The 57,671-nt window shown below is 36.7% G+C and carries 32 protein-coding genes; 14 read left to right on the top strand and 18 right to left on the bottom strand.

The genetic code is table 11. The features are described from left to right. Nucleotides 1-737: 737 nt before the first annotated feature. From PAEAM_RS03350 to PAEAM_RS03415, 14 genes are all read right to left on the bottom strand, one after another. Nucleotides 738-1,775: a hypothetical protein gene (locus PAEAM_RS03350; RefSeq protein WP_100526649.1), complete on the bottom strand. Its 1,038-nt coding sequence runs from the start codon at nucleotides 1,773-1,775 to the stop codon at nucleotides 738-740. A 135-nt stretch (nucleotides 1,776-1,910) separates the two neighbouring features. After that, nucleotides 1,911-5,294 carry a DUF5704 domain-containing protein gene (locus tag PAEAM_RS03355; protein WP_243391257.1) on the bottom strand — a complete coding sequence of 1,128 codons (3,384 nt, stop codon included), beginning with the start codon at nucleotides 5,292-5,294 and terminating at the stop codon, nucleotides 1,911-1,913. 11 nt (nucleotides 5,295-5,305) lie between these two features. Beyond that, the gene (locus PAEAM_RS03360; protein WP_100526650.1) at nucleotides 5,306-6,583 is read right to left on the bottom strand and encodes an S-layer homology domain-containing protein; all 1,278 of its coding nucleotides are present in this window, start codon (nucleotides 6,581-6,583) and stop codon (nucleotides 5,306-5,308) included. Nucleotides 6,584-7,630: 1,047 nt separating this feature from the next. Next, nucleotides 7,631-8,623, bottom strand: coding sequence for a hypothetical protein (locus PAEAM_RS03365; RefSeq protein ID WP_091036726.1), 993 nt, complete (start codon nucleotides 8,621-8,623; stop codon nucleotides 7,631-7,633). Continuing rightward, nucleotides 8,607-9,158 (bottom strand): hypothetical protein, encoded by a 552-nt coding sequence (locus PAEAM_RS03370; RefSeq protein ID WP_100526651.1) that lies wholly within the window; start codon nucleotides 9,156-9,158, stop codon nucleotides 8,607-8,609. The genes PAEAM_RS03365 and PAEAM_RS03370 overlap by 17 nt, the downstream gene beginning before the upstream one ends. Before the next feature lie 16 nt (nucleotides 9,159-9,174). Continuing rightward, the gene (locus PAEAM_RS03375; RefSeq protein ID WP_091036730.1) at nucleotides 9,175-9,561 is read right to left on the bottom strand and encodes a hypothetical protein; all 387 of its coding nucleotides are present in this window, start codon (nucleotides 9,559-9,561) and stop codon (nucleotides 9,175-9,177) included. Nucleotides 9,562-9,627: 66 nt separating this feature from the next. Beyond that, a complete protein-coding gene (locus tag PAEAM_RS03380) occupies nucleotides 9,628-10,110 on the bottom strand; it encodes an ABC transporter permease (protein ID WP_091036734.1) in 483 nt (160 codons plus the stop codon). A gap of 20 nt (nucleotides 10,111-10,130) precedes the next feature. Next, nucleotides 10,131-12,221, bottom strand: coding sequence for a hypothetical protein (locus tag PAEAM_RS03385; protein WP_100526652.1), 2,091 nt, complete (start codon nucleotides 12,219-12,221; stop codon nucleotides 10,131-10,133). Nucleotides 12,222-12,226: 5 nt separating this feature from the next. Then, complete coding sequence (locus PAEAM_RS03390; protein WP_100526653.1) at nucleotides 12,227-14,107, bottom strand: Flp pilus assembly complex ATPase component TadA; 1,881 nt, start codon at nucleotides 14,105-14,107, stop codon at nucleotides 12,227-12,229. A gap of 3 nt (nucleotides 14,108-14,110) precedes the next feature. After that, nucleotides 14,111-14,932, bottom strand: coding sequence for a chromosome partitioning protein ParA (locus tag PAEAM_RS03395; RefSeq protein WP_100526654.1), 822 nt, complete (start codon nucleotides 14,930-14,932; stop codon nucleotides 14,111-14,113). Beyond that, entirely contained in the window at nucleotides 14,920-15,645 is a 726-nt protein-coding gene (locus tag PAEAM_RS03400; RefSeq protein ID WP_100526655.1) for a hypothetical protein, read from the bottom strand. Before PAEAM_RS03400 ends, PAEAM_RS03395 begins: the two co-directional genes overlap by 13 nt. 14 nt (nucleotides 15,646-15,659) lie before the next feature. Then, the gene (locus PAEAM_RS03405) at nucleotides 15,660-16,766 is read right to left on the bottom strand and encodes an SAF domain-containing protein (protein ID WP_100526656.1); all 1,107 of its coding nucleotides are present in this window, start codon (nucleotides 16,764-16,766) and stop codon (nucleotides 15,660-15,662) included. Between the two features lie 13 nt (nucleotides 16,767-16,779). Continuing rightward, nucleotides 16,780-18,240, bottom strand: a complete 1,461-nt coding sequence (locus PAEAM_RS03410; RefSeq protein ID WP_100526657.1) for a hypothetical protein — start codon at nucleotides 18,238-18,240, stop codon at nucleotides 16,780-16,782. Next, the gene (locus tag PAEAM_RS03415; protein ID WP_100526658.1) at nucleotides 18,230-18,448 is read right to left on the bottom strand and encodes a helix-turn-helix domain-containing protein; all 219 of its coding nucleotides are present in this window, start codon (nucleotides 18,446-18,448) and stop codon (nucleotides 18,230-18,232) included. Before PAEAM_RS03415 ends, PAEAM_RS03410 begins: the two co-directional genes overlap by 11 nt. A 399-nt stretch (nucleotides 18,449-18,847) precedes the next feature. Between PAEAM_RS03415 and PAEAM_RS03420 the strand changes: the two genes are divergently transcribed. Both PAEAM_RS03420 and PAEAM_RS03425 read left to right on the top strand, forming a co-directional pair. After that, nucleotides 18,848-19,624 (top strand): ParA family protein, encoded by a 777-nt coding sequence (locus tag PAEAM_RS03420; protein WP_091036754.1) that lies wholly within the window; start codon nucleotides 18,848-18,850, stop codon nucleotides 19,622-19,624. Then, a complete protein-coding gene (locus PAEAM_RS03425) occupies nucleotides 19,602-20,204 on the top strand; it encodes a hypothetical protein (RefSeq protein WP_100526659.1) in 603 nt (200 codons plus the stop codon). Before PAEAM_RS03420 ends, PAEAM_RS03425 begins: the two co-directional genes overlap by 23 nt. A 115-nt stretch (nucleotides 20,205-20,319) precedes the next feature. Here the strand turns inward: PAEAM_RS03425 and PAEAM_RS03430 are convergent, their stop codons facing one another. Then, nucleotides 20,320-21,747 carry an FtsZ/tubulin family protein gene (locus PAEAM_RS03430; protein WP_165789819.1) on the bottom strand — a complete coding sequence of 476 codons (1,428 nt, stop codon included), beginning with the start codon at nucleotides 21,745-21,747 and terminating at the stop codon, nucleotides 20,320-20,322. A 19-nt stretch (nucleotides 21,748-21,766) separates the two neighbouring features. After that, nucleotides 21,767-22,078: a hypothetical protein gene (locus PAEAM_RS03435; RefSeq protein ID WP_091036763.1), complete on the bottom strand. Its 312-nt coding sequence runs from the start codon at nucleotides 22,076-22,078 to the stop codon at nucleotides 21,767-21,769. Nucleotides 22,079-22,726: 648 nt separating this feature from the next. Between PAEAM_RS03435 and PAEAM_RS03440 the strand changes: the two genes are divergently transcribed. Then, nucleotides 22,727-24,133, top strand: a complete 1,407-nt coding sequence (locus PAEAM_RS03440) for a replication-relaxation family protein (protein WP_100526661.1) — start codon at nucleotides 22,727-22,729, stop codon at nucleotides 24,131-24,133. Between the two features lie 9,470 nt (nucleotides 24,134-33,603). Beyond that, nucleotides 33,604-34,143 (top strand): hypothetical protein, encoded by a 540-nt coding sequence (locus PAEAM_RS03445; RefSeq protein ID WP_100526662.1) that lies wholly within the window; start codon nucleotides 33,604-33,606, stop codon nucleotides 34,141-34,143. Between the two features lie 422 nt (nucleotides 34,144-34,565). On the opposite strand, the gene PAEAM_RS03450 is transcribed toward PAEAM_RS03445, so the two are convergent. Next, nucleotides 34,566-35,618 (bottom strand): PDZ domain-containing protein, encoded by a 1,053-nt coding sequence (locus PAEAM_RS03450; RefSeq protein ID WP_165789820.1) that lies wholly within the window; start codon nucleotides 35,616-35,618, stop codon nucleotides 34,566-34,568. Nucleotides 35,619-35,897: 279 nt separating this feature from the next. Between PAEAM_RS03450 and PAEAM_RS03455 the strand changes: the two genes are divergently transcribed. From PAEAM_RS03455 to PAEAM_RS03470, 4 genes are all read left to right on the top strand, one after another. Further along, a complete protein-coding gene (locus tag PAEAM_RS03455) occupies nucleotides 35,898-36,944 on the top strand; it encodes a hypothetical protein (protein WP_133120410.1) in 1,047 nt (348 codons plus the stop codon). Between the two features lie 868 nt (nucleotides 36,945-37,812). After that, nucleotides 37,813-45,255 (top strand): fibronectin type III domain-containing protein, encoded by a 7,443-nt coding sequence (locus PAEAM_RS03460; protein WP_100526665.1) that lies wholly within the window; start codon nucleotides 37,813-37,815, stop codon nucleotides 45,253-45,255. A gap of 135 nt (nucleotides 45,256-45,390) precedes the next feature. After that, nucleotides 45,391-45,636 (top strand): hypothetical protein, encoded by a 246-nt coding sequence (locus tag PAEAM_RS03465; RefSeq protein WP_100526666.1) that lies wholly within the window; start codon nucleotides 45,391-45,393, stop codon nucleotides 45,634-45,636. Between the two features lie 315 nt (nucleotides 45,637-45,951). After that, nucleotides 45,952-47,334: a helix-turn-helix domain-containing protein gene (locus PAEAM_RS03470; RefSeq protein ID WP_100526667.1), complete on the top strand. Its 1,383-nt coding sequence runs from the start codon at nucleotides 45,952-45,954 to the stop codon at nucleotides 47,332-47,334. Between the two features lie 132 nt (nucleotides 47,335-47,466). Here PAEAM_RS03470 and PAEAM_RS03475 read toward each other — a convergent pair whose 3' ends face one another. Beyond that, nucleotides 47,467-47,820 (bottom strand): hypothetical protein, encoded by a 354-nt coding sequence (locus PAEAM_RS03475; protein ID WP_100526668.1) that lies wholly within the window; start codon nucleotides 47,818-47,820, stop codon nucleotides 47,467-47,469. A gap of 255 nt (nucleotides 47,821-48,075) precedes the next feature. On the opposite strand from PAEAM_RS03475, the gene PAEAM_RS03480 reads away from it, so the two are divergent. The 6 genes from PAEAM_RS03480 (at nucleotide 48,076) to PAEAM_RS03505 (ending at nucleotide 57,452) form a co-directional block, all read left to right on the top strand. Further along, the gene (locus PAEAM_RS03480) at nucleotides 48,076-51,204 is read left to right on the top strand and encodes a type IV secretory system conjugative DNA transfer family protein (RefSeq protein ID WP_100526669.1); all 3,129 of its coding nucleotides are present in this window, start codon (nucleotides 48,076-48,078) and stop codon (nucleotides 51,202-51,204) included. Nucleotides 51,205-51,373: 169 nt separating this feature from the next. Then, a complete protein-coding gene (locus tag PAEAM_RS03485) occupies nucleotides 51,374-52,252 on the top strand; it encodes a S1 RNA-binding domain-containing protein (protein WP_091036789.1) in 879 nt (292 codons plus the stop codon). Further along, complete coding sequence (locus PAEAM_RS03490; protein WP_133120411.1) at nucleotides 52,252-53,397, top strand: hypothetical protein; 1,146 nt, start codon at nucleotides 52,252-52,254, stop codon at nucleotides 53,395-53,397. The genes PAEAM_RS03485 and PAEAM_RS03490 overlap by 1 nt, the downstream gene beginning before the upstream one ends. A 186-nt stretch (nucleotides 53,398-53,583) precedes the next feature. Continuing rightward, complete coding sequence (locus PAEAM_RS03495) at nucleotides 53,584-53,850, top strand: hypothetical protein (RefSeq protein ID WP_091036794.1); 267 nt, start codon at nucleotides 53,584-53,586, stop codon at nucleotides 53,848-53,850. 199 nt (nucleotides 53,851-54,049) lie between these two features. Continuing rightward, a complete protein-coding gene (locus tag PAEAM_RS03500) occupies nucleotides 54,050-55,282 on the top strand; it encodes a hypothetical protein (protein WP_091036796.1) in 1,233 nt (410 codons plus the stop codon). Nucleotides 55,283-55,958: 676 nt separating this feature from the next. Next, entirely contained in the window at nucleotides 55,959-57,452 is a 1,494-nt protein-coding gene (locus PAEAM_RS03505) for a hypothetical protein (protein ID WP_100526671.1), read from the top strand. Nucleotides 57,453-57,671: the final 219 nt, after the last annotated feature.

Genomic DNA, 57,671 nt, shown 5'->3' on the forward strand with positions numbered 1-57,671 from the left:
TATACTTCATATGATAAATAATTTCTACATAAAAATAACGTGTTATTAAACTTTAGACCTTGTCCCAACTGCTATGATTGTCAACAACTTTTAATCAGGTTAGTATCTTCATTAGCAATAAAATAATAGAAAAATTTAGTAAGGGTTACTTGATTATAGGTCGTGATCTAGTATTCTTTAGACAGATCCTAATATTTCATACTTATACTAACCGTCTAAAAATCTTTTATAAATACTCAACTGCAAAAAAGCCGCCAATATTGACGACTTAATTGCTATACTAAGGTGTTCTTACTCGTTTTCATCAGATTCCCTAATTAGTATAGGTTCAATGGACTCCCATTCACAGGCCAATGACATATACATGAATCTCCAGTGAATGAGCATCAGCACAAGAGTTGATTTGTATGAGAGCATAGATCTTGTTCTCTAAGTGAGTGTACACTTGTTCAACCTTTGCAAACGAAATGGTCAACACATAGATTTTGTATCAATTATTCTGTTTGACAAAAGGCTTAAAAGTGAGACTCCCCCAGCAACATGTGGTTAACTGCAGAGTGACTTTTGCATACAGTCTTGTGGAGGCAAAGTAATCAAAAAGATTAAGAAATTCATTGTACTCTTCCGTTATTGTATAACAATAACACCTTAAGGATGAATTGCTACATTTAAGCTCTATCCCATCACGTAATGAAGGTCAAAAACTAGAATAGAGGTCAGGAATAACCTGTTCAAGGTTATTCATAATCATCCCAGAAAAATGGTCTCTGATCTCCTACTTTTACAACGACTCTAGTGTCATCGGGATTACTGGTGACGTCATCCATCCATAAACCCACGTTAGGATTTCCATTCTTCCATTCTTGAAGTAACTCAGGATCAATTACATTCTTTACGCTCTCGTGATTAAGATCGATATCAGAGTCCTCTGTCTGAAAAAACAACTTGAAGCGTAGCTTCAATTCAGGTGCAGGATACAACATTTCTGATGAAAGAATAATAGAAGTTGTGGTGACGATCGAAACATATTTCAAAATTTTCAAAGTTTCTATGACTATCTTTTCAATTACTGGATCTACATCATGACGAAGTAATTCTTTTGGTAACTCAACGACTAGTAACATTTGTTGAGGATCATCCATTTGACAGGTCATGCTCCAGAAAGACCAAGCAGCAGTTAGAAAGGATAGTGCCTGTTCATAAACACTCCCCGTAGCTTCAATGTAATATCTTTTTCCGTGATCCTTCAATTGAACCCAAGGGATCTTTCCGATCTTTAACTGGTGATCCATAAGCAATTCTTTATAGATCACATCATCGCTGAGAGACTCAATAGCTCTCTTGTAACCTTGTAGTGGTCCCTCAATATGCGGTTTAAAACTAATGGGTGGCAATAGTTGGCTTCGTGGGACATCTAGTATCTTTGCCAACAGGTTGAAATAAGAGTTCGAAAAAAAGTGTCTGGTTTCAATAAATACACTTCGATCCTCGAAGAATTCAGGTGGATCGGGATAGCCTTCCACCCATGGGATAGACTCAATTGTATATGCCTCGCCAAGCTGAGGAGCCTCTGTTGAAATCATAAAAACTGCCTGAGGATCTCGCTTGCTAATTTCATTCGTGATATGGGAAACAAGCTGCCTACGTGGTGAGAGTGTTTTATCGCCTATAATTGCTAGTTCAGCTTGATTATATTGCCACCATGCCCAAGCCATTTCTCCATCTCCATAGTAGTAATTTCCCATGACTAAAGGTTTTTGAATGCTTTTATTCATAAATGCCTCCTACAATAAAAAAACACCGCCAATCCATAAGGGTATCCTTAGGATGACGGTGCTTCCGTTTAATTGTGTATTTGATTAACTTCATTATAAATGATACAAAACTGTTTCACAATGCAGACAGATCTTCTAATGTGTACCGTTAGGAGTATAGTCATCATATGAGCTCTTACTCGCGTCGTAGTACATTACATCTCCATCCTCTAGAAGGAATTGAACTCCATACGGATCAGTGATCTTGTGGTCACGCGAACCATCTGTACCGTCATAACCCTCCATGTCCCACCATTGGTTGTTCAATGGACCATGAATATATTGAAGATATGGATTATTCAAATCTGCATTTCGAATGGTCTCAATGTTGAAGTTGACCGTGATATAACCGTTTTTCAAGAAGATCGGTGACTTTTCATCCAATCTATTCTTTTTACCATACGTTGCTAAATCGGTTCCAGCCGGTACAACATATACAGCAGCAGGTAAACTATATTCACCATACCATTGTTGAACCGATGCATTTACTCGCGCTGGTGTGGCGTTTGCATTGTTTGGGCGGTCAAATGTATTAATGAAGGTCCGAAGTGGCGAAGGCAGGACCTGAACATCATATCCTCCAACATACGTGGCTTCTTTAGCACGTTTTAGATATGAATTCAAATACTGATTTCTCGTCACTGACCAGCCTGTATTCAGATCATAAACGGATCCGGCAGAATTCACGATATCTGCATAAGGTACATTTCGAAGTCTAGTGTTAAGTGTAATGTTCCTACGCTCTACATCCGCACTCGATCCGATCTTAACAAATTTCTGTTTGTCTGAATGATAATACAGATCAACAGGTATCCGTTTAGCGGTTGTACTCGCATTATTATCCTGGAAGTAGAATGTTGGTGTGATTCGGATAGCATCCTTATCTCCATACATATTTCCCTTCGTCTTCAGATCAAACTTGAAATGGTAACCGGTCTTTACCGCAACGCTTTTAAAGTTCGCTAATGGATGACTTCCTCTCCGAATAGGCAATTGATAAGGAGAGAATGAACCGTTCGATCCCCCATCAATCCCTTTAATGCCGACCCAATAGGATGTCCCTTTTGAAGTACTGCTGCCTTTTGCTGTCCGGAATACAGTTTCCCAATTCGGGTCCGCAATATCAGTTACTCTGAAATCATACACACGTCCAATAACCTGTACAGGAACTGTATTTACAGCAACATGATTCACAAGGTTAAGGTTAGCCTTGTCCTCCCATGTAAATCCGGTGGCTGGTGAATTTTCAGCAAAGGATCTATAGGACACAGTATAATTTCCTTCTTCTACCCATAAGGGTAAATAGAATGCTTTCTCGATCTGACTTACAGGGACATCAATCCATGTGTTCGCAGGATAGAATGTAGATTTGTCAGCTGTATACACATCGAATTCAAAGAGAACCTGCTTGAGTTTGATGTACTTTGCGTAATCCCTGTTGCCATAACCAAGTATGTTTCGGTGCTGCCCACTTGTAGGAAGACTTACAGTGAATGGACGATCTAAAATAAAGGCACGACGTGACGCATCGGGCTTTGTCCGCTGATTGTGCTCTTTGTCGTCTGATGCATTGGAATAGATAACTGTTGGAGTATGTACTGTAACAGTGTTGATTCCATTGATCGGTAACACTTTGTTTGCACCACCGTTGATGTTGCCAGGCAACAAGTCGTAGTAGATGTCCCCGGAACTAGTGGTATTTAGATCATTAAGCAATGTTTTACTAATCATGTTATTTGGCTTATACAGAACATCTCGTCCAATGGTTGTTGGATTAGGGATGTTTGATGGAGTTGGACCATCTTTAGTAGCTTCAGCATCATCCATAACCTTAGTACTGTTAAAATTCACAAGGTCATTGTTTACTTTACTTTGTGGCGTGTTTGATTCAGCCATTCCTTTTAAACGTCCAGTGTCATCAGGTACATCTGGTGGAGAATTCAATCCCCCTGTTAATTTTGGTGGTGTATACGAAATTGCAGCTGTTGGTGCTGGTCGTACATGACTTTCCACTGCTTCATCATTTTTAGATTCTAGCGTCGGTGGTGTGTAGCCAGCAGGTGTCATGGTTACCTTTTTACCTGGAAGAGCGTAATTCTCCATGGTTGCTTTAGCAATTTTGTATACTTCAAGATTGTTGATCTTCCAGTAAGAATAGTCTCTTGTAATCTGGAAGTTGTAAGGTTTAGGTACTGTATCCCCTGTTTTCACCGGAGGTCCTGGTGAACAAGCTCCTCTAGGTGGACAAACTTCTGGACCAGGTATAGTCCATTCTCTTACATAGGATATCGTTACGTTACAATCATACGTTGTTTTACCACTCATTTTTGCCCAAGCTTGTTTGAACAGATAGTTGTCTGCGAATGCATTAGTGTAAAGTGATTCAGATGTCGGGATCCCTTTTAGCACATCGAATTTCTCAGCGTCCCTATTGTCTGCTTTAATTACTCCATTCGCATTTGGATCCAGATCACTCATGTTCATCGTAGTTCCCTGGGAAGGTGGTCCGATGTTTGGGGTGCAGGATCCTCCTCCGCCCCCAGTGTCATCATCTCCACCACCACCGGGTTCTTCTTCTACTCCGACATTTGTTGTGGTTGTTAACTGAAAGTCATCCTTCTCCCACAATACTGTTATAGTTGTTGTTCCTTTAGCTACAGCTGTCACGAGTCCAGAAGACCCTACAGTCGCAACCGAAGGGTTGGAAGAGGTCCACGTTGTTGTACCATTACCGCTGTTCACATTAGTCCCAGCACCAAAGCTTCCATCTCCGGTTTTGGTTTTTACGGTTGCATTTAACTGTTTTCGATCATTGATCTGGAGCTGACCACCGTTTGTTAGATTAATTTCTTTAGTGATCTCGGCAAATGCTTTCCAGTATAGATCAGTGTTGAACTGATAATCTGCATTCCATTTAGGTGGATTATATTGATCCGTTTCTATGGGTGGAATTGCGCCACCAATTTGCGTGGTGAATTTAGTATTACGACCAGTAAACGATTCAACAGAGACTAAAATTGGTTGTCCTGGTTCGTAATAAGCCGTATTATCCATATAGTGAGGCTCATTAGATTTATCGACTATTTCCAGAGAATTTCTCTTCACACCATTTTTGTCGAAATACTCATTGGGAATATATACATCTTTGTTCAAGTCGAGATCGACACAAATTGTTGAAGATACTGGCAGATTCTTTGTACTATCGTTATCTAATTCGATGTTGTTACACTTACCATCAACTTTCCATTTTAAGCTATCAACCTGGTAAATATATACACCTATATTAGTCTTCTTTGTTCCTTCTACAGGAATTACTTTTTTTTGTGACTTTGCAGGTGTGGAAGGCTCCATATGAAATGTTTTCAGTTCTGGTTTAGTTCCTGGACCTCCACCTGCATCGATGTGAGTTGCTGATGATACAAACAATACGAGTGACAACATGAACAAAATCACTTTTTTGATAGATGATTTTTGCCCCAATCTTATCCCCTCTAATCTGTGGCTATCACGCTGTAGGTAGGACCTTCTTTAGACACGAGGCTCACATCTGATAGTATCTCTTTGTCGAAATGTAAAAGTCCTCTACTCCAGTAAACTGGATTCTTAACAGCGAATACACCTCTATTTTTTGTGAAATCATTAATCACGGGCCCACCGTATGCAGCAAATGCATCTGAAGTTGGAGAATTCATAGGATTAATTGTTGCTGAATTAAGTAAGCTTCCAGCCTGGAGCCGGTTCATATTGTTATTTTTCACGTTCAATTCAAGTTCTGGAAAAGAGTAATATGCTCCCCGTAGGAGTGTAAATCCTTCATCCACGAAAACAGGGTAATAAATACTTCTTTCAGTACCTTTTGCAAATGTATTAACAATAATCCAATTCTTTATCTTAAGATCAGCATGTTGTGTATCTGTGATGATATTTTTATTGCGCACTTTTGTGAAATCGTCAGTAACTTCGCTGTAATCAACGTTGGGTGAGACCTTGTTCTCTGGTGTTTTTTTGTATTTCGGCGCAATAATATTAATGTTTGTTCCAGTCAAACCAACTTGGCGAAGTTCATTCAAACCCTTGTAGTTGGAAGGTTTAGTTTTTGCCACAGTACCATAACGCGCAATCAATACAGCAACCTCAGCTCGAGTGGTCGTCCGATCTGCTCCAAACATTTTGTCATTATAGACACTCATTAACCCGGTTCCCATGGCTACAGCTACAGCATTTTTTTGAGATGTAGCAAGATTACCAGTAAAGTATTCTTTAGCAGGTATAACCGTGTTTTTTACGTCAGATAGAGCTTGTTTGTAGTCTAAATCTACTGTAGCTAAACCTTGAGTCAACCAAATTGCCATTTCACCACGTTTGAGAGAGGCTTTTGCATCCAGTTTTCCTTGGTAGCTTGTAGGGTTGATAAAGCCTTTTTGTATAGCAGCGGAAACCCCACCTTTTGCCCACTCAGGAACATCCGTGAAATTATTAATGCCTGGGCTAGAAGCATTGGGCTGATCTGAGAGTCTACCAAGGATGCTAGCCATTTCAGCCTTAGTTACAGGTGAGCTTGGTTTGAACGTTCCGTCTGTGTACCCTTTAAAATAGCCTTGTTCCACAGCTGAGTTGATAGCTCCAGCGGCCCAGTGTGTAGAAGGAACGTCTTTGAATTTCAGGGTAGCTTGAGCTGCCTCTACCGAGCTCCCTACACCTCCTACACCTACAACGCCCCCGGTCAACAAAGCTAAAGCAGTAACTCCTGAAATAATCATCTTCTTCATTAATTTTTTCCTCCATCATTAAATTATTTTCAACTGAGTGATATATGAACTCAGCTCCTGTTCCTTCAATCATATTAGAAGTCAAAAAGGAACGCGAATATTGAACAATATAATTTTATATCGGAAGAAATGGATATCTTTATTATATTTTAGAATATTTACAACACTACTCACCCCTTTCAAATCCAAACAAAAAAAGCACACAAAATGCCTGATGGCATTAAGCGTGCTTCGCTTTTGTGACCTTTGATAAAAGATCATATTTGATTTAATTATACTTAATATAAAGGGTAAGGGTGTATATTGTCAACCACATAGACTGAGACCTCTGCAAGAGCCTGATATTGTGTGAATTGTGCTATGGTTTCAATTCACGCACTCATATAAAGTACGACAAGGAACAAATCCGTTGTACTATGTTGTTCAAAATGTTTCAATCCACGCACTCATATAGAGTACGGCCGGATAAGCAACGCGAAGTTATCGAAGGTCTGCGGTTTCAATCCACGCACTCATATAGAGTACGGCTACTAAAAATGACGTAATACAAGCATAATAAAAGAAATTAATAACGTGCTTCTGTGTTATTGTAATGAGAATAATCATATATTATTACCAAAAGGCAACAAATAACATTGTTTCGACAAAATTCGAGGTGCGAGTCTTCCAGGAAAATCATGTGTACTTGGCATTCGCACCTCAAATTTAGTTTCGACAGTAAAACCTGATCTCCTTTATTGGTAATAAATCATCTTATATACACCCATGGCATAGATCCACTGTTGAAAAATATAACTACGAGTTATCAATCAGGGATCTAAGTGAGAGGCTGAAATTTATATATGTAGTATATCTTCCATATTTAAATGAAATTCTTTCATCAAATCTACTACTTACCTTCTCCACTTTGTCTGGACCGATCTTAATTCCTACTAATAACTTATTTGCTCCCTCGCGAACCTTTTAATATTATAATGACAAATCCTAATAGAAGCTAATCAAAAAGCATACCTAATGGACAAACACATTAAGTATGCCTCACTATGACTAATTTCTATTACCAACAGTACAGTCAAGTGGAATATACCCATTACTTGCAGCATCCTTTTCTGAAGAGAAAACCTCTTCCGTAGTGAATGAGGAAGTACATGAATTCCTGGAATAATAATACTTACGGCCATTAGCTATAATCCCATTATAAATAGGCTTTTTCACAACACGGCTTCCACCCAAAGCGTAATTATTATAGTATTTTTCGCCCATTGGCATGCCTTGAACAAAAGAGAGTACTCCGACATCATTAATGGTATTGTTCCATTCTTCTTGACTGATGAGGGGCAATGTAAAGGTGTAGGCTACACCGTTGCGTTTCGCAAAGTTATTGTACATATTAATATAGTGTTCCAAATCTTTCTGAATCGGATTGACAATAGATGCCCTTCTAACTTGATCAAACGTACTTGCGTCATTTAATAGTGGTATAGATGCAGTACCTGCAATCTCTCCGCGGAATCCTTCGAACCATTGTTGGTCCGTATTACGATTTACCGTGACAAAATCATCAAGTGTAAACCCAAACGTGTTTCCGTTCTGATCAGAGTGAGCATAGGGTTTCTTAGGGCTCCAAACATGCTTAAGTTCTTTTTCCCCAGTAGCATTCGTAAATTCGTCCATATAGTAAACGTAGTAACCGTCATAACCAACAATAAGGATAACAGGTACGTAGCTATTGATTACACCTTGACCGGCCGAATTATCAAAAACATCAAAGTTCAAGTAGAGTGAGTTGAAGAACGTTTGCACTGCCTCTTCTTTATTGATTCTAAGTCGTTTTTGAAACTCATACTGAGATTCAGCGCCTTGTGAACCATTGATAATAAGGGCTTTGGCTGCGTCCTGGGTTGCAGTATCCATGGCATGGTTATAACGCGTCTCAAGAATTACATTCTGCCGATTATGCGTTACATTGATATTATTAATAATGAAATAAGGAAGTAAAATGAGAACGAACACTAGCGTGAGATTAGTTGTAATCTTCATTGAGGACCATTCCTCCATAAGGGATGACAATCTTTTCATTCGGAGTATTGATGGTCCCAGTAAGGACATCGTTAATGAGGGTTCCTGATGTACGGTTCGTGTTCTTAACCACTACGGAGAAAAAATCTCCCGTCGCTAACTTATAAACACGAGTCGGACTTTCAGTATTCTCGGTCGAGTTCCTTGGAAAAAGCTTGTCATTAATCTGAGCATTATAAAAGGATTCGTAATTGACATTAAATCCACCCAAATAAACCCCTGCATCATTATATATTGGGTCGTAACGCTTATGGCGATGTTCCATTTGGATGTCGTATGTATTTGTGGTTAGTGCCATTTGATCAACAAATTCATTATACATCGTTGGAGTAATGTAACCTTTATCTCTAACAGAATCTACAAACTGAGTCACAGAATTCAAGACCACAATTTCAGAGATGTCATCCTGCTTATTTAACCCAGATGAAATCGGCCATAAAAAGATAAGTACGAGGGCCACTACAACCATAAAGATTTTTAAAAAGGGATTACCCATCCTCTACATCCTTTCTCTAATTAAATCTTAATAATATCAGGTCGCCCTTTGTATCTCGAACGTATGTAGGAGTATAGTTTTTATTTACATTAATTCCTGAAACATTAACCTCCGTTGGATCCAATGTTTTGTAGTAAGTAACACCATCTACTATGATATCAACGCCGATGTCTTTAATTTTAAATATGGATTGTCTAACTTCGGCACCAGAAACCTTATAAGAGGTAGGTATTTTCAAAGTTGAAGTAATACTTTTGTCAGACTGGGACGTCATTTTGTAAGTCATATCATTCGTATCGGAAACAGTTTTAAAGAAAAACAGAAATATTGTTAGAGCAGTAATGAACATAAGTGCTGCAACGCTCATATACAAAGCAGATCTTGTATTCTCACCTAATCCCATAATAATCACCCTTAATTACTTGAAAGGGGACGACTTGAGTAAGTCTATCCCCAGTCAGTGATTTAATTAGTTTTGTGTAAAAATGATACCGCGAATAACGTTACTGTTGTCTTTGATCAGTTGAGCTTTGAATTTTCCGGATGGATTAACGTAATCATTGTTTGCTTCATCCATAGCTTTAGCAAGAGTTCCTGCTGGCGTACCTGTACCAATCGAACCGTAACCCTGACCACCTACTGGCACAGTTGTGTTCACTGTTTTGAAGTACCAAGAGCCAGTTGGATTTTTACCAGTGATTACTTGGATACCGAATTCACCTTTGTCTTGGAACTTTCTAAGTGCATTGATTGCTTGGCTACCAGAAACCGTGGTCCCATCATAGACAGTGTATGCTGTTTGAGAAAGCTCTGTTTGGATATCTGCGAAACTTGTTTGTGCAGTTTTGGTGGCGTCTTGAGCAGAAATAAACAAAATTACAGCTGTAGTGATCAGTGCGATTGCCAGGAAAAGTCCCGCAGCCATTTTTAAAGCGCTTTGTGCATTACCCATTTTTAATAATCCCCTTTAAATTATAATTTTTGCATAAGTTCGTAATACGTAGACATCTGTGTAAAAGCCATAAAGACAAATGGAAACACGAGATACAAAAAGATGATCATGTACATTGGAGTGAAACCGATCATGCGACCCCAGCCTGCTTTTGCATTGATCATTTCCTCGTAATCCTGTTTTCTTTGTTCGAAATAGTAATTACGTTCAGTTTCAAGATCATCAAAAGCTTGTTTGACTGGAATTTTTTCTACAGCTAACTGAAGTTTTTCAATGGTTCTCACGAGTGGAGCAAATGGCGCATCGATCATCAGTTGCTCAAGAGCAAGTTCAGCACCACTCTCATAGTTCATAAGGCACTTATGTAGTGGAGCCTTGAAAATTGAAGCGAATCTTTCCATCCATTCAAGAATGACCTCAACCGATACTCGATCGATTTCACTGAGCATCGCAATGATGGTATGAAATTGGTCCACTTCATTTTGCATATCCATTGCTCTCATTCTCTTCTGGAAGAGAAGTACCCAATAGGGTAATTGATAACCCACCCAACCCATTAATAAACATATAAGGATTTCCCACCACTTCATGTATTCGGAATTAATCCGATCCATTTTTGCTAGGATCCTTTCTGTTGAAGCATTGAGTAGAGTATCGTTTGTTGCAACTTCGGGGTCTTGCTTAATCATCTGAACTACACGATCCTGCAGATTATTGTCTTTCACCTCCTTCATATGTTTAATGATAGTACTATCAAAATCAGTGATGGATTTTGCCTCACGCAACTCCTCTTCGGACATTCGACCAAACATAGAATTGTTTTGCGTGGGTGACTCCAGCACATCTTTGATTGCGATGTGATGCATTAATACGAATGAGAACACCAGGCCAATAGAAAGAATGATCGTCAGAACAAAACGATGAAGGTAATGCCACTCCATGGGATAACCCGCATTAGCATCCTTAATTAACTTACTTATTTTGAAATGCTGTGCTGTTCTTTTGGCTGGTTCAAGACGGTCTACTATCCATGAAACAATTTTTGATTTCAAAAGAAGTTTTTCCCAAGAACGTTTTTTTGTTTTCGCTACATAGGTCCCTTCTTGTTGATCCTGCATTTTTTTTAAGAGGATATATGATAACAAAACAGATGCAAATACAACTATTTTCGTTATGAATCCTAACTTGCTAGAATAGAAAGCCTCCATCGCAGGAAATTGCTGACTTGCCCAAAGTTCTATTGGTTTTGTGAAGATAATAGGTGTAACTGCAATGACGGTAAGACCTTTGAACAAGTAATTCAATCGAGTTCTCTTTAGAATTTCAAGGTTAACCTCACTGGCTAACTTATTGAGATTACTGAGATATAGAGATCCATCCTTGATTGTTTTATCACCGAATTCTTTTATTAGAAAGGACATGCCTGCAAATGCCTTCAAGAAACGGTTTGGAGCTTGCTCATAGTATACGGTTAGGCTCTCTTCTGGATTTACAGAGACTAAGACCTCATGAATTTTTTTAGCGTGTAGTGCAGCTTCATACGATGAAGATTCTGATGCTTGACGAAGAGCCTCTTCTACACTGCCATGCTGATGATAGTGATGTCGTACATCTTTGAAGAGTTGATCTCGTAATTGAATTAACAATCGATCATCCACTTTATGTACAAAGGTATCGATTAACATGCCATTCACTACGATAGCTGCAAGGAACAGCATGAATATGAATGTGAAATCATGATTCATTAATAACAAAACTAGTACGACAGCAGCAATTGTTCCAAGTGTGTAAAAAACAATTCTCATGGTTTCTCTTCGCATCGTGAATTCATCATACGAATGGATGGCTTGCAATCTCTTTCGAATCTTTTGGATATAGTTTCGCAAGAATGGTACTTTATTGTACGCGATGTACGAATCTTGCATAAATCGATGAATCATCTGTTTACGATTTGATTTCTTATTCCCGGTGAGCATCTCATAGCTCTTATAATGTTCCTGGGAACCATCGCGCTCGGATCTTCTTGAAATGATCTTCATTACGATATAGAGTACGATGCTTAGGACCACTGAGGTTAAAAGAATACTGACTGCAATAGCCTTCAAATCCATCCTTCTTACCCCCAGTTTTCCTGCATAAATTGTTTAAAGCCTGCTTGATCAACTTCCGTAAGATTTTCCAGCATTTCTTTGACATTGTGATCGGAGATTGGATGAACTGCAACATAACCACCATCACGATATTCAATAATATTTCGTTCATCGAATACTTTCCGATTTGTAGATCTCTTCATATACTTAATGAATGTTTCCATGAATGTAATTTTTCTCTCTTCCGAATCACTCATAGTCCGGATATCGAATGGAATATCTTCATCATCATGAAGTGGTGTACATTCTGTGATTCTCTCAATAAATCGATGTCCGTTACGCTTACGAACTAAATGAATATCGAAATTTAGGACATTCACAACTTGTTCTTCAGCTATTTTCTCATCACTGAAAACATTCATTTTGAGCAATGAATTTCGGAGGTAATGAACGAGCTTTTTAAATGTTCTCGCATGGTGTGTAAAAAACATATCTGCTTGCTGCGCCATTTGAATCATATAAGGTACCGCAGCATCTGTTGCTACTTCTCCCAAAATAAATGCTGTTCCGTCTGTTTTCTTTTGAATATCCAAACCTTGTTGTCCTGTAATAGAGTCGGTTTCTCTAAAAGTGAGGATATTTCGATTGCCGAAAATCTTCCTCAAATGCAGCTCAAATGCCATCTCGTGGACACGAATTGCATGAGTTTTATACATTTCAAGAACCATAGCCATAAGTAACGTTGTTTTACCAGAACCTTGTGACCCGGTTACAGCTGTTACACGCCCTCCCCTAACTAGATACCTGATGAGAAGAATAACTAACATCCGATTTTTTTCTTCTTGGCTGATGAGTTGCTCGAGTGATGCTTTTTGTGTATCAAACTTACGATTGAAAAATGCCCAAGACTCAGAGAAACCAGGACGGACAACAACGATCCGTGAACCGTCTTTCATTTCATTTACTTTGTAACCATTCGATTCTGAGAGTTGTCCTGGATTATTGTAACGATAGATATTTTGGCAGACACGTTTAAGTTCAGCTTCAGATCCGAAACTCAAAAACGACATATGGATCGGTTTACCTTTATACAAAATCCAAACACTGTCATGACTATAGGGTGTGGGTTTCTTATTAACACGATCCGCAAAGAAAGCCATATCATCGAAAGGTTCAATCTGATCAATGGGTACACCAGAAACCCCACCCGACACTCCATCAATCTTCATGTCTCTTATTTCATCAATTACTGAGAAACCTTTATATTGCTGATAGATTCTTTGGACAATAATCATGAGCTTATCCTCAAAAGAAAGTCCCTTGGATTCCTTACGATAAACCTCTTCAATTTCTTGAGGTGTAATTACGTAATATTCGTCTTCTACTTCTTCTTCAGGATTCTTCAGCTCATCTAACTTGTATCTATCAATGATCTGACCTAAAGCATTTACCCCATGTTTTTGTTTGTTTTGAAACAACATAATTTCAAACTTATCTTGTAGGGAGAGAGTTTTCTTATTATCAAACGGAATAATACGATTGATATTTTCATCATTTAAGTCATATGTTTTCAAGAGAAGATCAAAAATCGTATTTTTGACATAGTTTTTATCACGAATATCTCCATCTGTGCATCCCTTTAATGATTTTTGCAACATCAAACGCTGATTCATCCGTCGATCAAATTCTTCTTCAGTTAACCCCAAATGCTCCATGTTACTTGTTGTCAGATCATTAATGGCTGTTTTTACATATTCGGTAATTCCAGCTAAAGTGTACTTCTGATCTATCTCACGAGGGTCGCGTTTGGGTTGACGTTTTTCAGTCATTTTAAAATAGACGTAAACACCAACAAGAAATAGCATTACTAGAATTAATCCAAGATTCACAAGATGACTAATACTCATACCTTAAGCCCCCTGCTCACTATATATCTTTGTATCAACTCCAGCGGCTTCAAATATCCCTTTAGCCAGTTTTCGAACTTCACTCAGAAAGAAGTGATTTTCATGTTGGATTCCGATATTTTTATTTCGAAAGAAAAATTGAACAACTGACTTATCATTGAGAGCATCCATGTAACCTGTGCAGTGAGGAACGGTATATATAGGTGCTTTTGGTTTATACATTCGTTTAATGTTGGAAACAGAATATTTGGAATGACGATCATATTGACCAAGAACAATTACAACTTTTTTCTCTTTGAGGAACTCTGGTTCATCAGTGAAGAACTCATCTAAGACCGCTTTATTTTGGTTGAGATTAACTACGATTACATCTGAGGTCGTCAGGACCGAATTCGTTAACTTGTTTCGCATCCCACTACTCACATCAATCAGAGTGAGATTATAGTAATTCTTTGCCGCATCGAAAATACTTCCGATTACTTCATGAATCATGGAGAACATTTCTTCATTAGGTTTCACTGTTCCACGCAGTAGTTCTAAACGATCCCGCAGAACGGTGTCGGTGTAGTCTTTTACGATCTTTGGAGCCAAGCGATTACTGCGAGCTAGTCTCTCTAAGGCGTCGATGCCTAAGCTCGAATACTCTGAACTATCAAGATCCTTTTCGTTCAGAAAAGTAGATTCCAAAGATGACATACTCCAATGTGTGTGACTCACAAGCGTTTTCGTTAAATACTCCATCCCAATGAGTGTGGCCACAGCAATCAAATTGGATGAGTTTCCAGACTGACCATGACGGTTACTCCAAAATGCTACTTGCCCCATGCAAAGGACCTCCTCGTAAGTTCTTTCATAGAACTTTTTATTAAATTCGTTTCAAGTTCCGAAATTTCCGCCGTTAATTTCTTAATAATCCCTTTATAGTTCTTTGAGAGACGTCGAATGTTTATTTTTCCTTGGTGTTGGTTATTTATTTTTGTTACATAATCAATTTCATCATGTAGTAATTCAAATGGCTCTTCAGACCAACTGATAGGGAGGTCTGTCAGAATTGTCTCGAGGTAATCCTCGGCAATATTGCCTTCTACATGATTAACCGAGATTTTAGTAACATCTGTTTTTGGACTTTTACCGTCAGAATGTTCTTTTCCGAATAAAACCTTTACTAAATCAACTGTTTTATCTATGCTCATTTTTTCTGGCGTAGCGGCAATATATTTGGTATGAAACGAATTGAACTCCTCTTTGTTCAAAAATGAAATATCACTACAGTGAACAATGAGTTGCTCATAACCATTTTTTGCAACCAAGGTTTCGATTTCATCAAAAGTTTCGTAGCCAACTGCTACGTCAAACCCATCAAACTCTACTACTTTCATTTGCGATGTCGTCATTGGTGTTGGTGTGTTGTTCTGTATGTACTTTTCTGTTGTGCCATCAACTAAAAGTACTTTCCTCCCAGAAATTGAAATGACTTTACCTACATATTGAAGTAAATCACTTATATCTGCTGATCCAAGAAATAATGATCTTTTCATGCTGCCCCTCCGTTCTATTTCACTAATGGCTGCCCAAAAACGTCTTTCTGTTTTTCTTCGCTTGTAGAAGTATCCAGTCCGGACTCTATCGGCTGAACAATTTCCTCTTTACTTGCTTCCGTAGATTGAGTTGTTGGAGATGAATCTATTGAACTACCTGGTGTTGTACTCTGTTCTGCACTTGTATCGGGTATAGGAGCCCCCTGTGTTCCGGTTACTGCTTCGTTATTTTGCTGATTCGTAATTTGGTTGTTAGCAACCTCTTGTTGTAAGATCACACTTCCATTTTGGATTTTCATTTTGTCTGCTTCATCCATTTGAGAGAGATTGTTTTCTAGTACTTGTCTTACATTTCTTTTTAATTGCTCTTTTGCGAATGTCAGAACATTCGGATCGGATTGAATAAGGTCAATTACTTTCAGGTTAGCTGGATAGTTTGGAATTGCTTTTTCTTGCATATATGGATCAGAATAAGTAACGGCATAAAGTTTGGCACCGTTAAGGTATGCATCAACGATCGCACTAGTCATTACTAACAATTCAGCTTCATTAATTTTGTACCAAACAGTTGTGCCGGAAAGATCTTCAACTTTTTTCTTTGATAGAACGATAAAATCTTCACCTGTCGGGAAGGTTAACCGTACGTCTACAAATTGACCTTTTTTCAGTTTAGTTGGAAGTAACATCACATTGTACTCTTGTATCCGTTGATCACGAGGGGTTGGACCGTTATCAAATACCATTGAATTGATTACGGGTGTATTCTCACCTACATCAATTTTAACGATCTTTCCATATAGATCATCTGGTGTCTGTACCATGTTAGTTGGAGCATCTGTTTCAGGAATTTGAATAACTTTCAAATTTTCCTTATTAAGCTTGTCCCCTTCTTTTAGCGGTTTGGATGCTACTACGACTGTTTTCATAGTTGATTGTTGGTGCTGGAGTAATGCCTCTGCTTCAACGAGTTGAGACTCATAATGCATCCTTAACACTTTTTGCTCTTTAGCTTGCTGCTTAATGAGGTAGATGGCGCCACCAGTTGATAAAACTCCCATAGATAGAGCCCCTACAACACCAGCTATAATCAAATTTTTTGTACGCTGCCTTACTTTGGACAATTACATACACCCCTTATCTTGAAATAAAGAAAATTAACAAAAACATAAGTATAATTGTTGCTAGTAAAAGAATGGATCTCTTTATCATTTTCTTCTTCTTTGTAAATCCTCGATCAAACACTAGATCAAATTGTTCATTCGTATCATCCTGAGAGTCAAAAGGATCAGAGTGAAAAGGGATTTCTAATGCATGGATTCCCTCATTATCTTTTTCGATATCGGCAATGCTTTGTTTGCTGACAAGAGGGACCATAAAGATGCATCTTTCGAGATCAACATGATTGGATGACAAAAATCTTTTGATGTTGTGCTGTTTCCACTCACTACCTGATGCAACTACAACTTGGGTACTTGCCCGGTGAAATTCAGATATGTGTTCAGTGGTTTCATAAGTCCCCATATCTAGAACAATATGTGTATGTTCTGAATTCAGATGGTCAGCCATTTCAAATTCATCTGCTGATTTTACGTAAGTTACGCCTTCAATTATGAATTCATCATTAAGACGGGTGTCTACGTTTTTACCTTCGTAGGCTTTTTCGATATAAACAAGTTCGTTATTTCCGCTCAGTTCTAATAACTTAACTGAATATCCATGACTTGCCAGATAATTTGCTATCAATATAGAAGAGTGGGTTGTTCCTACGCCTTTTTCGATACCGACTACCGAGATGACTGATTTACCGACAATTCGGTCTCTGACTACGATCTTCTGCTTCAGATCAGGTAGCGTCCAAAAATCTGATTCTTCTAATTCTTCTTCCATGATGTCGGGTAAGATTGTTTTGTTTGTTTGCTTGTTACTCTTCACCAGATGTTCTTCATCTTCATCCATTTCTTTAGAAGAAGAATTTATTTCATTTGATGTATTGGTACTAACCTCACCTTCCTTCACATTTTGTTTATCCTGTCGTCTGTGGGCCTTATCTTTGTTATGTCCCTCAATATTAATGGTTATAGATTGAGCACCATTTACAAATCTTCTCCATGGTATTCCTTGATCATAATTCCGATACTTTTTAACTTCACTATAAGGTAAAGGGTGGTCTATACATTTAATTAACTGTTTAATATTCAAAGGTTCAGATTTTTGTGATTTCAAAAATATATTGTAAATCCCCATGGATACTAGTTCAGCAAGTAGAGGATGACCTTGCTTTTCATCCGATAAAAAAATTATCGAGCTTTTACTGAAATCTTCTCGAACTCTATCGATTACATCTGCGAGGAACTCGTGCCTTTTATCAGATTGCTTTACAGCGAGAGAGCTTGAGATAATGACTGCATCTAAAGTGGTTGAAGGGTCTTCTTTGATTAGATGAAGCCTCTCCACAAGATGATCAACTACAACGCACACTTCTAATACATGAATGTTTTCATTTTCAAAATGTTTTTTTAAAGCCTCTGCAAAAGCAGGATTAGGAATGGCAATAATAATTTTTTTCTTATTGAGTTGCTCAAAATCAGGTGCCATTCATTGCATCTCCCCTTTGTTGACTCCAAATAATAGTTCCAAGAACCTTCTCTATCTTCTTTATCTCGTCAGGTGTGGGTGGCTTAAGTCCATTTTCCAATCTACTGACTCTCACTTGAAATGATCCTATGTAGTTTGCAAGATCTTTTTGAGTCATATCTTTTCTTGTTCTATGGATACGCATCAGTTCCCCAGGTGTATAATCCAATCACTATCACCCCTTTCCCTCAGGGTAAGAAAACAAAAAAAAGCACGCTTAATGCCTAAGGCATTGAGCGTGCTTCGCTTTTTTTGAGGACCCGTCCGGATCATATTTGGTTTATTTATACACAATATAGATTATTAACTGGTTTGTGTCAACAACTTTGATTTCAATTTTTTCACTGTATCCTCTTTTCTCTAGTAAATCGTAGTACTAGTTAAGTCGCATAATCTTCATGCAGTGTAATATTTGTATAATTAAAAATATATTATGTAATATAAAACTGAATACTATATTGTTCATTTAACACTTAAGTATTCAGTTTTGTGTGTATTACACTTGACTCTTTCTCTACTATCCACCAAAATAGAGTATAAGTATATTTATACCGAACTGGAGGATATCATGGGTATCACAGTATCTATAGGAGTACAAAAAGGCGGAGTGGGTAAAAGCTCTACTACATGCATTACGAGTTATCTTTTAGCTGAAAGAGGATTTAAAGTTTTAACTGTTGATTTTGATTCGCAGGGTAACACTACACAAATATTATCAGGAAAAGACATTTACTCTTTTGAAGATAATACAGTACTAAACGCAATTATTGATTTAGATCCTGCTAAGTACATTGTTAAAGTGAATGAGAACCTGGATTTATTGCCGGCCGACGACATCCTATCGACATTAGGCAGAGCTTTAGGAAATGTAAACAGAGTTGTTCCTACCTCTCTAAAAGAAACATTGGATATCATAAAAGACCAGTATGATTTTATCCTTATTGACCAGCCACCTAACTTAGGCGATCTTTCAGTATCTGCATTATCTGCTAGCGACTATGTGGTAGTTATGCTACAATCGGAACCTTTATGTTTTAAAGCTATCCCAAGGTACCTTCAATTGGTGGAACTAATTAAAGAAAGAATTACGCCTACATTAAAGTTAGCTGGCATTCTACCAAGTATGTCGGATTCCAGAACTCGAATTGACTCTTCAATTATTGATCAAGCTAGGGAAGATTATGAGGACTGGGTATTTGACACTGTAATTAAAAGACGTAATCGAATTAAAGAGTATTCTATTCTTGGTATCCAAAACACAACAAAAGAGGACCGAGATGCTCTTGAGCAATATCAACAATTTTTAGAGGAGTTGCTAAACCGTGTCCAAAAAGGATCAGTTTAAAAAATTGTTGGGTGATAGTGGTACTACCGGATCAGATCAAAAAAATCGTATATTGAATGATACTCTTATAAGCGGTAATAATTCTTTGCGACCTGTTTCTGATGAGAATAAACATTCAAGTGCTGATTCGGATATATCTACAATTAATCCCGCAGAGGAACAACCAAAACAAGAACAAGTAACACAACAACCACCAATACAACAACAATCACTGCCAGTAGAACAACAACCTTTAGTACAGCAACACCAACAACCAGTACAACAAGATCCTGCTAAAGAGTTAATTCAACAAGAAACTCAAGAGGCGAAACAGAACAATGAGCAAGCACCTGTTAGTTCTCATCCACAAGTTTCAGCTGTTAACGGGATATCAAGTATTATTTCATCTTTGTCAAACACAGTTGATTTAAAAGTAGAAGAAACACATACGCGTAAAACGTATCTAATCGAAAATGAATTGTTGGCTGAATTAGATAAGTTATGTGTTGGTAAGAAAAAAGGCTACAAAACGAAAATGATTAACTCTGGTCTAAGAATTGTGCTAGAATTAGTGAATGAAAATAAGGAATTCAAATTATAAACTTACTGAATTTCAAAATAAGAAAGAGGTACAAAGAGCAAATAAGCCCTTTGTACCTCTTTTTAGTATTTTATGCTATAAACAATTTAAACCGTTTAGTGATTTGAGTGAGAACCTATTTACGGTTTTGAATTTTATTCCAAACATTTGTAGGTTTAGTATCATCCGAGTTGCTTCCAAATCTGTTATTAGGCTCTGAAATTTCTTCAGTGGTTGAAGCAACTTCTTCTTCAATTTGATTTTCTTGCTTTCGATTGAATACAGATCCCCCAAAGCCTCCAGAAGCGCCACCACCAAATTTGTTGGCTCCTCGTTTTTGATATGGATTAAAAGTGGATTGTTTTACAGATTCCATTACACCTGAGATATTCAGTTCTATATCTTTGTTTTTTACCTGTTTTTGTTTTTCTAACATTTCATCATATTCTATAGTCATTTCAACGACTCGGCTTGGTAAAGTCATCCCACTAAAAATAGTATAGACAACCGCGTATTCATCAAACCAGATAGGATCTCCATATTTTCCTTGAGCTGTATCATTAAACTCTGATATTACTTGTTTAATAGTCTGTTCTGTTTTGACATCTTTGAATATTGATGCACTTGATGGTCTAAGTACAAAACCACCATACATTGTTGCAGTTTCATAATCATGACCACAAGAAAAGTAGCCCAACTGAATACTATTTCTCATTTTACTATTCAAAGTATTACTTTCGTAAGGGGCTTCAATGCTAGCTTTGTGAATACTCAAGAAACCACCTGACAGTTGTACGATTTTAATAAAGTCCGAAGGATCATAAGTACTATTGTCTGATCCAAAGTTAGCAGGAATCAAGTTAGCCTCATGGATAGTACTTATGATGGCATCGTTCCCTTCATCTTTCCAAGAAATCAAAGTACTACTGTTCAGTCTATTCTCTTTTTTGGTTGTAAAGTCGTTAAATAGTTTCTTGTTATCAGTAAGAATTACACTACCAAGTGGTTTTTCTTGACCTGGACTAAATAGCTCATTTTGAAGTTCAATGAATTCTTTGATTTCTGCGAGGAGAAGAATTGCATTAGACATTTCAGTGAAATCATCAAATGGACTTGAGAGCAAAAGAGTTATAGGGACCGGAAAAAACTGTTCTTTTATTAAACTTAACACTAGTGAAATAAAGCCTGTACCAAAGCCCCCACCAGCTCCAGCGCAAATAAACAAATGATCAACATCCATGAATTTTCTTTCCATTGCTTCAATCAATTGATTACGCATCTTGTCTGCATTTGGGTTCAATTGTGGATCGAAATTCTCAACAACAAGAGAAGGTGTTCGGGCAGCACCTCTAAAATCTTCAAAATGTATGCGATCTTCGAGCGGAATGTTCTTAAGATGAAGCATGTCATTTTTAGAAAAATTCACGGCAAGGCTAGGATATATTTGTTTTCCATTTGCATATGTATAACCTGCAAAAATATCTGCATCTTTGTTACCTTTCTGCCCTGCTCCAATTACACCAAATCTTAGAGAGACGTCATTGATTAGTGCATTTTCGTTCATGAATGTAAGTACTTTACTATTAGATAGACCCATTAGAATTTTCCTCCTCATATTGTTTTGCTACATATTCTGTGAATGCTTTACCGTCATCAGAAAGAAAGAACTTATGTTGCCTTTTGCTATACTCGAATGATATTAAACCAGCGAACAAAAGAGCATCTATTGCTGCAACAACTGGATTTTTAGAATAATCCTCACTCATCATAGAGATGATGTCTTTTTTTGGGATGAGATTGTTGTCTGTAATAATGCTCAATACCGATATGTGAGCCTCACTTAATTTATCAAGAAATGCTCGATAATGCACCTCTGTATAAAGTTTTTCTGACATGCTCAGTCTTCACCTCCCCCTGATTAGAGGTCACCTTAAGGTCACCTCTGGGTTACCTTAAGTATATCGCTTTAATATTAATTTAGCAAATATATCTAAATCTTATTTTAAGAATGCTATCTTATCTAATATGAATTCTATAATACTCTATCTGTTATAACGATTTCTCGTGTGAGAAATTTTTATTAAAGCTGTTAATTTAGAGTGACCCTAGGGTGACTCTATTTTATTTAAATATAGTCATATTATCATTATTTACATTAGGGGAGAGTATAAACGCTTTTCTACTCTTCTTAATGGTCTGTTGGAGAGTATCCACAATAGTAGTGTGATTTCTCTCATTTATTTTTATAATATTTCGTTTCTAAAAAATAATACACTCAAACAATATTATGATGATTTTAATGACTACATTAATGATTGATTCAGTGATAACTTTGGTGACTGAGTCACTATTGTTATCACTGAACTTGTCACGATGTCTGTCATTGCATATATCGACCACAAAAGGTCGACAAATTCGTTGTCACATAAGGTTTTTTTCTGTTAATCTCGACATACTGCTTTAAGTGACAAGAAATTAGGGTTCATAAAGGTTAGTAAATATGTATCAAATTCAAGCAAATTTATAAAGGAGTTGTCATCAAATTGGATGTTCGAACAATACATAAGCTTTCTCCGACCAAGTGTAAGATAATTGAACGTCTCTTTATTTATAGAAGTCTTACCCCGTATCAAGTGTTTTTTCTTTTGGATCCGGATAATATTCCTTTAACCTATCCTCATTTCTCATGGGAACTACTTAACTTATCAAAAATGAGAAGCACATGGAATCAGTTGGCTCAAATGCAGAAGACCGGTATTATTCAGGTGGCAGCTAAGCTTAATAATGATACGAAGGTTTTAACTTTATCAGAAGAAGGATTATCTATAGCTTACAGCCTTTTAGATATCCCTGAGATTGAAGGTTACCGAAATACAGGTTGGAATAATCAACACGGTTATTTTCCATATGAACTTTATCGCGCTCCAAAAGAGAGACTGCAAAAACATCATAACTTGGGTATTGATTTCAATGTTTTAATGGAACTCTTATCTTTAAAACATAATTTCACATATGATTTTATTGATAATAGATACGCTTCAGTAGAGTTCTCCTCTATGGATGAAAATACTAAAATAGAAACTAAGAAAATTTTCAGGCCCGATGGAGAGTTTATTATTCGACCTAATGGTACTGACAAGGAATTTCACTGTTGGGTTGAGTTTGATATGGGAACGGAGAAAGGCAAACTTTTATATGAGAAGTTTTCTAAGTACAATCAATATCTGTCATATATAACCCACGGGGTTGAGCGAGATTCTTTAGCCACATCTATACCTAGTACTATTTTTTTTGTAACGACTGCGCGTCAAAGTATTTGGTCTCGATGGCAGAATATTCAGCGGAATTATTTGAACACCATTGGAAACTGGAGCACATTTTTAAATTTGTATGTAGGAAATATTGAATCACTTGAAAGTTTAGTACTTTCCTTTATAAATGAAGGAGACTTATTTAAAAATAAACTGAATTTAAACTTAAGACCACTCCTTAATGATCAAGCTTTTATTGGACAACCTAAGCCCTCCAAAAATCTCACGAATGCCTCCTCCCTTTCAAGTTTTTGTTATCTTTATGGTAACGAAATGAAGATATTAGGTTGGGAGCCGTATTTTACAGTAACTCGTCTTAAAAGCAATGAACATCAGGTTTTTCTTTATGTTAAGTTCGACGAATATGAAACTGGTGGTATTTGTAAGGCAATAGATTTCGCTTCAAAATTCGAAACTATTGAATCCATGAAAAGGATTAATGCAATTGAGGTTATCCCTGTGTTACTTTACTCGGATAAAAAGCCACACTCTCTTGATTTTATTGGTTGTGATCAGAAGGTTAAATTCGATTCTATCTTTAAGAAGTATCTTTGGCATAATGTTTCTGAGAATAAGTGGCTCGATAAAAACGGGAAACATATTCAATCCAACCCCTTAAATTTATTTCTTGGTGAATGAGTTTTTGTGTCTTATAGATAACTACAGTCTAGACGTTCTGCGTCACGATTAAATCCTCAAATTCTTATACTGAATATTTTTCGAATTCTACCCATTCTTCAATATAATATTGATTTACCTTGTGTACTTTTAGAATTTTTTTATAGGATTCAATCATTTATTCAGAAATATATTACAAAACTGAATATATGATTGAATCCTAAAGTAACCAGAAATATAAATTGTCGATTTTTAATATTGTAGATTTCATTAGCAAGTTCAATAACTGTCCCAATTAAAGTTTAAATACACGAACTACATGTCTGAACATATTTATATTTTAATCTGAATAAAACTCATGAATCATTCAAAAAATGATCTAATTTTGTCAATCAAACGACTAGAAAAACTTAATACTTGAATGAATATATTACGTAACACTAAATATTTAAGTTAAATTTATTAGTATACTGAATATATTATGTAATAGTACGTTTGTGTTAATGAACAAATTAGCTTGTTTGTTACATATACGTTTTTGATTCCCACATAGGAATTAAGCTTGTAACCTTTTGCTTGTAGTATATTCAATTTTAGTAACTTGAATATATAACTGAATATATTCATATTATTTGGAATGGATAAAAATCACAGGTTACTTATAAACAATTCAAAGCATATTCGATTTTAGTTATGATAAAAGCTATTTAGTAACCTCAACAGATAAATGTATGTACTCGGGTTCAGTAATTTGAGTAGGCATTATATATCGCCAACTATGAGTACTCATTGGAGCACTATTAATCATTTTTCTTTGAATATATAACTGAATATATTATGTAATACATAATAATCTTTTAGGATTCTCATAAGATCACTACAAGCCATCAAATGGAGATTTTTACTCTCGGTGGCCTTTCGCATTCTCTTGTATAGCTTGACCCTATACTGAACATACATAGAGTGAAAGGCCTCAGCTTAAATCGACATAAGCTGAGGGGCTAGTTGTGTAATCAATGGTTTCAAGTAACAGTAAACTGAATACGTTAGTGTTAATGAACAAATTAGCTTGTTCATTATAAATACAGGGTTTTCTCCACAGAGAAGTTACCTTTTGCTTCGATTATGATACTTGTATTTCAGTGTAGTAACCTGAATATATAACTGAATATATTCAGGTTATTTTTTTTGTTGCATCTCATTATCCTTCTTTAACGTATAGAATCAAAACATAGTCGCTTCTTGCGATAAATCAGAGTGGTTATATAAAACTATTCAGTAAATTCAATATTTGATTGAATATATTCAAGTTTAGTAATCTGAATAGCAGTATATATTACTAAGCACGAATACATCACGAATACATTTTGATTATGTAGGATCACCCACTGATTGTTGTGCTACATACCCAAAATAATATTACTGAATACTTATATATTACGTAATATAAAACGTAACAGTTTATGTGGTTTCAAAGAGTTATAACTTTTTTGATACAATGGTTCTTCATATTGAGTGTTCAATACGTTACCTTATATATTATGTAATATATAAGGTAACTTTTAGAGTTCTCATAAGAACGCTACTAACCATCCAATGGATGCCTATACTCCCTGTGTCCTCTGAACGTAACTAAAACTCCTCAGCTTAATCCCACCATAAACCGAGGGGCTGACCATATAATCAATAATTTCAAGTAACAGTAATCTGAATACGTTTATATTAATTAAGAATTCAGCATGTTTATTACAAATACGTTGTTGATCCCTACAGAGGTAGTAATAATATAAACTTCTGCTTCAGCTATGTTAAGTATATTCATATGTAGGAACCTGAATATATAACTGAATATATTTATATTATTTGGGTTGAGTGTCACATACGTATTCTTCTTTACGTATAGAATCAAGACATATCCCGTTTTAGTGATAAATGACCTGGTGTGGTGCTGTAACCTGAATAAGCATTACATACTGTCAAGCATGAATACTCTTTGATTATTTATAATCATCTATTGCATAGTAGTGATATATTTGAAATGGAATAATAACTGAATACTTTAATATTACGTAATATACAACGTAATAGATGATGTAATTTATAATTTCAAAAGAAATACTGCTGTTTTTGATACAATGTTCTTCTCAGCATCTATATAATATGTTACTGAATATATTATGTAATATAAGTAACAGTTAGTATTCTTATAAGACCACTAACAAGTCACCCAAAGGAGATTTATACTCTTTGTGGCTCTTCGAATTCTCCTGTACGACTTCACCGTATACTAGACATACATAGAGTGTCGTAACTAAAACCCCACGGCTTAATCCACCATAAGCGGTGGGGATGACTGTATAATCAATAGTTCCAAGTAACAGTAAACTGAATGTGTTTATATTAAGCAAGAATATAGCTTGTATGTTACTAATACGTTGTTTATCCCCGTAGAGATGTTATTCGAATAAACTTCTGCTTTTAGTATGTGATGTATATTCATATGTAGTAACCTGAATATATAACTGAATATATTCAGGTTAACTTATTTGAAAGTTATATACTTAGCCTTCTTTAACGCATAAAATCAAGATATGTTCGTTTTTGGCGATAGATGACCTGTGTGGTGTAGTAATTAATCAGTAAACTCAATACTAAATTGAATATATTTAAGTTTAGTAATCTGAATAGTGTTTATCTACTGCCAAGCATGAATACTCATTGATGACTTATAATCATCTATTGAATTGCAGTGCTTCATATAAAATTTATCAAAACTGAATAATCATTTATTACGTAATATACAACGTAATAGATTAAGTAATATATATTATCAAAAGAATACTAATCTTCTCGATACAAAGGTTCTTCTGAGATTGTATTTAATACGTTACTGAATATATTATGTAATTTACAATTTACCTTTCAGTATTCAGACAAGATCTATAAGCCTCAAAATAAAATCAATGGCATTTCGAATTGTCCTGTAAAGCATAATATATAAAGTATGGTAACTAAAACTCCTCTGCTTAATCCACCATAAACTTGAGGGGCGGACTTTATAATAACTTGTTCAAAGTAACAGTAAACTGAATATGTTTATATTAAGCAAGGATTGAGCTTGATTATTACAAATACGTTGTTGATCTCCACAAAGGCAGTAATAATATAAACTTTTGCTTCAACTATGTTAAGTATATTCAGATGTAGGAACCTGAATATATAACTGAATATATTTATATTATTTGGTTTGAATGTCACATACGTATCCTTCTTTAACGTATAGAATCAAGACATATCCCGTTTTAGTGATAAATGATCTGGTGTTGTAACCTGAATAAGCAGTACATACTGCCAAGCAAGAATACTCATTGATGATGTATAATCATCTATTGCATAGTAGTGTTACATTTCAAATATAATACTAACTGAATACTTAAATATTACGTAATAAACAACGTAATAGATGATGTAATTTATAATTTCAAAAGAAGTATTGATCTTTTGATACAATTTATCAGCAAGTATATAATACGTTACTGAATATATTAAGTAATATAAGTAACAGTTAGTGTTCTTAGGAGACCACTACAAGCCACCCAAAGGAGATTTATACTATCTACGGCTTTTCGAATTCTCTTGTACGACTTCACCGTATACTAGACTTACATAGGGCGTCGTAACTAAAACCCCACGGTTTAATTCACCATAAGCGGTGGGGATGATTGTACAATCAATAGTTCCAAGTAAAAATAAACTGAATGCGTTTATGTTAAGCAAGATTTTAGCGCTTGTATGTTACTAATACGTTGTTTATCCCCGTAGAGGTGTTATTCGTATAAACTTCTGCGTTTAGTATGTGATGTATATTCATATTTAGGAACCTGAATATATAACTGAATATATAACTGAATATATTCATATTACTTTATTTGAATATCAAATATGTATCCTTCTTTATAACGTATAGAATCAAGACATATCTGCTTTTAGCGATTCATGACTCGGTGTAGTGTTATAAAATATTCAGTAAACTAAATACTAAATTGAATATATTTAAGTTCAGTAATCTGAATAATGTATATCTACTGTCAAGCATGAATACTCATTGATGACTTATAATCATCTATTAAATTATAGTGTTACATTCCAATGTAATACTAACTGAATACTTATCTATTACGTAATACACAACGTAATAGATGATGTAATTTATAATTTCGAAAGAAATACTGATCTTTCAATACAATGTTCTTCTCAGCAAGTATTTAATACGTTACTGAATATATTATGTAATACAATTAACTGTTAGTATTCTTATAAGACCATTAAAAGCCACCCAGAGTAGATTTATACTCTTGGTGGCTTTTCGAATTCTCCTGTACAATTTCACCGTAAACTAAACATACGTAGGGTGTCGTAACTAAAACCCCACGGCTTAAACCACCATAAGCGGTGGGGATGACTGTATAATCAATAGGTCCAAGTAACAGTAAACTGAATGCGTTTATATTAAGCATTGCTTGTATGTTACTAATACGTTGTTTATCCCCGTAGAGGTGTTATTCAAATAAACTTCTGCTTTTAGTTTAGTATGTGATGTATATTCATATGAAGTAACCTGAATATATAACTGAATATATTCAGGTTAAATTATTTGAATGTTACATACGTAGCCTTCTTTAACGCATAGAATCAATGCATATTCGCTTTTTAACGATAAATGAGCGACTGTGATGTTATAAACTATTCAGTAAACTCAATACTTGATTAAATATATTCAAGTTCATTAAATTAAATAAACAGTTTATACTACCAAGCATGAATACAAATTGATGACTTATAATCATCTATTGAATTGTGTTTCCACATTCCAATTTAGTATCTACTGAATACTTATCTATTACGTAATATGCAACGTAATAGATGATGTAATTTCAAGAACCCATTAATCTTTCTGATACAATGATTCTTCATTATCATTGTATAATATGTTACTGAATATATTATTTAATACTAGCAGTGAGTATTCACACGAGGCCAACAAGCCACAAGATAGGGATATCTACTCTCGGTGGCCTTTCGAAATCTCCTGTACAGCTTAACGGTACAGTTAACATACATTAAAGTATGCTCACTATAAACTGAGGGGCTAACTGTAACAGTAAACTGAATACGTTTGTATTAAGGAAGAAATTAGCTGGTTCAAACTAATACGTTGTTGATACCCACAGAGGAGTTAATCGAGTTAACGTTCTTCTAGTATCTGGTGTCTATTCATGCGTAGGAACCTGAATATATAACTGAATATATTCATATTACTTTATTTGAATATCAAATATGTATCCTTCTTTATAACGTATAGAATCAAGACATATTTCCTTTTAGCGATTAATGACTCGGTGTAGTGTTATAAAATATTCAGTAAACTAAATACTAAATTGAATAAATTCAAGTTCAATAATATGAAAATGCAGTATAGATTGCCAAGAATAGATTCTGATTGATGACTTATAATCTTCTATTGATTGTAGTGCTTCATTTCAAATGTAATATTAACTGAATACTTATATATTACGTAATATACAACGTAATATATGATTTAATTTGTTATTTCAAAAGAGATACTGATCGTTCTGATTGAATAATTTTACATATTGAATAGTGAATAAGTTACTGAATATATTATGTAATATATAAGTTAACCCTGTACACTCATAAGATCATATCAAGCCACGTACTGGAGATTTATACTCATGATGGTATTTCGAATTCTCCTGTACAGCTTGACCGATACTGAACATACATGGGGTGTCGTAGCTAGAACCCCTCGACTTAATCCAGCATAAGCAGTGGGGCTGCCTGTGTAATCATTAGTTTCAACTAACAGTAAACGGAATACGTTTGTTTAAGCAAGAATCTGGCTTGTTCATGACGAGTACCTGTTGATCCCGTCAGAGGTATTATTGAGTTATCTTGTGCTTGTAGTATGGGATGATTATTCACGTTTAGTAACCTGAATATATAACTGAATATATTCATATTATCTGACTTGAAAGTTATTTACTTATCCTTCTTTAACGCATAGAAAAAGGATAAATTTGATGTTTAGCGACAAAATGATCAGTTGTGGTGTCATCAAGTATTAAGTAACCTCAGTACTTGAATGAATATATTCAAGTTCAGTAATCTGAATAAGAAGTATACATTACTAAGCACGAATACTCATTGATTATGTATAATCATCTACTGATTGTTGTGCTACACCCCAAATATGATATTACTGAATACTTATATATTACGTAATATACAACGTAACAGTTTATGTAATTTCAATGAGAGAGTAACTTTTTGATACAATGATTCTTCATATTGAGTGTTCAATACGTTACTGAATTTATTATGTGATTTATAAGCTAACATGTAGTATTCTCATAAGATCACTTCATGCCATCCATTGGAGATTTATATTGTCGGTGGCCTTTGAAATTCGCTTTTCTTACGTACACTGTACATTCATGGAGTGTGGTAACTAAAACCCCTAAGCTTAATCTACCATAAACTGAGGGGTTGCTTGTATAATCATTATTTAGAAGTAATAGTAGACTGAATACGTTTGTATTAAGTAAGAATATGGCTTGTTCACACAAATACGTTGTTGATGCCAACAGACTAGTTAATTGAGTTAACTTCCGCTAGGATATGGTGTGAATTGACACTTAAAATCGAATATAAAACTGAATACTCATATATTACGTAATATATGTTGTAATAAATAAGGTGCATTATGTCTTGTAAGACACTGTTATGATCTATTATGGAAATTTGACTCGATTCGTTTGATAGTCTTTCGCAGAGCATAACCGCACTTTGAATAAACATATAGTTTGGGATAAACAACCACATCATCTTATTCCGATAAGATCTGATATATTAAACAATGTTTTTAAAGTAATAATAAACTGAATACTTTAGTATTATGAAAAAAATCTAGTGCGTTTACATGTACAGCTCATGTGACCTGGCAGAATAGCTAATCCCTGTTTCTAAGAGACGCTAAATTCAGGTGTAGTTATTTGATTATAATCATATTATGTAATTTATAAACAACTCACCAATCCATCGCATGTTGCATTAACACAGCGTATTGCTTTATTCAAAAATATAATGTCTGAATTTCAAAAAATGTTCAGTAAACTAAATACTTTGTTGAATATATTTATATTATGTAAATTTCATATGACGCTTACGCTTATACTGCGAATTAAAAGCTCCCTATTAATAGTATTAACACATTAAGGATTTGCTATACACGAGATTTCGTATATTTCTTAAAATTTGTTTAACTGTTTTCAGTAGTATTGAGTAGCGACAACATTTTTTGGAACTCAACTTAATGAGTAATGTGAACATTTACCCGTTTCAATAGAGTTGAAGATTATCAAGGAGGAAAGACTAAGTAATCCGTTTTGTGAAATACAGTGTTCCTTCGCTGTAATCACCTAGACGTATTAGTTAAGATAATGCTTACTTACATATTAAGGTCTCTATAAAAAGTATACGAATCATATAGAATCTCCGTAAAAAAAGTTTTAATTAGCTACTCAATCTTAATTAAGCTATCAAGTGTGTTTTCTCCTTCAAGTATATTATTTCGCCACCTTAATCTTTAATTGTTTGAAGTATATCATCTAGCTAATTTGGAGATGCTGATGATGGGTACGTTAAAAATTAGTCGAATCGATAATGTAATTTGGGTGCACTTACATCTAGTCCCTACGAATCTAGGCAATCTCATATTATGATTATGAATTCTATAAAATATCTACGAAAAGTCAGTATTATCAAGGGTTTAGCTTATCCTTTTTTTGAAAAGAGGAAGGATAAAACTTAAGAAAGCTATAGATTAAAACATGATTGAATGTTATAAAATACGATAACGTACCAATTCTTCACTCACAAATTATCAGTCAATACTAAATTTCTTCTTACGAGTTTCGATCGATAGTAAACCCAGTGTTATCAAGGATTTGAGAGCTACTTCAGATCAAGAAGGGAAAGAATAAAACAGAAAAATCGATAAACAATTAAATGATTGAATTATCATATCTACGATAACGTATCAATTCAATATAAATAACTGTTCTGTATCTGATTTTTTTATGTACCACGCAACTTGTAACTTATTCAGCGTATAAATGATCAATGAAATGAAATATCTGATACCAACATATTTTTTCATCTTAGAGAAGTATCGAAACACTGAAGAAACTTATATGCCGTTAGTCTCCAGGGAATATGAACTATGTAAACTGCGATTACTTAGACAACGATCGAAAATATGAACGCGTTGGGAAGCGGTACCGATTGAATGAATTTCTCGTAACCATCAGTTAAGAGTTTAGGCTCATACTTACATCCTCAATCTTCATGAGAATGAATTTATGCAGACCGCTATATGAATGTGTAAAGTATTTCTGTATCTATTCCACAGAATGAAATAATTTCGCTTGTTGGACCCATTGCCCCAATTAAACAAGTTGTTTCCCATACCATTTTACTTTCTCAACAGACATCACGAGTAAACCTCTCTTCTGTATGATTTGTAACCAGCGTTATGATATTTAGTGACTCTATGTATTCTTATGCGTTTTTATTGCTCCGTCTTGAAGATGGTGCAATTTCGTCGGCAGAATGCCATGTGATGTTTTTCGCTGATTGGTTGAAGTATTATTGATTATTTTCCGTACTTTCCTATTTGAGTTCAGTAAGTTTGCATTGTGTAACAAATACCTCCTTACTAAATTCCTTACTTTGCCTTTGTACATGAACAACAGTCAAAATCAATAAGAGTTGGACATTTCTTAGTTGTGCGATCAATAGAAGTATTAAGTTTAAATAATATATTAATATTACTGAACAATAATACTTACTATTTATGCTGTAACGATATTCTATAGAGCAAAGTGATTTGAGTATTAAGTTTTATATTCAGTAATATATTATTATTCATTAACCATAAGATGAATTTACCTTGCTCCGGGAAAATAGTAATGCATTTAAATGTTTAGCATTCGCTTCCTTATCTCATAAAGATAATCTAATGAACCCGATTAACATACGGAAATTTGAACTCGATAAAATAGTACATAATTGAACAATTAAATATTACATAATATATTCAGTAATATAAGTATTTTATTTAACCTTTGATAAGCAGAACCCATTTTGGGGGAAGGGTGTTGGGAGTAAGATTCCGTTCATCTCTTCACTTAGAAATGAATAGGTGTATCTATTAATTATTTGACCTTTCTGATTCAAGACCTTTTCCAACATCCAGTGTTGAGAAACACATTAAATAATGTTATCTTTATGAGAATCAAATAATCCATATGCGAAGTACGCATCTACCCAATCTTGGGCAAGGTGCGTTTTTTTTGTGTTTAACCATTCACTAGTTTCTAACTCAGTTTAGGGCTTAAGGAGTTGAATTCATGGACCCGATATTACGAGGCCCACAAGAGGTTCGAGATCAAGCAGAGCAAGACATCGAATCCATCTCTAGTCAGTCAATAATAGCAATACAAGATACGATGTATTATTTACGTGCAGAAAAGCTTATCCCAGGTATTCATATATCCATTAGGATTAAAATAGACTCTTATGATTTAGGATTTTGGAACCGAATGATTTTAGATCGAGTGAATTGTGCTAAAGAATGGTTGAGGTCTACTGATAATTACGATAGCCAAGAGTCTGATTTAAGCATATTCTCAACTATTTATAAGGAATTAACAATTCACAAATCTAATAGTACCTCTAATGATCTGTATCTTAATATGTCACTCTATATAATCCATTCAGTTATCGCTGCGTTAGAAATAGAATCTCATGTGATGATGTACGATGGAAACAAAAAGGGGCATCAAACTGCTCAGAAATATTCTCAATTAATTGCTGAAGCTATAGAACCATATCAGTTGGTAATGAATAAAATTGATGAGGTTTTGTATGGGAAAATTCGAGAGAGGTAATAACATCAGGAAGAAAAAAACGGAGGAAATAAATGAACCTTACTAATGTATGGGGGGAGAGAAGAAAATACTCTTCACATGCCAATAAGATTATAGAAGAAATCCATGTTCAAACGGGCCACAAATGTTACATTACAAGAGGTGTTGGCGAAGCAGAAAATATGGGGAGTTGAGTCCTGGTTTTGCTTGACTTGAGAGTCTACTTTATTTCTTAAGAATATCTATTTTGTACAATTGAGAAACTCCATTCAGGTCTCTCAATTGTACTGAGTTATGTCACGGCTATTTCTATAGTTATATACGGACATGGCAGACTCACAGATGTAAGTCACTTTACCAGAGTTTCAATTAATATCAGATAATCGGTTTATTTAGCTTGATATTAACGTTCTTAATTTGGAAAGGGATCTATAACAATTCAATTATTGACTGAGGTAGTTTATAGCCTCTTGTAAGTTTCTTACCCCTACTAGTTTAATCTTTTCTAAATTGTAGCTATTTTTTGCTTTGGCAACCTCTTGTTCTTGATATTTAGGATAGATAAAAATATCTACTTCTTCATTCTTTGCAGTAAGCAATTTGAGATCCAGGTTACTTATTGACTGAATATCACCACCTCTAGTTATGCCTCCTGTGCCAGCAACCTTCCTTCCTCTAGCCAAATCGACATTCGGATCGAGTTGCTGTATTAAACCCAATGCCAACATGAAACCTCCTGACTCGCCTGAATAGTTGTTGTCCAAATGGATAACGTCATCAACAGATAACCCTTTGAAAACAAATTGGTTTTTTAAATAAACTCCTAACGTTGCTTTTCCTTGGCGATCCAGTTCCTTTATAGTCACTGGAATCTCTACGTTGCTAGTATCACGATGAACGATTACGTTTACGGTATCTCCGATTTTAAAATCCTCTAGATAAAAATTAATATCTTCTGGTGAGTCGACCTCTATATCATCTATGAATAGAATTTCATCTCCAACCTTAAGATCTTGACCTGTTTTAAACTTCTCTGGATGAAAAACCACAACTGGCTTAGATATTTCTTCTGGTAAATCAATCTCCTCATGTACCATTGCAGCCTTTACGATAGTGTGTTTCATATAAGGTAAAAGTTCTTTATCTAAAATAGTCAAATCTCTTTCGGTAAAGTCACTAGTGCTTTCAGAAGCTGAAGCATAGAACTTTGTAACAGAAGTTCTTGTATAACCCTCAGACCCGAGGTATATTTTCTCCCATACAGAATTAATTTGTGTTTTTTTTACATAAGTCATGTAAAGATTAGTAGGATGGGCTTGAGCGCTTTCGCGAATTGGTTTTGCATCAATAATGGGGTCAACTGAAAGAATACTCCCAGGTGCTGTCCAAACCTCTGGCACCTTTAAAGGCTTAAGCAGCAACAAACCCAAAAATATGATAACAACAATCAAGGGAGTTATATAAAGAATAATCACCTTGTAATCTTTTATGTCCAAGAGAATCACCTCAGTATTATAAACTAGCAATGGAACTAATATAACAAAATAACTATTTGATATAGAAGGAATGAGAAGAACCCGATTTTTCATGTCATTAATGATTAACTACATAATACTATAGATGATTTACGATATGCTTTATTAGATGAATTATTAACACCGTTAATGAACAGTAAAAGAAGCCAATCATTTAACTGATTCATTTCTAGTTGGTGCGTTTTCGAATATAATATATGCAATAGTGAACCTTAGAGATGGGGGAGATATATGCATATAATGGATGATTATGAACAACGCCTAAAAGATCTTCGAGCCACACTTGGAACCCTTATAGATAATTATGACTTACTCCCGGATGCCTCCTATCAGATATTTAGTATCGAAGGAGAGATTAGAAGCTTTGAGCAGAGAAAAGAAAGACTAAACCTCAGATTTTCTCGGATAGACTGCCATTTATGCAAGCAGCCTATTTGGAATGAAGATGAACCAGCTAAACTTGGGGACAAAGGTAGCATCCTGATATGTCCAAGGTGTTTATGTACGATTAAGCAGGTGAAAGGTACTACTGAAATGGAACGAGATCTTGACATTAAAAGTCCCGGGACTGTAAAACAAGATTGTGAAGGTCCCCTTAAAATGCTGCAATCGCAGTTTCTCATACGTAAATCGGAGAAATTCTGGCTTATACATGAGGTAGTAGGTGAGATCTACTATCGAGCCGGCCGGCGTAAAACTAACCTACTACATTCTTGGATCGATGAATTGATTAATCGCTTGAATCACCTTCAAGAGCAAAAAAAATTTATGGAAGGGATGCGAACCTTAATCCCGGATTTGCATACTCAAATCTTTAGCTTACAAGCACAAATCCAAGATTTACAAAGTAAAGTAGATCGAATTAAAGGTGGGAGGCTACCTTATCGTTGCTCTCAATGTAATGTTTGGTTGAAAGAGAACGGTATTCCAACGTTTTTTGGAAACTACACAATTTGTGATCAGTGCAAAAAAATAATTTCAGAAGTGATGACTACATCTGAAGCTGAGAAGAAATATGGTCTACCTAAGGGAACAATACGCCGGGATAACTCACGAGGATCCCTAGAGAGATATAAGAAATTAGGATTACTAAGACAATCAGGAAGTTTATGGTTGCTTCACGACATAGTTATTTTGGACAAATATAAAAGAATCGAAACAAAAGAGGAAGTGTTACCAGTTCACTCTCCTACAACAATGAGTGAAGAAGGAATACCTTCAGATCTTCTCAGAAGATCTGCTTCCATATACAAACAACTTATGGAACGAAAACAATTGGAGAAATGACATATAACTCAATAATGAAGTTTAATTGAATACAACCCAAAGTTGCGCGAGAACATTGTTCAATATTTTGTGAAGGTTCAGTTGATAGGCTGTATGAAGGATGATAGAGTAAAAGATAACTTAATAAAATATATGCGAAGCACGCATCTGCCCGTATTGGGTAGGTGCGTTTTCTTATTTTTAAAGAAAGGTAGGATCATATGAGTTATCTGTTAATGAATTTTCTTTATATCTCATATCGGTTGATTAAGGCTTTATCGAGAGTTACCTTGTATGTACTTGGGTATGGGGTTGTCTTCGCAGTGGTATTATTGTTGGTCATAAGTATTGCCAATGCAATCTAAGGACCGATTGTTACAGAAATAGAACTATAGGAGATCCGATGAGTGGCCTTGAAAAAGATTACTTGTATAAAACCTCGTGAAGGCACTCATTTCTATGATGCCATTACTGCTGCTAAATAACTTAAATGATGTAGAGTTTCGTACCGTGCATCTTAGTAGTGTTCATTTATCATCACGGATATTAGTGCCAAAGCAGTACTTGAAACTTTATATCGATTTTCTAAGAAAATGACTTAGGTAGTTGTGTAAAAGCAATCTCATTCCTTAAGATCATAGCATCATTAGTTTTTTTTAAAATCGTATATCAGGTTGGTTTCAATGTAATAAGCACAGAGATGAAGTGTTAATACAATTGCAGTTCATAAAAATCAACATGAGTTTAAGGCAATATATTTACAGCTGTATGACCATGGCTTATAATACAAATAACTTAATAGTAGAAACGGGGAAGCACCTCGATATTGGTTAACCACCAATATTGAGGTGCTTTTTTTGTTTTTACAGTTAGAAGGGTAGGGAGACTATTGAAGAAGAGAAAGAAAGTTAGGGAGGCAGCACAAAAAGCAACTAAAGTTGTATTAGCGTTAGCTTTACTTGCACCCCCATTAGTGGCAACCGGTGTATTTACACCTGCCGCCTATGCAGCAGTAGATACTATTTCTGTTGTTTCCAACACGACATCATTAAAAGCTGTTCAATCTTCCGTAGTAAAAGTGGAGATGAACGATCAGGGTAATTACCGTATCATTTTATTACCAAACACCAACGTATTTTTTGGTAGCAATGCCGGGAATGTTTCAACGTTCCTGGATTATAACGGGGAACGAATCAATTTCAACTCGCTGCCTTTAAATTACTTTAGAATTAATGACAATATCATTGAAATGTCACGTCAGAAAGATAATGTTGAATTCATCCTTCGGGTGTCGATTGTTAATGCAACATCACAAGGTGGGTATATGAAGGTTGAGTTAGAGGCAGTCAATCGAGGTAGTGGTAATCAAAATCTAGGTGGAACCTTTTACTGGGATACTATGGTGAACGGTAATGATGCTTCACCGTTTGAAGTTATTCAAAATGGCTGGAGAAATTATAGTGGTGGGGTACAGATCACTGCTTTTTATGCAAACACATATAACGTAGTAAACGCAGATCGAATTTTTATGGGAGCTTATCAGAGCCCAGGGAACGCCAGCTTGACAGGCGGAAGTCCTCCTTCCTCTTTTTACGTGGGACAACAGATTACTGCAGGGGACACAGCTGCACAGTTTTGGTGGGATAAACAAACCGTTTCGAGCGGCGGATCGAGGAAAGTTTCAACCATTGTGGGAATTGGCCCACAGAATACACCGCCCTCATTTGCTTTAAGTTCTCCAGCTGCTAACCAATCCTACTACAAAGGTCAAACACTTCAGATTGCCGGTACTACCAAAGATACGGATATCGGTGATCTTCTGACTGTGAAGTGGTCTATAGATGGGGGGGCCGAAAATGTTCTTTCTACATTGACGGCCAATGGATCTAATCAACAATTTAGCAGTAATTATACACTGCCTTCAACCCTATCGGATGGCGCTCACTCCTTACAGGTGTGGGTTATGGATGATAAAGGTGGCGTTTCTACAGCAAACACAGTCAATTTTACTATAAGAAGTTTTGTTGTTCCGGGTCAGCCCGTAATCAGTTCAACTTCTACCAATGGTCTTACGGTCACCTGGGACAAAAAAGAGAACGAGTCAGCTGTGACCTATGAGTTACTCAATGTCACGACGAACCAAACGATTAATGCAGGTTCTGCTAATACAGCAACGGTTACTGGATTATCACCTAATACCAATTATGTCTTTAAAGTTAGAGCTAAAAATTCTAGTGGTTCTTACACGGATTATTCTACTCAAACTAGTAGTTATACCTATGCTAATACTCCAACTTCAGCAACTGTCACGCAGACAGGAAACTCACCAACCGTAAAATGGTCAGCGAATGGAAACCCAACTGGGACTACATACAAATATGAATTATGTGATGCAGATAGCAAAGTTGTAAAATCTGGGACAACGACAGCGACAACGCTGAATATTCCATTGGACGGAGTTGCAGATGGGAAATATAACGTGTTTGTCAGTGCGGTAAATGGAGGGGGAATTGCAACAGCATATACTGCGGCGGGCCAAATCATTAAGGATACCAAGGCACCGACTGCACCTGAAGTATCGGTTGCTCCTTCAAGTTGGACTAATACATCTGCAATAGTGACCGTAAAAAACGGAACAGATGACTTAAGTGGTGTACAGAAAAGTCAATACAAAGTCGGATCAACCGGTGAATGGGTGGATTATAAAGAGCCATTTGAAGTTTCTAAAGAAGGTCTTCAGGATATCTATGCTAGAACAATAGACAACTTTGGAAATACAAGCATTGTTTCCTCTTCAACAGCTCGTATAGACAAAACTGCTCCGGAAGCACCTATTTTCTCATTGGATCCTTCTAGCTGGACCAATAAAGATGTAAATGTGACGTTATCTCCTGGTACGGATAATCTCAGTGGTGTTCAAAAAATCCAGTATAAAATCGGTCCCGGGGGTGAATGGAAAGACTATACAAAAGGCTTTTCCATTACTACGGAAGGACGAAGTGAAATTTACGGACGTTCCATCGATAATGCTTCAAATATAAGTGTTGAAGCAGTGGTTGAAGCTAAAATCGATAAAACTGGTCCAACAGCACCGAAGTTAACATTGAGTGATTTGGAGTGGACCAACAAAAACGTGACATTCACTATTACCGATGGGGTAGATGAGGGTAGCGGAGCTGCTAAGACGCAATATCGGTTTGGAGCTACAGGAGCCTGGGTTGATTATGTAGCCGAAGAAACCATTTCAGCAGAAGGTGAAACTGAAATATTTGCAAGAACGGTGGACAACGTAGGTAATGTTGGAGCATTGTCATCAGCTCTGGCAAAGATTGATAAGACGGCTCCGTCAACTCCTCGAGTCTTATTGAGTGAATCATCCTGGACACAGGATTCGGTTACGTTCTCTATTAATGGAAGTACAGATCATAATCCAATCCATTACGAATATAAAATCAATGATACCGAGTTCGTGAAAGGAAGTACTGGAACAATTCATGATAACGGTATTACTACTTTAACGGTAAGAGCACGTGATGCAGTCGGCAATGTAGGAGAAGAAGTTGTCAAAAAAGTATTTATTGATAACCTTGACCCGTCAATTTCAATTACTCCGAATACTACAGATTGGACGGATAAAAACATTGACGTTTCTATTACTTACTCTGATGTACACTCAGGAGTGGATCCAAATCAACGATATTTTAAAATCACTAACAGTGCAGAAGCACCCGTAAGTTGGGATTCTGCTGATGAAAATGAAAAAATAGTTACTATTGATTCTGAAGGGACATGGTACGTGCATGCCAAAGTACAAGATAATGCAGGGAATTCAGTCACTACCGTGACTTCCCCGCTCAGGCTACAAAGGCTGCCCGATGTACCTGAACATTTAAAGGTAACTAATGTCTCTGAAGGGACCGCGAAAGTTTCTTTTGATCTACCTGAAGATGTACTCACAGATGGGTATCAATTTGAAATTGAAAACACAACAACAGGTCAGACTTGGAGTCTAGACTACCCTTCAAATGAGATTTTAGATGAAGCTCTATCAGGTGGAAACAGGTATGAATACAGAGTACGTGCAATGAATCATGTTGGACACAGTGACTTCTCAAGTACTGTTTCTACGCTCACACTACCACTTGCTCCAGAAAATGTTGTAATTCAAAAGGTTGGGACTGATTATAGTCAGGCGAGTGTTTCCTTTGATCCCGTGACGAGCGCTTCTTCCTATAGAATCATAGCGAGAGATAGGAACAATCAAATTGTTTCTGATCAAATCGTACATGGTACAAGTGCACAGTTAATAAGTGGACTTTCTGCAGGGACGGTCTATTCCGTAAGTGTAATTGCCATAAATGAATCCGGAGAAGGCTCTAGTCGAAATGCTGGTTTCTTATCTTTACCATCTGCTCCTGGTCATTTTGCAAGTGTACAAATAGAGGAAACGAAAATAACACTCGGTTGGGATACGGTCACTTCAGCAACCTATTACTCATTGAATAGAGATGGTGAATCGCTATTTGAAGGACCTGAACTGACCTTTACAGACTCTGGTCTTGAATCAGGGACGTTATATCAATATGGACTAAGTGCTTCCAATGAAACAGGAACGGGCGAGACAGTTACTTTAAATGGACTGATGACACTACCTGGTAAAATACAAGGTTTACAAATCGTGAATCCGACTCAGCATTCGTTGGGCTTAACATGGCAGGCAGTTCAAGGAGCTGACCACTATGTGATTGTTCAAGAAGGCAGAGAGTATTTAACCGTCCCTAGTGAACAAACCACAGCTGTTGTCCAAGATCTTGCTCCGGGAACATCGTATTCCTTTGAAGTTTTTGCAGTGAATGAGAGTGGACAAGGTTCATCTGTTTCGGCAAGCTCTATCACCGTCCCTGATCAAGTACAAGAATTAAAGTTAGATTCAATAACTGAAACAAGTGCTACCGTTTCATGGCTTCCCGTACCTGGGGCAGATAGATATCGACTTAAGATTGGAGACCGTTCATTTGAAGTTGCGGGGACTCATCTAGAACTTACGGGGCTTTCAGGTAGTAATTTGTACAACTACACAGTGGAAGCAGGCAACAACTCTGGTTATAGTGATTCTGTAGGAGGCGAATTCTTAACCAATCCTCACTCGCCTAATCAAGTTGAAGTGACTGAGACGACTGAGACGACTATAAGCCTTCGCTGGGAAACAGTAGCAACCGCTAATTCGTACATTGTCTCTATGGATGGACAAATTGTCGCAACTCCGACTTCAGCAGAATTCGAAGTCAATGATCTTATTCCAGGTTCAAAGCATACATTTACTGTTCAGGCTGTAAATCAAACAGGTGAAAGTCAGAAGACAGCTTATGTATGGATGACTAAACCTTCATTCGTTACAAATGTTCAGTCATCCCCAGCAACGTATAAAGCAGAAGTGAATTGGGAACCCGTAACCGGAGCTATTGAATATATTATTGAACACGACGACAACGTATTGTATCAAGGGACGGAGACTTCTCTCGAAATAACCGGACTTTCGGATGGAACGAATTATGATTATGTGATTCATGCTGTCAATGAGTTTGGTGTCAGTTCCCAGAATTCAAAATTTGGATTTAAGACGCTGCCACGAAAACCCGTTAACGTGAATACGGTAGACATCGAGAAAGAGTCACTAACGCTTGATCTCTCTGATACACAAGTAACAGGAGCTGACACATATGTGATTAAACGCAATGGGGTACTTATTGCGAAGATTCCTTCATCAGATATCAGATACACAGATAAAGGACTTCTTCCAGGTACTAAATACAGTTATTCGATTCACGGGGAGAACACTAGTGGAGCAGGAGAAGTTAGGACGGTTCAAGTTACGACAAAGACAGAAGTCGTAAATGAGAATTCTATTGTAGTTCATCCTGAAACGAATCAAATTAACGTGACATGGTCTCCAGTCAAGGGAGCTGTTTCTTATCAAATTTTAAATAATGAAACGGGCGATAAATATTCAACTTCGAATTTGGAGAGTATCATTCCTAGCTTAAGTGCGGGTTCAATTTATTCGTTTACCATCACTTCTTTTAATGTAGAAGGTATTGAATCCGAGCCTCTTACATTTACAAGCTTAACAAAACCGACAGCACCATCTACAGCCACTATTAGTGGTATAACGGATACCTCCCTAACTATCGATTTATCCATGAGTGCTGTTCGCGGAGCTGAAGAGTATATCATTGAACGTGACGGTAAGGAAGTTGGACGAATCCCGTTGAATGAAACTTCATTTAAAGAAGATGGACTAGAAGCTGGAGAAGAATACACTTATGTTATTAAAACTTCAAATAAGTCAGGTGAGAGTGTAACAGGATTTGCACTAACAGCAAGAACCGTTCCAGCTACTTCTTCAAAACTAGCTGAAGTTCTGTCTGTATCAGATAATAGCGTATCGATCTCGTGGGATAAAATTCAGGGGGCAGAGGGGTACAAAGTTTATTTTGACTCAGAATTAATTACTATAACGACCGAATTTAGTGCATCAGTGGACAATTTAATCAGTGCACAAACGTACAATAATATTCGTGTTGTTCCATTTAACAATGCAGGCGACGCCATAGCATTCTCGGTAAAAGAATTTACGACGCTCCCAGTAATTAAAGGGTTGATCGTGAATTCAAAACCTAAAACAACGGAAGCTGAGCTTTCATGGACTCTTCCATTGAAGAATGAAATGATGGTCATTGAGTATCAGGGCGAGGAAGTTTACCGAGGACAGGAAACGAACTTCACATTAACTGAATTAAGAGCGGGAACAAACGAAGAGGTTACATTTATCACGGAGAACAGCCAAGGAGATCGATCAGAAGAATTTACTCATTCTCTACTTACATTACCTGCAGCTCCTCCAACTGTGAGTTACACATCTACATCGAATGGAGTATCTCTAGATTTTGCTTTAAGTAAGGTAAAAGGGGCTACAGCTTACATTGTTCAACGAGGTGGAGAGGAAATCGGCCAAGTCACAGTGACGGAGTCTGTATATAATGATGAAAACCTTGAGCCAGGAAAGACATATAAATACTTCATTAGAACCTTAAATGACACGGGTATAAGTGAGGAAGGTTTTGCATTAGATGCAACAACACTACCCGCTGATATGACCATCTCTCCATCTATTGATAAAAGAGATGTCGATGGAGTAGAGATTTCTTGGGAGCCTATTATAGGTGCAACAGGATACAACCTATATGATGATGATACAATCATTACATCCACGGAGAACACATCATTCTCCTTGACTGGACTTCGCAGCTCTACGAAATACGGAACATACCGAATAGTTCCATTTAATGAAGTTGGTGAAGCTAAGGGGATCGATGTGCCGATCTTTGAGACGCTACCAAGTGGAGATTTCGAGGTAAAAGCTGTAGGTAAAACCACGAATGAAGTTGATTTCACCTGGACGCTCCCATCCGCCAACGAAATTTTCGTTCTTGCTCATCATGGGACAGAAGTATATAGAGGAAAGGATCAGCACTTTACGCTGAAAAATCTTAGTGGGGGAACAGTGTATTTGATGGAAGCTTGGACAGAGAACGAGAATTCTGACCGGAGTGAAGTTAAAGAGATCACTGCTCGGACTTTGGGCTTCCTCGCACCTTCTGGAGGAAATTTCAGCGGGCAACCTGTATCAAAACCTACAGAATCAATTAAAGATGTACCTGCTGATCTTGAGGTAGTACCAACTCCGCCTGTAAAACAAGTGTTCTTTGAAGACATAGACAGTACTTTTAATAAGGAACAGATCATATTCTTGGCGCAACAAGGAGTAATCTCAGGGATTAGCGAAACTAAATTCGAGCCGCAACGTGCGATCACAAGAGCGGAATTCACTGCATTAATCGTCCGTTTAATGGGAATTGAGTCGGCAGAATACAAAGGGACTTTTAAGGATGTAAGCCCAGAAGACTGGTTTGCAGAATATATTGCAGCCGGCATTAAAAATAAGGTTATAGCCGGTATGGGAAACCAAGTGTTCGCACCACATGAACTTATAACAAGAGAACAAGCATCGGTGATCTTAGCTAATGTGTTGAGAGGAATGAACGCTTCAGGAACTAGTGAACAGCAGAGATTTGTGGATGAGACCAAAATTTCAGGATGGGCAGCTGATAAAGTAAACTACCTATCTGAATTAGGATTAGTCAACGGGTATCAAGATGGTTCGTTTCGTCCGTTGAAAGATCTCACTCGGTCTGAGGCAGCAGCACTAATTTTCAGATTGATGGAAGTGGTCCACAAGGATTTGGAGAATAATAACAAGAAGTCACAATAGGAAGGTTAACATTTCCTAATGCACCAAAAGTATGAAAATGGTAAAATGAAAATTCATTAGGTTACGACAAGGAGCACCTTGAAATGGTTTTTTCAATTTCTTGGTGCTCCACCTATTGAATTAGGAGGTAATCACTTGACCCTACATAAAGTTCCATCAAACCATAAGAAAGAACTTAGCGAAATTGAGTTTCTCCAATTAGTACTTAGTCTTCTAGAATCAGAATTGAGCTATTTTGCCTCATACTACTCAGATGATCGTATCTCATGCAATCAGAGAGAAGATGAAGAACAGTTGAACTTAGAAATACAAAATATCCAATGTAGAATTCAAACGTTAATCGATGATCAACCTATGATTAATATAAAAGTAAGGAAATAAATATTTCCGAGATTAATGTTTGACTATCTCGAGTGATATCGTTTGATACAATAGGGTCTATGAAAATAATAAATCGAAAGCAATTACAACCTAAGAACATTCATACCTGTACCAAACTTCATAATTCCACGTTCCTCCAATTTATTTATGAGGTTTTCCCATAGAATCATCCTTGGTTCCTCAAGTGGTGCCTTTGAAGACTATTTTGATCAGAGAGAACTTCTAAAATATGAGCATAAGTGGATGACAGTTACAGAAAAAACGATAAGCGCTATAATGATAAAATAGTGATCTGTTTGTTGGAGGATGAATTAAATGCTGGAAAGAGAGAGAGCTCTTGATCCCGAATCAGTAGGGAGAAAAATCCGTGAAATTAGGAAAATAAAAGAATATACACTTATCGATCTCGCCAATAAACTAGGTTATGCTACAGGTAAACTGAGCAACATCGAAAAGGGTAAACGAGCTAAATTTCCCTTTGAGGAATTAGTTGACATTGCTGGTGCATTAGAAGAACCGGTTGAGTTATTTATTATAGATGAATCGGATCAATATATAACGGAACAAGAAAATATTAGACAGCAAATAAGCTTAGCGAAACATCGTCTCAGCGTAGGTTTATTGGACGGGTTGAAAGCTTCTCTTCATGAACTGCAAGAAAATATAGAAATACTATCATTTAAGAAAATGATAATACACATTAACTTTCTTTGGGGAGAATACTATAGAGAGCTGTTGGATTATGACATGGCCTCGGAGTATTATAATGAAGTAATTAATGCTGAAGTCTATGATAAAGATAGCGTTGAAGTAAAGATACGCACCTATAATGCTCTTGCGTCGCTTCAGTTACAGGAGCGTCATATTAAAGATGCGATCACAACACTTAAAATAGCTTTAAACTTCGTTGAAAAAGATGACAGGGTTCTTAGTTTAGATATTTCGAATGTACATTATAACTTAACTCTTATCTATATACACATCGGTTATATGGATCTTGCCGAATATCACGTACAAACTTGTATTGAAACAATTGAAGGAAGAAGCGAACAGACTTATTATCATGCACTCTACCTATTATCCATAACCTATTGGCTCAAAGAAGAATATGAGAATGCTAGAAACTTGTTATTTCGTTCGATGAACTGGTTTCAAAGACAACGCGACTTAGCAAGTCTATTTAATTCACTAGAGTTCATTTTTGTAATGTATCGTTTTAAACCACATCTTATTATTGAAGATATGTTTCAATATTTAAGAGAGGTTACTGCTGTTACAGTTCCCGAAAACATTGTGTCCCAGAAAGTAAGATGTCTTTTCATGTTAGTAGAGCTGGAAATAGAAAAAAAAGAATATCTCGTAGCGGAGAGTATACTTGCCACATGTAAGGAATACATTAAGGAATATTCGTTCTCTGAAGGATACCGAGCATATGTACTAGAAGCGTTGCTTATTAGAGAAGTTAGCAAAGATGCGATAAAGGAGCGCTGTGCTCTTGAGAAGGCACTCAGCTTTTTTCAAGGGTCTGATCGCTCACCTCAAAAAGCACATATTTTATATCAACTCGGGAAGTTAAACAGTTCTGACAATAGGGGTACGATGTATGAAGAGGCTCTTAGCATTTTTAATGATAATCTTCATGAACAGGCGTATTTTAGTCAGAATAGTTTTTCGATTCTCCCTCACTTACGGTATTAAGGAAATCCATTGGACTTAGAGAATGACTCAAGATCTCGTTTTTAAATGTTGGTGTACTCACTAACCAACCTAGCGACAAAAAATAGAAGCATCTTGGTGAGATAACCCCTAAGGTGCTTCTACTGTCAATTATCATTCGTTTGATCGCCAAACTTGTGTACGTGATTTAGCACGACTTTTTTGCTTCTGTTTGTCTTCTTTAAGTTTTTGGCCAAGATAGGTAACTAATTGATTTTTCTCTTGTAGTGTAATTTGTAAATCATTGAATAGCAATTCTTCAAGTTGTTCCCAAGCTTGTTGTAGTGCTTTAACTTCAACTTCTTTCTTCTCATCCAAGCTAGCTATGTATTCAGCATCTACATTTGGATTTAGAGCAGGATTGATTTCACTATAATCCATAGGCTCACGTGCTTTTAAAATTTCAGTTAATTCGTTCAGTATTACAATTTTCCTGGAGTTATTGTTATCCATGTTACGTTCAGACATTACTGGACCGCCTTTCTAAATACGTTCCTAATGTATAAACTAACCCATTCTCTATTCAATTGTCAAAACATTGAGTATCATACTCTTGTCTATCATTTAGCAAGGGGCTATAATGAAACTAGAAATTGAATATTCGGAAACTGGAAGCACCAGTTATAGCGAGCCTTCGCTATAGCTGGTGCTTATTTTTTTGTTTTAACAGGTTTTCAAGGTTTCAATTTCATAATCAGAATAAGAGGTAGAAGGAGGATGCCAATGGAAAAGGTTGCTAACAACAATACAGATGAAAGAATGCCTCCCCAATTAAGATCGTTCATAAGGAAGTGGTGGATCGACAACCGAGAGCGAATGGATGAGTGGTATCGTATTTATTTTCATACGATTATAGTCACAATGATGATAGTCATCAATATGTGGCTCGGATTTTCATCATTTCTTATTTTTTTTGCACAATGGTTTAATGTGGATTCCGGGACTATGGGTTTTTTAAGCGTTTTCTTTGAAGAACCTCCTACACTGTTAATCATGTTACTTGATTTCATTTATGTTCCACTTCATCATTATGAAACGTTGTGGATACTGATCGTGTTAAATTTTCCTATCTTAACTTGGATCTATTCCACGGTAACCCAACCCATTATGCGGGGGTATAAGACTTTAATTAGCTGGACTTCCAAAAAAGGAAGAATAGCTGCAGCAATTCTGTCTGGAATACCTTTCTTATGCTCATTCACAGCTGTTTTTTCTTGGTATGTGCGAAACTACCTCTTCGACTTCTTTGTGACTGTTCAATCGGACAAAGACTATTTAGTCGTTAGGTCCATGGAGAGCTTTGGGTTTGTTCTTATGTGTATTCCTGTTTTCATCTCCCTCTTTGCAGTGTACATAGTTGCAAAAGAATTCTATCGAAATGAAGATCTCCAGTTACTGTTTTACAACTGGGAGTTTTCTTTACTTGCAAGCCAGTCCTTCACGCTGCGTGGTAAATCATCTGACGTGATTGTCGGATGGGAGAAGGATACGAACAAACCTATCGTATTGACTGAAGGCTCACGATATTTACACGAGTTGATTGTTGGTGCTACCGGTACTGGTAAAACCTCTACATCTATTCTAATACGTATCGTTCAAGACTTAATTCGAATCGCAAGAGGTAGGAAGTTAGGTGTTGTTGTTCTCGAACCCAAAGGTGATTTGATCCGAGATGTGCAAAAGCTTTGCAGAGAACTAGGGATACCTGACCATAAAATTAAAATTGTCGATCCAACCGATTTGGTAAGATCTATTAAGTTTAACCCTTTTGTTGGACCACTAGAGTCAGCTGCTGAAACGTTTAGAGGCGTATTAGATGCCCTGGCAGGTGACCAAGATGAATTTTTTAAAGGTCAGCAAAGTGAAACGGCAAGTTTGTATACGATGTTAGGAAAAATCCGTTATGGAGATTTGTTTTCCATTGTACAAATGCAGCAGATGTACACGGATCCTCGGTACCTTGCGAATATCACGGAGGAAGTTCGTAAAGCAATCGATAGCGAACAAGCTGATCCAGAACTTGACCCAAACAAGAAATCTGTTCTCCAGCGCTACGACAGGATCGTATCATACTTTGAAAGTGAGGTCCTGGATTATAAAACGTTCCGAGACAAAGAACAAAACGTTCATCCGGTGACTTATCCATCAGGGCACAAATACGAAGGTAAACAAATCATTGAAAACAAAAAAGACAAGTACGTTGCCGGTGGTAAAAAGTATCTAAACGATATCGTCATGAATGAAATGTTATCCCAACTCATGGTGGCTAATGAAGGGGAAGAGGCATTAAATATAGATCAATTCCTTCAAGATGGAGGCGTGCTTCTGGTTAATACCGCACTTGGTGAATTAGAAGAACTAAGTCTATCTTTTGGACAGTTCTTTATTCGTCAATTTCAATCCTCTGTATTTCGACGTCCACCAGAAGAAAATGGGTATAAACGCTGTCCTGTTTTCCTCAATATCGATGAATTCCCACTATACATTAACGAAGCTTTTGTGCGTTTGTTAACACTTGGTCGTTCATTTAAAGTCGGAACGCTTATTGCAATTCAGTCACTGGGTCAGCTGAAAGCTGTTGTGCAGGGATATGACAACACTGTGCTGAATTCTGCGCGGAATAAGACCGTATTTGGGGGAGGGGAATATGAGGATAATGAGCGCTTCTCTAATAACTTTGGTGAAGAAGTGCAGGTCGAAGAATCTTCCAATGAGTCAATGACACCGGTCAGTATGCCTAACCAGTCCTGGGGGATGCGGCATAATATGCAAAGAACCCTTGCAGCGAGATTCACTCCAACGGATATAAAGGAGCAAGAATTCAAACACTTCATTGTTGATTTCGTTGATGCAGATGGTAGTGTGAAAGCCCCTACCCGTGCGTACGGTAAGTTTATTACCGAAACTAAATACCTTTCGAAGTTTATGAATATCGGTAAAATTGAATTCGAGACGAAAGACCACAAACCTTTAGCTATTGCAGCTCACAAACTGGCTCACATCCACTTATTAAAGCCGTTGTTCAACGATAAAGCAGCAGACGATACGGGTGAACGTGAATCTGCGGACATCTCAGAGCAGCCAGTGCAACAGAAAGAAGAAGATCTGGTGGAACTGTTACCGACTTCCCCATCCACGATGACACGTGAATACAATGAAACGGAGCAGTCCGCAGCTATGCTTGATTCATCAGTAGCTAACGTGGTAGCCATGGATGATTTCTTAAGGGATCGGGGTCAAACTACAACCAATCCTTTAGAAGAAAAAGAGTCAGAACCTGCATTGATTCCAGTGGATGAAGAGGAGACGTTCAACCTAACGAGTTCAATTACTACACCTCCGAAATCAATCAATTTATTACTGGAGGATGAAGAGGATTATCGTTTTTATTCAGAAACATTACAGGATATTAGTATGAAGCCCATGACAGATAAGGTTGTTTCAGAAAACACTGATTCGAAAGATGATCAACAGTCCGCAGACCTGAGCCTTTCACTGCCTTCAGGTGTTGAAAGTTCATTGAATGACTTATTCATAAAACTAGGTCACAAGAACATGGATCCGCAAGATCTAGGTAGCGAACCAGAACTAACAGATTCAGATGAGGGTTGGGGGATTCAGGATATCGAAATAGATCAAGTGACTGAACAGAACGCAACTGATCAAACAAAAGAATACATTGAACATCAGTTACCCACTAGGACAGGTCAAGCGGATCAACTTTCTAACACCTTTATTGATCCGGAACTTAGCGACTTAGTTGCTACGGGGAGGGGTGCCCGAACTAAGCAAAAAGAAATAGCTCAGTCCCGAATAACCAAATTGGACAGCACTGTTATAGACGATGATTGATAGTTGACAATATGGAAGATTGTCATTACTATTATAAGTAATTGAATAAGTTCGGATCGGGGAAGCACCTCGCACACATATCATCGACATGTGTACGAGGTGCTTCTTTTTTTGTTTTCCGGGCGAACATGTATATTCTCAAATAGATTAGGAAAGCTGAGGGGTAACTATGCGCCAAATTGAACAACGCTTTGATAATGTTGGGGATGAAAAACTAGGATGGGCTGATATTAAAGAATCGCAGCGTGTGAAACAAGTTCTTTATGCTGAAGCTATCGGATTAGAAACATTGAGTTTGGGTGACAAAAAGGAAGAAATGTTAAAACTCAACTACAAAGGAGTTTTTGGTTATCTTCCTAAGTCCCGGATTGATAATTACGAATTCAAAGGACTTCATCATTTTCTGGGAAAAGAATTCGAATTTGTTGTAGAGACGGTGGATATCGAGGGCCATTGGTTTTTAGCTGATCGGATTCAAGCACTTGAGGTTTCTGCAAGGCGTTTTTGGAAGTCTGCTAAAGTAGGACAAGTTATGGTCGGATTTATTCGTGGTATTGATATGTCTCGCCTGTATCTACTCGTTGAAGGTGTTCCAGTCGTGATGAACAGGGAGGAAGTTAGTTACTCCTATATTGAAGATATGCGAAGCGAATTCGAGATCGGTGATACTCTCGATATTAAAATTACGAAACTCGAAGCTCCTACAGAGGAAAACCCAAGTGGGCTTCTTGAAGTCAACGCGAAAGTTCTATCGAGAGATCCATGGGGACAAATTGGCGACTACAAAGAAGGCGGATCATACACAGCGGTTATTACTAAAATTCACCCAGAGCATGGTGTGTTTTTGGAGCTTGTTGGTGTATCTGGTTTAACTGTTCGCACGAACTTCCCACCAAACGCGAATCCGGATGTGTTGAAGAAAGGGAAAAAAGTAACCGTTAAAATTCTCGAGATTAATCACCGGGATAGACGAATTAAGGCCATCACTATCCTTCCTCAGAGATCCATCAATGCTGGAAATAGACGCGGCGTTCGTGTGATACACTAATGGTTACAAATTCAAGAGTTCTTCAATTTGAACAATCTGGATCCGATTTGCAGGCGAAGCAACATCCTGCCTCATTATTCCAGACAGTACCTCCAGAAATGAATCCTTATGGCCAGGATTCCCCAGGAGACATTGGAGAAATGTTACTGCCAGACGGATCTGAGTTTGGATTATTTAGCGATCCGTATGCACAGCAAATCTTCATTAAAGCAAATGAAGGAATTCGAAATGGTCAGTACTGGTTAGAAACGAGGTTATCAGATGGCCATTTCACTGAAAAAGAAGTTAAACTACTTGATCTGCTTTCTACTATTAGAATAGCAACAAGAAGTCAGATACACAGATCCTTAAATCCAGGTCAAGAAGATGATCGGAGTACGGTTGATTTCATTAAAAAGTGCAGGAAGAATGGAGTTATATGTGCCTTTTCATGGGTTTCACCTTTAACTGGTGCTCAGCAGCGTAAAAAGCCTCAAGTATATGCTTTAACTAAAGCAAGCGCACAAGCAGCTGAACTTATTTTCCAAAAGAGACTTCCAGACAAGTTCTGGCTCCAACCGATCGTTTTCCCACCTGGGCGATCTCCATCTATGGATATTTTCTTTCTGGATTTAGCGGCAAATGAATTGTATAGCGAATTGGTGCGGATTGACCGCTTGGTTGAATGGACCAGACGTCCGCCTATCAAAATCCCCAATGCCCAGTCTAATCATTATCCTTATGCCTCCTTTAGAGTCATTAAAGATATAAATGATTTTAAATTGTTCTGGATAGAGGTATTTCGTCCATCTCGAGACTGGATCAACAAAGTCATTACGAGATTTCAGCGTATGGAACTCGCGTTCACTTTCTTACCCGAACATCAAAGACCAACTCGGGTTATTATGATTGTGGATGGAGATAGCCGGGTTAAGTTTCTTTCTGAATTGCAACGAAAGTATATGCCAAGTGTCGAGGTTCGCTACACTACGGATGAACGTTTACTTTCTGGCATTGGACCAGAAACGTTTATCAATTACCATATGGAAAAGGATTCTTTGATCGGTGTTTCCATACCGTATTTGAAAGCAGGATACAAGGGGATGACGGCTTCGGAGTATTATTCAAATTTGCAACCAGATATTGAAGATGATGACGATATTTAATATAGGCGAGATAGGGTGTCTTCAAAGACAAATCATTGCTTTTTCATAACCTGATGGTTTTAGTTGACAACTTATATTCATTTATTTAGAGTGTGAATATAATTGTTATGATTTGATAATTATTACTTTTAATAATGTAGATACAAGCTGAACTATATAAATAAATTAGAACGGGGACTGAAGAAGATGAGTGGTAATTTTGAGAACTTTCCGGTTGATTTAATTATTATTAGCGATAAATTGGATACTAGAACGAAGCTTAAGTATCTGAAGATGTTTTATATTGAGGAACAAGGTTACGTGGCAGCAAGCACAAGTGATACATCATATAACCTTTTTAAAGTAGTCGAAACCGAAGGTGCATCGTCTGAGCTACATGACATTGTGGATGATTTGGAATGGAAACGAGCGAATGACCATCTTCTTACATATTATAAAGATGTATTGAATTAATAGAAGTGTCCCCACTTTCCTGGCATTCAGCCAGGTTTTTTCATAATCACAATGTTTTGTGCCATGAATCTTGGGTAAATCTTGCGAATTATGTAATTTGGTAGACAGCACCAAGGTTGTAGGGTTTTAACCTATTAAAGATTCGGATAATAGACTTAATGCTGCCGAGCTATTACAATACAAAGGAGAATTCTGCGGAATGAAGGTGAGTAAAGATATGTCTAAATTTAAAGACCTAATATCCAATGAGATTTCTTCCCTTGCTCAAAAAACGGTTGCCATGCAAAAAGTTGGAATAGATTCCGAGAAAATTGAGAGTCTTACTCAGAGCGACTTGCAGATTATCTCAAAAGGGTTTATGAATAGTAATCTGCACGAGTTGAAACCCCTATTGGAGAAATATAGAGATAAAGAGAGGGAGCTATTAAAGAGGTACTTAACGATACAAAGCTCCGGTCAAAAAATTACAGAAGCAGATCGCTTAGAACAGGTGCATCATGATTTGATTATCAAAGCGATTGAACTGGCAATTCAAATGAAACGGGAATATAGAAAACAATATAACTCGCATTCTCATATCTTAGAGAAAAATTTAATTAAAGGCGGACTCTTTCTTAGTGGAACACCTCACGGGATGAACAAACTTACAGGAGGGGATATCCTGGAGTTAGAACGACGTGGTTTCCGTCCTATGATATACAAGAATGATAATGGGGCTTTATTAAATACTTATGATACAAGAGTGTTAATAGGGCTGTTTAAATTGTGGTTGAATCAAGGCAAGAATAAACAAATCAAGTTCGAATTTAAGGACCTTGCCGAGGCTATGATTACGAAACCTTCTGGGGGAGAGTACAAACTAATCCATAAGAGTTTAAAAAATATCGCGGCGACGTGGATTGAGTATAAGGAATACTTTGATCCTGCGATCTCTGAATACTACTCTGCTACGATTCAACATAGACCGATTAAGAGTTTAGCCTGGATTGCACGGACTCAAGAAGAGGAAGGAAAGGAACGAGCTGCAGTAATAACTTTCCATGAAGTACTACATGATTCATTACTGGCTGGCAATTATCTTTTCATTAATATGGTGATTTACAATGAGTTGCCCACCTCCTATGCAAGAATGATTTATTTAAATATTTTAGATGCTATTGAGAATGGGACTACGTCATTCTCGTTGGATCAGCTCATGGATCATATTATTCTGAAAGATGGAAATGATGCGAATTTTAATCGTGCAAGGACCATTCGGACGATCGAAACATCTTTTGCGCACCTGTTGGATGCAGATATCATCTCTGATTTCAAAATGTGCAAAAGCAAACGTAAGTTTACCCATATTGAGTTTACACCAAGTGAGTGGCTTCAGGGTCACCGAGGCAAGACGGGAGCAATTGAACTTGACTCGTCCCAAAAAATGCTTTGAGAGCTGTTGGTACAGGCTCTCTAAGTACAATTTTGTTTACTATTTATTTCTGGTCCAATATTCAACATACATTCTACTCCGTAAAATAACATACATTTTACTCCCTAACAAACCATACATTTTACTCCGTCATGGTTTATTTCTTGTTCTTGTTTTTTTACCCTCCAGAATGAAACGCACAAATAGCGAGATGGAAGTTTAAAAACTGTGGATTATTCGGTCGAATATAAAATATATTTCGCGAAAATCACGGAGTAGAATGTATGTTAATGAACGGAGTGGAATGTATGTTGGTGGGAGTAAAAGGTATATTGTAGGGAGTAGAATGTATACTTAAGGGAGTGGAATGTATTATTGAAGGAAGTATACATTCTACTCCGTCATTGATCATACATTTTACTCCGATTGACCAACAAAGATGGTTAATGATAATGTCGAATTAGGTAAAAAGGTAAATCATTCCTTAGACTTGTGGATAAAATTAGAATCTCCATTTTAAGGGGTTCTGCTTGAGGAAAATCATTGTCTTACTGCGTCAAGTTTCATGGTTAACTAGACCAAAGAAATGTCTTTAAAAGCTGTTTTAGTTTTTATATTGCGAATTTTAGCGATGGATCAATCCCATTCTACCACTTACATCATTGGAGTCCATTTATATAGAGAAAGGAGGCCCAACGTGACTGAGATTGTATTTGAAATCACCCAACCTAAAGATAAAGAATCCGGATCAAAGGATATTGCGCTAACCGATGGTTTTATTGATGCGCTTTTTTCAATCTCCGAAAAGATACACACCAGTGAAAAGTTTAGAACACGTTCTAATGGAGTTGGCCGGTTAGTGTGGCATGTGACAGAAGCAGACATCATGCTCATGGTTACACTACACGTGTGTTTTAATTCAGAAGGTAAGCTTGAAAATGTATCAAGACACCAAATCTATAAAAAGCTTTATGATCTCTATGAAGATCCGTGTTGCGATGATCAATTTTACATAGCATTTGAGAAATTTGTACGTTTGGGCCTCATTCAAGAAAAGCTATCTGGCGTCACAAGTGAGTTTTCTCTTACAAATTTTATTAATCCGGATACGAATAAGATTAGTCGTCTGGTTGTCGTAAACCCTTTTGTCTTTTCTAAGGGCTTTACGGATCTTCCTATTTCTGCGCAAAAGTTAGTTTTTGATCTGCTTCGTAAACAAGGTAACGAGAAAGAGAAAGAGGTCTTTTACTGGCTCAATAAAGATAAGGGGATATTAAAACAGCTTCATAAGAAGCATGTGTACGAGTTGAAAAATATACTCCATCTTCTTTCAACGACAACCATACAACATCAGAAGCCAATCATAACATCTTGGAACATCGAGGCTAGAAGAGGGACCACCTCACCAAAATTGACGGTAATCGTCAATGAAGCTTATACAAGCAAATATGTTCCTGGAACCCAATATAGAGATGTCTTGCAAGGCAAAAAGACATATAGAAGGGTTATTAGACATCTCAAGAATCTCCTCTCTAAAAATTTGATTGGAGAGTTTGAGTATCTTAATGATGGAAGTGACTTCTATCAATTAGTTCGCTTGCTGCGTGGGAAAAGTTATAAGTATATGGTTTATGTGATCGAGAAAATCAGGGAATTATATGAAAAGAATCGGATGTTCCCGATTAATATTATGGAATTCATAAGAGATGAGATGCGTCACAAAGGTATGGTGACTTATCTGGAAATCGCGAAGCAAACGGGGGTATATAAGTTTATATGCCCTCGTAAATTAGATGAGAATAGATTATACGAATTTGCAGCTGCAGCAAGTATGTTCAGCCAACGTGAATTTACTAAACTTTGTTTGGCTTCCGTCAGATCCTTAGAAGGTAGTTATACAAGGCCACCGGCATTTAGCCTATATGATTATACTCAATCTAATGAGTTACAGTATTATCTTGATGCGGTAACGATGAGGAATCACGCTTTCTCACTAAGGAAATGTCCTGACAAATATAAAGAACTTGAGATTCAAGCACTTATTCGCTTAGAGAATGAATATGAAACACGAGCAGTGCGAGAGTGGATGATCAACAAAATAGAGATGTTGCCAGCTTGGACTACAATTCCAGATGTTCCTCTCGACTTCAAACTTGAACATCATATTCTAACTAAAGAGCATACCGCCTAGCCTTCTTTGATCAGTAAAAAAAGAGGGCTATTCGTTTTGATGAAATAGTTATGTCTGTGAATTCTTACGACACAGACTATATTGTAATTGTTAAGGGAGAGAAGAGGGTAAACAACGGATCACTACGAACCGTTGTTTTTTTTGACATTGTTCATATAAATACAGAATAAAAATTGAAATCTTATCAGAAAGAATTAATTTTCCTCGTACAAATACAGA

Source organism: Paenibacillus sp. GM1FR, from assembly GCF_002803315.1.
Taxonomy (GTDB): domain Bacteria; phylum Bacillota; class Bacilli; order Paenibacillales; family Paenibacillaceae; genus Paenibacillus; species Paenibacillus amylolyticus.

What these genes read in the sequence shown, in the direction of transcription:
- PAEAM_RS03380 (WP_091036734.1), bottom strand. Translation starts at nt 10,110, where the DNA reads ATGGGTAATGCACAAAGCGCTTTAAAAATGGCTGCGGGACTTTTCCTG.
- PAEAM_RS03500 (WP_091036796.1), top strand. Translation starts at nt 54,050, where the DNA reads ATGAAGGTGAGTAAAGATATGTCTAAATTTAAAGACCTAATATCCAAT.
- PAEAM_RS03390 (WP_100526653.1), bottom strand. Translation starts at nt 14,107, where the DNA reads ATGAGTATTAGTCATCTTGTGAATCTTGGATTAATTCTAGTAATGCTA.
- PAEAM_RS03445 (WP_100526662.1), top strand. Translation starts at nt 33,604, where the DNA reads ATGGACCCGATATTACGAGGCCCACAAGAGGTTCGAGATCAAGCAGAG.
- PAEAM_RS03435 (WP_091036763.1), bottom strand. Translation starts at nt 22,078, where the DNA reads ATGTCAGAAAAACTTTATACAGAGGTGCATTATCGAGCATTTCTTGAT.
- PAEAM_RS03475 (WP_100526668.1), bottom strand. Translation starts at nt 47,820, where the DNA reads ATGTCTGAACGTAACATGGATAACAATAACTCCAGGAAAATTGTAATA.
- PAEAM_RS03385 (WP_100526652.1), bottom strand. Translation starts at nt 12,221, where the DNA reads ATGGATTTGAAGGCTATTGCAGTCAGTATTCTTTTAACCTCAGTGGTC.
- PAEAM_RS03400 (WP_100526655.1), bottom strand. Translation starts at nt 15,645, where the DNA reads ATGAAAAGATCATTATTTCTTGGATCAGCAGATATAAGTGATTTACTT.
- PAEAM_RS03495 (WP_091036794.1), top strand. Translation starts at nt 53,584, where the DNA reads ATGAGTGGTAATTTTGAGAACTTTCCGGTTGATTTAATTATTATTAGC.
- PAEAM_RS03360 (WP_100526650.1), bottom strand. Translation starts at nt 6,583, where the DNA reads ATGAAGAAGATGATTATTTCAGGAGTTACTGCTTTAGCTTTGTTGACC.
- PAEAM_RS03455 (WP_133120410.1), top strand. Translation starts at nt 35,898, where the DNA reads ATGGATGATTATGAACAACGCCTAAAAGATCTTCGAGCCACACTTGGA.
- PAEAM_RS03470 (WP_100526667.1), top strand. Translation starts at nt 45,952, where the DNA reads ATGCTGGAAAGAGAGAGAGCTCTTGATCCCGAATCAGTAGGGAGAAAA.
- PAEAM_RS03350 (WP_100526649.1), bottom strand. Translation starts at nt 1,775, where the DNA reads ATGAATAAAAGCATTCAAAAACCTTTAGTCATGGGAAATTACTACTAT.
- PAEAM_RS03485 (WP_091036789.1), top strand. Translation starts at nt 51,374, where the DNA reads ATGCGCCAAATTGAACAACGCTTTGATAATGTTGGGGATGAAAAACTA.
- PAEAM_RS03480 (WP_100526669.1), top strand. Translation starts at nt 48,076, where the DNA reads ATGGAAAAGGTTGCTAACAACAATACAGATGAAAGAATGCCTCCCCAA.
- PAEAM_RS03370 (WP_100526651.1), bottom strand. Translation starts at nt 9,158, where the DNA reads ATGGGTAATCCCTTTTTAAAAATCTTTATGGTTGTAGTGGCCCTCGTA.
- PAEAM_RS03365 (WP_091036726.1), bottom strand. Translation starts at nt 8,623, where the DNA reads ATGAAGATTACAACTAATCTCACGCTAGTGTTCGTTCTCATTTTACTT.
- PAEAM_RS03395 (WP_100526654.1), bottom strand. Translation starts at nt 14,932, where the DNA reads ATGGGGCAAGTAGCATTTTGGAGTAACCGTCATGGTCAGTCTGGAAAC.
- PAEAM_RS03375 (WP_091036730.1), bottom strand. Translation starts at nt 9,561, where the DNA reads ATGGGATTAGGTGAGAATACAAGATCTGCTTTGTATATGAGCGTTGCA.
- PAEAM_RS03430 (WP_165789819.1), bottom strand. Translation starts at nt 21,747, where the DNA reads ATGAACGAAAATGCACTAATCAATGACGTCTCTCTAAGATTTGGTGTA.
- PAEAM_RS03420 (WP_091036754.1), top strand. Translation starts at nt 18,848, where the DNA reads ATGGGTATCACAGTATCTATAGGAGTACAAAAAGGCGGAGTGGGTAAA.
- PAEAM_RS03410 (WP_100526657.1), bottom strand. Translation starts at nt 18,240, where the DNA reads ATGGCACCTGATTTTGAGCAACTCAATAAGAAAAAAATTATTATTGCC.
- PAEAM_RS03490 (WP_133120411.1), top strand. Translation starts at nt 52,252, where the DNA reads ATGGTTACAAATTCAAGAGTTCTTCAATTTGAACAATCTGGATCCGAT.